The 56,370-nt window shown below is 65.7% G+C and carries 52 protein-coding genes and 1 tRNA gene (1 of these 53 cut by a window edge); 23 read left to right on the plus strand and 30 right to left on the minus strand.

The genetic code is table 11. From position 1 onward, the window contains the following. Positions 1 to 6: 6 nt before the first annotated feature. Positions 7 to 501, minus strand: coding sequence for a DUF2244 domain-containing protein (locus QU595_RS20155; protein ID WP_315925186.1), 495 nt, complete (start codon positions 499 to 501; stop codon positions 7 to 9). A gap of 22 nt (positions 502 to 523) precedes the next feature. Between QU595_RS20155 and nth the strand changes: the two genes are divergently transcribed. After that, positions 524 to 1,339: an endonuclease III gene (gene nth / locus QU595_RS20160; protein ID WP_315925188.1), complete on the plus strand. Its 816-nt coding sequence runs from the start codon at positions 524 to 526 to the stop codon at positions 1,337 to 1,339. A 21-nt stretch (positions 1,340 to 1,360) separates the two neighbouring features. Here nth and QU595_RS20165 read toward each other — a convergent pair whose 3' ends face one another. From QU595_RS20165 to QU595_RS20190, 6 genes are all read right to left on the minus strand, one after another. Beyond that, positions 1,361 to 1,816 (minus strand): DUF2214 family protein, encoded by a 456-nt coding sequence (locus QU595_RS20165; protein ID WP_315925190.1) that lies wholly within the window; start codon positions 1,814 to 1,816, stop codon positions 1,361 to 1,363. Positions 1,817 to 1,922: 106 nt separating this feature from the next. Beyond that, positions 1,923 to 4,391: an EAL domain-containing protein gene (locus tag QU595_RS20170; protein WP_315925192.1), complete on the minus strand. Its 2,469-nt coding sequence runs from the start codon at positions 4,389 to 4,391 to the stop codon at positions 1,923 to 1,925. Between the two features lie 179 nt (positions 4,392 to 4,570). Then, positions 4,571 to 5,053: an NUDIX hydrolase gene (locus QU595_RS20175; RefSeq protein WP_315925194.1), complete on the minus strand. Its 483-nt coding sequence runs from the start codon at positions 5,051 to 5,053 to the stop codon at positions 4,571 to 4,573. A gap of 122 nt (positions 5,054 to 5,175) precedes the next feature. Then, positions 5,176 to 5,481 (minus strand): hypothetical protein, encoded by a 306-nt coding sequence (locus QU595_RS20180; protein WP_315925196.1) that lies wholly within the window; start codon positions 5,479 to 5,481, stop codon positions 5,176 to 5,178. A gap of 151 nt (positions 5,482 to 5,632) precedes the next feature. Beyond that, entirely contained in the window at positions 5,633 to 5,815 is a 183-nt protein-coding gene (locus QU595_RS20185; protein WP_315925199.1) for a Flp family type IVb pilin, read from the minus strand. Positions 5,816 to 5,985: 170 nt separating this feature from the next. Further along, positions 5,986 to 6,513, minus strand: coding sequence for a hypothetical protein (locus QU595_RS20190; RefSeq protein ID WP_315925201.1), 528 nt, complete (start codon positions 6,511 to 6,513; stop codon positions 5,986 to 5,988). 591 nt (positions 6,514 to 7,104) lie between these two features. On the opposite strand from QU595_RS20190, the gene QU595_RS20195 reads away from it, so the two are divergent. The 5 genes from QU595_RS20195 (at position 7,105) to QU595_RS20215 (ending at position 15,337) form a co-directional block, all read left to right on the plus strand. Next, a complete protein-coding gene (locus tag QU595_RS20195) occupies positions 7,105 to 9,027 on the plus strand; it encodes a hypothetical protein (protein ID WP_315925203.1) in 1,923 nt (640 codons plus the stop codon). A gap of 131 nt (positions 9,028 to 9,158) precedes the next feature. Further along, positions 9,159 to 11,321: a hypothetical protein gene (locus QU595_RS20200; protein WP_315925205.1), complete on the plus strand. Its 2,163-nt coding sequence runs from the start codon at positions 9,159 to 9,161 to the stop codon at positions 11,319 to 11,321. A 21-nt stretch (positions 11,322 to 11,342) separates the two neighbouring features. Then, entirely contained in the window at positions 11,343 to 13,634 is a 2,292-nt protein-coding gene (locus QU595_RS20205; protein ID WP_315925207.1) for a type I secretion system permease/ATPase, read from the plus strand. Further along, the gene (locus QU595_RS20210) at positions 13,631 to 14,968 is read left to right on the plus strand and encodes an HlyD family type I secretion periplasmic adaptor subunit (protein ID WP_315925209.1); all 1,338 of its coding nucleotides are present in this window, start codon (positions 13,631 to 13,633) and stop codon (positions 14,966 to 14,968) included. Before QU595_RS20205 ends, QU595_RS20210 begins: the two co-directional genes overlap by 4 nt. Positions 14,969 to 15,100: 132 nt before the next feature. Then, the gene (locus QU595_RS20215) at positions 15,101 to 15,337 is read left to right on the plus strand and encodes a DUF378 domain-containing protein (RefSeq protein WP_315925211.1); all 237 of its coding nucleotides are present in this window, start codon (positions 15,101 to 15,103) and stop codon (positions 15,335 to 15,337) included. 287 nt (positions 15,338 to 15,624) lie between these two features. Here QU595_RS20215 and iolB read toward each other — a convergent pair whose 3' ends face one another. The 5 genes from iolB to QU595_RS20240 form a co-directional block, all read right to left on the minus strand. Further along, on the minus strand, positions 15,625 to 16,440 hold the full coding sequence (iolB, locus tag QU595_RS20220; RefSeq protein ID WP_315925213.1) for a 5-deoxy-glucuronate isomerase: 816 nt from the start codon (positions 16,438 to 16,440) through the stop codon (positions 15,625 to 15,627). Positions 16,441 to 16,467: 27 nt separating this feature from the next. Then, entirely contained in the window at positions 16,468 to 17,385 is a 918-nt protein-coding gene (gene iolE, locus QU595_RS20225) for a myo-inosose-2 dehydratase (protein WP_315925215.1), read from the minus strand. A gap of 15 nt (positions 17,386 to 17,400) precedes the next feature. After that, on the minus strand, positions 17,401 to 19,251 hold the full coding sequence (gene iolD / locus QU595_RS20230) for a 3D-(3,5/4)-trihydroxycyclohexane-1,2-dione acylhydrolase (decyclizing) (RefSeq protein ID WP_315925217.1): 1,851 nt from the start codon (positions 19,249 to 19,251) through the stop codon (positions 17,401 to 17,403). A 31-nt stretch (positions 19,252 to 19,282) separates the two neighbouring features. After that, entirely contained in the window at positions 19,283 to 21,205 is a 1,923-nt protein-coding gene (gene iolC / locus QU595_RS20235; RefSeq protein WP_315925219.1) for a bifunctional 5-dehydro-2-deoxygluconokinase/5-dehydro-2-deoxyphosphogluconate aldolase, read from the minus strand. 115 nt (positions 21,206 to 21,320) lie between these two features. Continuing rightward, complete coding sequence (locus QU595_RS20240) at positions 21,321 to 22,145, minus strand: MurR/RpiR family transcriptional regulator (protein WP_315925706.1); 825 nt, start codon at positions 22,143 to 22,145, stop codon at positions 21,321 to 21,323. 152 nt (positions 22,146 to 22,297) lie between these two features. Between QU595_RS20240 and QU595_RS20245 the strand changes: the two genes are divergently transcribed. Further along, complete coding sequence (locus tag QU595_RS20245; RefSeq protein ID WP_315925221.1) at positions 22,298 to 23,407, plus strand: Gfo/Idh/MocA family oxidoreductase; 1,110 nt, start codon at positions 22,298 to 22,300, stop codon at positions 23,405 to 23,407. A gap of 65 nt (positions 23,408 to 23,472) precedes the next feature. Here QU595_RS20245 and QU595_RS20250 read toward each other — a convergent pair whose 3' ends face one another. The 8 genes from QU595_RS20250 to QU595_RS20285 form a co-directional block, all read right to left on the minus strand. Continuing rightward, on the minus strand, positions 23,473 to 24,267 hold the full coding sequence (locus tag QU595_RS20250; protein ID WP_315925223.1) for an SDR family oxidoreductase: 795 nt from the start codon (positions 24,265 to 24,267) through the stop codon (positions 23,473 to 23,475). 16 nt (positions 24,268 to 24,283) lie between these two features. Next, positions 24,284 to 25,285, minus strand: coding sequence for an inositol 2-dehydrogenase (gene iolG / locus QU595_RS20255; protein ID WP_315925226.1), 1,002 nt, complete (start codon positions 25,283 to 25,285; stop codon positions 24,284 to 24,286). 51 nt (positions 25,286 to 25,336) lie between these two features. Then, on the minus strand, positions 25,337 to 26,107 hold the full coding sequence (locus QU595_RS20260; protein ID WP_315925228.1) for an ATP-binding cassette domain-containing protein: 771 nt from the start codon (positions 26,105 to 26,107) through the stop codon (positions 25,337 to 25,339). 2 nt (positions 26,108 to 26,109) lie between these two features. Continuing rightward, positions 26,110 to 27,183 (minus strand): ABC transporter permease, encoded by a 1,074-nt coding sequence (locus QU595_RS20265; RefSeq protein ID WP_315925230.1) that lies wholly within the window; start codon positions 27,181 to 27,183, stop codon positions 26,110 to 26,112. Positions 27,184 to 27,277: 94 nt separating this feature from the next. Next, the gene (locus QU595_RS20270) at positions 27,278 to 28,222 is read right to left on the minus strand and encodes a sugar ABC transporter substrate-binding protein (protein WP_315925232.1); all 945 of its coding nucleotides are present in this window, start codon (positions 28,220 to 28,222) and stop codon (positions 27,278 to 27,280) included. 356 nt (positions 28,223 to 28,578) lie between these two features. Further along, positions 28,579 to 29,811: an NAD(P)/FAD-dependent oxidoreductase gene (locus QU595_RS20275; RefSeq protein ID WP_315925234.1), complete on the minus strand. Its 1,233-nt coding sequence runs from the start codon at positions 29,809 to 29,811 to the stop codon at positions 28,579 to 28,581. Positions 29,812 to 29,816: 5 nt separating this feature from the next. Then, positions 29,817 to 30,131, minus strand: a complete 315-nt coding sequence (locus QU595_RS20280) for a MocE family 2Fe-2S type ferredoxin (RefSeq protein WP_315925236.1) — start codon at positions 30,129 to 30,131, stop codon at positions 29,817 to 29,819. Between the two features lie 75 nt (positions 30,132 to 30,206). Continuing rightward, the gene (locus QU595_RS20285; protein WP_315925238.1) at positions 30,207 to 31,301 is read right to left on the minus strand and encodes a fatty acid desaturase family protein; all 1,095 of its coding nucleotides are present in this window, start codon (positions 31,299 to 31,301) and stop codon (positions 30,207 to 30,209) included. 142 nt (positions 31,302 to 31,443) lie between these two features. Between QU595_RS20285 and QU595_RS20290 the strand changes: the two genes are divergently transcribed. Continuing rightward, the gene (locus tag QU595_RS20290; protein ID WP_315925240.1) at positions 31,444 to 32,475 is read left to right on the plus strand and encodes a LacI family DNA-binding transcriptional regulator; all 1,032 of its coding nucleotides are present in this window, start codon (positions 31,444 to 31,446) and stop codon (positions 32,473 to 32,475) included. Between the two features lie 103 nt (positions 32,476 to 32,578). On the opposite strand, the gene QU595_RS20295 is transcribed toward QU595_RS20290, so the two are convergent. Further along, positions 32,579 to 32,668: transfer RNA gene (locus QU595_RS20295), tRNA-Ser, on the minus strand. Positions 32,669 to 33,007: 339 nt separating this feature from the next. Here QU595_RS20295 and QU595_RS20300 point away from each other — a divergent pair. From QU595_RS20300 to QU595_RS20310, 3 genes are all read left to right on the plus strand, one after another. After that, entirely contained in the window at positions 33,008 to 33,331 is a 324-nt protein-coding gene (locus tag QU595_RS20300; protein ID WP_315925242.1) for a hypothetical protein, read from the plus strand. 36 nt (positions 33,332 to 33,367) lie between these two features. Next, on the plus strand, positions 33,368 to 34,027 hold the full coding sequence (msrA, locus tag QU595_RS20305; RefSeq protein WP_315925244.1) for a peptide-methionine (S)-S-oxide reductase MsrA: 660 nt from the start codon (positions 33,368 to 33,370) through the stop codon (positions 34,025 to 34,027). 213 nt (positions 34,028 to 34,240) lie between these two features. Beyond that, positions 34,241 to 35,230, plus strand: coding sequence for a BMP family ABC transporter substrate-binding protein (locus QU595_RS20310; protein ID WP_315925246.1), 990 nt, complete (start codon positions 34,241 to 34,243; stop codon positions 35,228 to 35,230). A gap of 91 nt (positions 35,231 to 35,321) precedes the next feature. Here QU595_RS20310 and QU595_RS20315 read toward each other — a convergent pair whose 3' ends face one another. Then, positions 35,322 to 35,708 (minus strand): hypothetical protein, encoded by a 387-nt coding sequence (locus QU595_RS20315; RefSeq protein ID WP_315925248.1) that lies wholly within the window; start codon positions 35,706 to 35,708, stop codon positions 35,322 to 35,324. Positions 35,709 to 35,756: 48 nt separating this feature from the next. After that, entirely contained in the window at positions 35,757 to 35,960 is a 204-nt protein-coding gene (locus QU595_RS20320; protein WP_315925250.1) for a SlyX family protein, read from the minus strand. A gap of 201 nt (positions 35,961 to 36,161) precedes the next feature. Between QU595_RS20320 and QU595_RS20325 the strand changes: the two genes are divergently transcribed. The 6 genes from QU595_RS20325 (at position 36,162) to deoA (ending at position 42,539) form a co-directional block, all read left to right on the plus strand. Then, positions 36,162 to 37,694: an ABC transporter ATP-binding protein gene (locus tag QU595_RS20325; RefSeq protein ID WP_315925252.1), complete on the plus strand. Its 1,533-nt coding sequence runs from the start codon at positions 36,162 to 36,164 to the stop codon at positions 37,692 to 37,694. Further along, positions 37,691 to 38,854 carry an ABC transporter permease gene (locus QU595_RS20330; protein WP_315925254.1) on the plus strand — a complete coding sequence of 388 codons (1,164 nt, stop codon included), beginning with the start codon at positions 37,691 to 37,693 and terminating at the stop codon, positions 38,852 to 38,854. Before QU595_RS20325 ends, QU595_RS20330 begins: the two co-directional genes overlap by 4 nt. A 1-nt stretch (position 38,855) precedes the next feature. Continuing rightward, positions 38,856 to 39,827: an ABC transporter permease gene (locus QU595_RS20335; protein ID WP_315925256.1), complete on the plus strand. Its 972-nt coding sequence runs from the start codon at positions 38,856 to 38,858 to the stop codon at positions 39,825 to 39,827. 131 nt (positions 39,828 to 39,958) lie between these two features. Further along, complete coding sequence (cdd, locus tag QU595_RS20340; RefSeq protein WP_315925259.1) at positions 39,959 to 40,351, plus strand: cytidine deaminase; 393 nt, start codon at positions 39,959 to 39,961, stop codon at positions 40,349 to 40,351. Continuing rightward, complete coding sequence (locus QU595_RS20345; RefSeq protein ID WP_315925261.1) at positions 40,348 to 41,154, plus strand: purine-nucleoside phosphorylase; 807 nt, start codon at positions 40,348 to 40,350, stop codon at positions 41,152 to 41,154. Before cdd ends, QU595_RS20345 begins: the two co-directional genes overlap by 4 nt. Positions 41,155 to 41,219: 65 nt before the next feature. Beyond that, positions 41,220 to 42,539, plus strand: coding sequence for a thymidine phosphorylase (gene deoA / locus QU595_RS20350; protein ID WP_315925263.1), 1,320 nt, complete (start codon positions 41,220 to 41,222; stop codon positions 42,537 to 42,539). Between the two features lie 39 nt (positions 42,540 to 42,578). Here the strand turns inward: deoA and QU595_RS20355 are convergent, their stop codons facing one another. From QU595_RS20355 to QU595_RS20365, 3 genes are all read right to left on the minus strand, one after another. Then, entirely contained in the window at positions 42,579 to 43,118 is a 540-nt protein-coding gene (locus QU595_RS20355) for a TIGR02281 family clan AA aspartic protease (protein ID WP_315925265.1), read from the minus strand. Positions 43,119 to 43,232: 114 nt separating this feature from the next. Then, positions 43,233 to 43,862, minus strand: coding sequence for a uracil phosphoribosyltransferase (gene upp / locus QU595_RS20360; RefSeq protein ID WP_315925266.1), 630 nt, complete (start codon positions 43,860 to 43,862; stop codon positions 43,233 to 43,235). A gap of 89 nt (positions 43,863 to 43,951) precedes the next feature. Then, positions 43,952 to 44,926 carry an adenosine deaminase gene (locus tag QU595_RS20365; protein ID WP_315925268.1) on the minus strand — a complete coding sequence of 325 codons (975 nt, stop codon included), beginning with the start codon at positions 44,924 to 44,926 and terminating at the stop codon, positions 43,952 to 43,954. A 99-nt stretch (positions 44,927 to 45,025) separates the two neighbouring features. Here QU595_RS20365 and ubiE point away from each other — a divergent pair, with 99 nt between their 5' ends. From ubiE to coaBC, 3 genes are all read left to right on the plus strand, one after another. Continuing rightward, on the plus strand, positions 45,026 to 45,802 hold the full coding sequence (gene ubiE, locus QU595_RS20370) for a bifunctional demethylmenaquinone methyltransferase/2-methoxy-6-polyprenyl-1,4-benzoquinol methylase UbiE (RefSeq protein WP_315925270.1): 777 nt from the start codon (positions 45,026 to 45,028) through the stop codon (positions 45,800 to 45,802). 13 nt (positions 45,803 to 45,815) lie between these two features. Further along, positions 45,816 to 47,390 carry a 2-polyprenylphenol 6-hydroxylase gene (ubiB, locus tag QU595_RS20375; RefSeq protein ID WP_315925272.1) on the plus strand — a complete coding sequence of 525 codons (1,575 nt, stop codon included), beginning with the start codon at positions 45,816 to 45,818 and terminating at the stop codon, positions 47,388 to 47,390. 73 nt (positions 47,391 to 47,463) lie between these two features. Then, entirely contained in the window at positions 47,464 to 48,696 is a 1,233-nt protein-coding gene (coaBC, locus tag QU595_RS20380; protein WP_315925274.1) for a bifunctional phosphopantothenoylcysteine decarboxylase/phosphopantothenate--cysteine ligase CoaBC, read from the plus strand. 75 nt (positions 48,697 to 48,771) lie between these two features. Here coaBC and QU595_RS20385 read toward each other — a convergent pair whose 3' ends face one another. The 4 genes from QU595_RS20385 to QU595_RS20400 all read right to left on the minus strand — a co-directional run bounded on the left by QU595_RS20385 (position 48,772) and on the right by QU595_RS20400 (position 52,366). Next, positions 48,772 to 49,245 (minus strand): DUF992 domain-containing protein, encoded by a 474-nt coding sequence (locus QU595_RS20385; RefSeq protein ID WP_315925276.1) that lies wholly within the window; start codon positions 49,243 to 49,245, stop codon positions 48,772 to 48,774. A gap of 147 nt (positions 49,246 to 49,392) precedes the next feature. Next, complete coding sequence (locus tag QU595_RS20390) at positions 49,393 to 50,232, minus strand: tetratricopeptide repeat protein (protein ID WP_315925278.1); 840 nt, start codon at positions 50,230 to 50,232, stop codon at positions 49,393 to 49,395. A 167-nt stretch (positions 50,233 to 50,399) separates the two neighbouring features. Further along, positions 50,400 to 50,660, minus strand: a complete 261-nt coding sequence (rpsU, locus tag QU595_RS20395; protein ID WP_315925280.1) for a 30S ribosomal protein S21 — start codon at positions 50,658 to 50,660, stop codon at positions 50,400 to 50,402. 200 nt (positions 50,661 to 50,860) lie between these two features. Continuing rightward, positions 50,861 to 52,366, minus strand: a complete 1,506-nt coding sequence (locus QU595_RS20400; protein ID WP_315925282.1) for an ATP-binding protein — start codon at positions 52,364 to 52,366, stop codon at positions 50,861 to 50,863. A gap of 222 nt (positions 52,367 to 52,588) precedes the next feature. Between QU595_RS20400 and QU595_RS20405 the strand changes: the two genes are divergently transcribed. The 3 genes in view from QU595_RS20405 to QU595_RS20415 are tightly spaced (at most 9 nt apart) and all read left to right on the plus strand, a layout consistent with a single transcriptional unit that may run on beyond the window. Next, positions 52,589 to 53,842 carry a sarcosine oxidase subunit beta gene (locus tag QU595_RS20405; protein ID WP_315925284.1) on the plus strand — a complete coding sequence of 418 codons (1,254 nt, stop codon included), beginning with the start codon at positions 52,589 to 52,591 and terminating at the stop codon, positions 53,840 to 53,842. A 9-nt stretch (positions 53,843 to 53,851) separates the two neighbouring features. Then, positions 53,852 to 54,148 (plus strand): sarcosine oxidase subunit delta, encoded by a 297-nt coding sequence (locus QU595_RS20410; protein ID WP_315925286.1) that lies wholly within the window; start codon positions 53,852 to 53,854, stop codon positions 54,146 to 54,148. Further along, positions 54,145 to 56,370, plus strand: partial view of a sarcosine oxidase subunit alpha gene (locus QU595_RS20415; RefSeq protein ID WP_315925287.1) — the 5' portion only. It continues 771 nt past the right edge of the window; the window shows 2,226 of its 2,997 coding nt (coding positions 1-2,226); it begins with the start codon at positions 54,145 to 54,147; its stop codon lies off the right edge, out of view. Before QU595_RS20410 ends, QU595_RS20415 begins: the two co-directional genes overlap by 4 nt.

A 56,370-nucleotide genomic window follows, 5' to 3' on the forward strand; every position in this document is an offset into this window, starting at 1 on the left:
CGGAGTTCAGCCCGCGCGGGCCTTTGCCAACGCCCGTGAAAATGCAGTGGCGAAGCTCTCGCGGTCGTCCGGATTGAGGAAAGTGCCGATCGGCACGCTTGAGCCCTGTGCCTCCACGGCCATGCCCGTGATGCCGATGTCGGTCTTGCGCGCAACCGAAAAGCGCGCCCAGAACGGGTTGAAGCGATGGCGCTCGGACTTGCCCGACGGCGCCACCTTGAGGATATCCAGCGCGGTGCGCGACACCGAAACCTCCTCATGTGCGCGAGCGGCGCGGTAGTTCAGGCGGAACGCGACGTAAAGCCCGATCACGTCCAGTCCGAAAAAGCCGAACACCGGCCAGGCGCCGTGCGACAGCATGATGATGCCGGTGACGGCCCAGCCGAACAGCATCGCGCCCATGAGGATGGTGAAGCCGGTTCGGCCGAGCGAACGGTGCGGCGTCAAAAGCGCGTGGAAAAAGGGCTCGTCGGCGGCGAAAGTCGCGTTTGTATCGCTCATGGCTGGATATTATAGGAAGGAAATGGCCCTTCCCAAGTCCAAACCGCGATCCTCATCCGAAAATGACCCTGGCCCGAAGCCTCGCGGCCGCGCAAAGGCCGGAGCGCGTGCGAAGGCGAAGCCGGCGCGTTCCCTCTACACCCCTGCCGAGGTGCATGAGATCTTCCGGCGCTTCGCGATCCAGCGCCCGGAGCCGATGGGCGAACTGGAGCATGTGAACGCCTTCACCCTGCTGGTGGCGGTGGTGCTTTCGGCGCAGGCCACGGATGCCGGCGTCAACAAGGCGACGCGGCCGCTGTTCAAGGTCGCGGACACGCCCGAAAAGATGCTGGCGCTGGGCGAGGAGAAGCTCGGCAATTATATCCGCACCATCGGCCTGTGGCGCAACAAGGCCAAGAACGTGATCGCGCTGTGCGAGGCGCTGATCCGCGACCATGGCGGCAAGGTGCCCGACAGCCGCGAGGAACTGGTCAAGCTGCCGGGCGTGGGCAGGAAGACCGCCAATGTCGTGCTCAACATGGCCTTCGGCCAGCACACGATGGCGGTGGACACGCATATCTTCCGCATCGCCAACCGCATCGGCCTCGCGCCCGGCAAGACGCCGGAGGAAGTGGAGCGCGGGCTGGTGCGCGTCATTCCCGACGAATATATGCGCCATGCCCATCACTGGCTGATCCTGCATGGGCGCTATGTCTGCAAGGCGCGCAAGCCCGATTGCCCGGCCTGCGTCATCGCAGACATTTGCAAATGGCCCGACAAGACCGCGGACGTTCCGGCGCCGCTGGTGCGGATCGGCTCGCAAGGGCCGGTCCCGGGGACGATCGAGGAAACGGCGTGACCGGCGGCTGTCCGGCTTGTTTCAGAGCCCGTAGCCGCGCGCCATGGCCGCCGCGAAGACCGGAATGAGCAGGAAGATCAGCGCCTGCGCCAGCACATAGCTGCGCACGGCGGCAAGTTCGGCCTGCGGCACCTGGAAGGCGGGTTCGGCGCCGGCGCGGCGGTTCCACGACAGGTAGCGCATCGTGGGGACAACCGACAGCAGGCCGACTGCGGCGAAGGCCGCGATCTTGGCCCAGAACACCCAATTGTAGACATAGAATTCCCAGCCCTTCAGGCCGTACACCACCCGGCCGACACCGACGAGGATGACCAGCAGGGCGATCAGCCCGTAATGGCGGTCGATGCGGGCCAGCCGGCTTATGGTCCGGGCGGACATCTCGTTGCGCACCAGCACGAATTCGGCGGCGATGATGCCGGCCAGCGAAAACACCAGCAGATGGTGGAGTATGGCGAGGACGAGGTCGGTCGTTTCCATGGCTTTGAAGCTTCCCCACAGAGATGGCGCGCAGGCTGCGCGATCCAGGCCGAAACCGCAATGCGCAAGTGCGCGTCTTACGAGAAAGGCTGCGACCGGTGCCGGTTCAGCTTGCCTTGCGGCGCAGTTGTCGCGCCAGCCCGCTCCAGAGATCGACGCTCGGTGCGGCAGCCGGTATCGGCGCGGAGGCATCGAAAGGTTGCGGGCGGCCCACCGCATAGCCCTGCGCGTGATCGACGCCGATGGCGACGAGCGCCGCCATGATCTCTTCGGTCTCGACGAATTCGGCGATGGTGCGCTTGCCCGTCACCTTGCCGATGTGGTGGATCATCTCGACCATGGCGTGGTCGATGCGGTCGTTCAGCATGTCCTTGACGAAACCGCCGTCGATCTTGAGGTAGTCCACCGGCAGGTGCTTGAGGTAGGCGAAGGACGACATGCCTGAGCCGAAATCGTCCAGCGCGAAGCGGCATCCCAGGCTGCTCAGCGTCGTGATGAAGCCGATGGCCCGTGCGAGGTCTGCAATGGCGCTGGTTTCGGTGATCTCGAAGCAGATCATCTGCGGCGGCACGCCCTTCTCCTCGAACTGCTCGCACAGGAAGGGCAGGAAGGTATCGTCGCCGAAGGTCGCGCCCGAGAGATTGATGGCGCAGGTGGCGATGGGTTCCGCGCCCGGATCGGCGAGGCGGCCGGCCAGCACGGAAAAAGCGGTGCGGATCACCCATCGGTCGATCGCGGGCATCAGGCCGTAACGCTCCGCGGCGGGAATGAAGCTTCCCGGCGCGACCAGGTTGCCGGCTTCGTCCAGCATGCGCAGCAGGATCTCGACATGGGCGCCGGCCTCGGCCGCGGCAGGGTTCAACGCGCGGATCTGCTGGGCATGCAGGCGGAAGCGGTTTTCCTCCAGCGCCGTATGGATGCGCTGCACCCAGGCCATCTCGCCGAAGCGCTCCTGCATGGCGGCGTCGCCGTCGCTGTGGAACTGCACGCGGTTGCGGCCATTCTCCTTGGCCATGTAGCAGGCCACGTCGGCGGAACGCATCGTCTCCTGCAAGGTCGCGCCGGGATGGGCGACGGGCACCATGCCGATGCTGACGCTGACGTTGAAGGGCTGGCCCTGCCAGGCGAAATGCAGGTCCTGCACGGTTCGGCGCAGCCGCTCCGCCATGTCGGCGGCATCGTCGGGCGCGCAGTCGAACAACAGCACGCCGAACTCGTCGCCGCCGAGCCGCGCCAGCAGGTCGCCCTCGCGCAGTTCCTGCTGCAAGAGCGCCGAAACCTGGCGCAACAGCTGGTCGCCCGCCGCGTGCCCCCAAGTGTCGTTGACCAGCTTGAACTGGTCGAGGTCGAGATACATCAGCGCATGATGCGCCGCGTGTTGCGGCAGGGCGGCGATGGTCTTTTCCAGACGCCGCTCGAATTCGCGGCGATTGGCGAGACCGGTAAGCGCATCGTGCGAGGCCTGCCAGGACAGGCGGTTGATGTAGTCCCGCTCGCGCGTCATGTCGTGCAGCGCCAGGACCACGCCGACGATCCGGCCTGAAATCAGCAGGGGATTGGCGGTCAGAGCCACCGGAACGGACGTGCCGTCGGTCGCGCGGACCAACAGGCGGGGATGCGCCTGCGCCGGGCGCGGCTCGCCGGCCAGAAGGCGTTCCACCAGATCGATTTCCTCCGTCCCGCTCTCGTCGTCCACGAGGCGGAACAATTTCGCGACCGGCAGGCCGCGCGACGAGGTGAACGGACGATCCAGCAGATATTCGGCCGCCACGTTCATGTAGTCGATCAGGCCGTCCGCGCCGGTCGTGATGACGGCCTGGCCGATGGAGGCGAGCGCGATCTGGGCGCGTTTGCGCTCGACATTGAAAGCGGTCTGGAATGCCTGGCGCTGGTTGAGGACCTTGCGGGTGCGCCAGACGGCCACCAGGATAAGCAGCACCGCCACCGCCAGATTGGCACCCATCAACGCCGTCTTGATGGCGCGGGAGCCCTCGCCCAGCGTGTCGGAAAAGGCCTTGGCCAAGGGCGTCATGAGGTCGTCGAGACGGCGGATTTCGGCCTTCCATGCCGCGACCTGAAGACGCGAGGAGGGGCCTTCCGCGAAACGGGCCTGCATGGTGTCGCCCAGGTGCTGCAGTTGCAGCAGCAGGCGGTCGGCCTCGGTCCAGTGGCGGATGGCGTCGTCGATATAGCTGATGCCGCGGAAATTGCGGAACAGCCAGATGAGGCTGCCGACGTCGTCGGCATGGTTGGCGCCGCCCAGGAACCCGTTGCGGGCGGCGGCCAGGTCGACGGCGGGCTGTTCAAGCGCCACGCGGGCGGCGTGATCGGCCAGCGGCACGGCTATGGTCTTGCGATATTCGGCCAGGAAGGTGCTGTCGCCGGTATCGGCATACAGGTTGAGGAAATAGATGGCGTGCTTCTGGCCCTTGGACCATTGGCTTTCGCCCGCCACATAGGCGCGCACCGCCGAAAGGGTGTAGAGGCTTACGGAGGCGAGCGCGGCCTGGATCAGCACGATGACGATGAAGGGCCAGACCAGACGCAGAAGCCCCGCACCCGTCGCGCGTGTCATGCCGTTCGCGTCGAAGCCGCCAACCTCGCGCCCCCTGCCTTGCGCCCGGATTTGCCCGCCGGTCGCTACCCCTGTGACCCGGTCAGCCGGGATAGCGACTGTATATCAGTTTCCTCTTAACAGCGGATGAACCGGCCGCGCGCAGTTTTCCTGAAACCGGCGTCGTTTCGGACAGCGTTCTAGACATCGCTCCCGGACTGCCCATCGGTCAGCGGCGCCTTCAGCGACCCGACCAGGGTGGAGAGCTCGGGCTCGTCGATCAGCAGGGCGGCGTCCTTTGCCGACAGCCAGGCGCGGCGGCGGCGCTTTTTTTCCTGCCAGTCGGCCAGTTCCTGCGTGACTTCGAGCAGGTACACGGTGACGTCGACGCGCACGAAGTGGCGCGCCAGCCGCTTCCAGTAGGAATAGGTGCCGGCCGGTTGCCTGAGCATGATCCCATCGACGCCGGCTTCCTCCAGCGCCTCGACCGCCGCGGCCTTGCGGCCGCTCTTGCCCTTCATCGGCCAGCCCTTCGGCAGGATGAAGCGCCGGGTCTGGCGCGAGGTCACCAGCATGACCTCCACTTCGCCGCTTTCGTTCACGCGAAAGGGCACGGCAGCCACCTGGCGCACGTGTTCGCCCTTCTTGGCCTTGCGGACGGCGTTCTTTTTTGTCGCTGCCATTTCCGGCTCCGTTCGGTCTTGCGGGCGATGCAACGGCAATTGCCGCCAAACGCAAGAGGCCGGGACAGAATCACATCCCGGGCAGAAGATAGGCGGCTAATTAAACGGAAACAGGGTGGATGTCAGCGGCAACCGGCGGAAGCGGTGCCGCCATTGCCATAAACCGGCAATTGGCAGCCGGGCCGCATCACCGGAACGCGCGGCTGGCGCGCCTGCCTGTCGGTGTCCTGGCGGTCGATCTCGCGCATGATCTGCTGGTTCTGCTGAAACTGCTGCCGCTGCAGGCGATTTTCCATGATGCGCAACTGGTTCTGGAGGACCGGATTGGCCGGCACCAGGACCTCGGCCGAACGCGAGGGCGACGCCGAGGCGGATAACGCCAGTAGCGCCGCGCACAAAAAGCCGAAGATTTTCAAACAGCCACTCATCGTCGCAAGATCGTTCCGTTACACCGAAGGATATAGGGCTCGGCGACGGATGTTCCAAGCCGGGCCGTTCGTTCACATTGGACAGGCGATGAGCCGCGCGGCAAATGAAAAGGGCCGCCCGAAGGCGGCCCGATTATCATATTCCTGGAGATTAGGCACCGGGGGCGGCGCCGTTCAACTTGTTCTTGATCTCTACAAACTTGTCAGACAGCGCAGTTCCCAGATTGGTAGCGGCAGTGACGATGGCGAGGGCGATCAGCGCTGCGATGAGGCCGTATTCGATGGCGGTGGCGCCGGATTCGTCCTTGTAGAAGCGTGCGAGAAGCTTCGTCATGATGGTTTTCCCTTGTGCCCAGTTGTGACTTCGACGACGGTTTCTTCCTGAACCGTGGCCTGATCTTGGGACAGGCGAATTGCGGTTGCGTTAAGCCGAATAGTAAACAAAGTGTAGCCGCGCCGTTTGCTTAACAAACGGCCAAGAATTGATTACAATTTTCCTGATTTTTACTGAGGGAACCCGTTCTCGCGCACGATCTGCCAGATGCGCCTGTTCACGTCGGCGATGTCGTGGATGCAGTCGGTTATGCGGGTGATCTCGGCGCGGTCGACGGCTTCTATCTTGCCGTATTTGATCGAATCCTTGCCGTCGAAGATCCGCATCAGCTGCGTGTGCGAGATCTCGCCCTTGTCGTCGAAAGAATAGATGCAGTGGCTGTATTTGTTGCGCAGCTTCGATTGCTGGTTCAATCGCTCGAGCAAGGCAAGCACGTCTTCGCGGCATCTGTCGGGTGTCTTGGGCAGCTTTGCAAGCCGTTCCACCAGGTCCATGCGGGCCCGCGTGGTGTTCAGCGTCAGGAAGATGACGATGGCCGTTTCCTTGTCCACGCGCGCCAGTCCCGCGATCAGGTAGATGAGCAGGCTTTCGGTGTTCGTCCAGGTGTAGTTCAGGCGTCCGATGAGAAGCAGGATCTTCTCGAAATCGAGCGTGGGAGACAGGCCGTCGGCCGAATCGTGTTTTTCCCGGACGGGCATGGCGCGGCGCTTTGCGGCTCCCTTTTTGCCTTGGAACCAGCATAGCTAATTTCCGCGTCCGGCCCGGCATCGGCAAATGGAGGTAGGGCTCCCCCCGCGCGGGCTACGCCGCTCTACTGCCGGGCCTACGCCGCGCCCCGGACCGGCCTGTCGCGAGGGAGCGAAAAAAGCGAAGGTGCGGCAGGCATATATGCCGCAAATCGCCGGAATCGCATAAAATGCCACACATCCTCGGCCTGCCGCCCGGCCGGCGGCGATCTAGATGCGCGCTGGCCGGATAGCTCGAATGGGCGACTAGGCTTGGGCCGGTCGAGGCGGGAAGCTGACCCTATCCCGCTGTCTACGGGATGAGGGCATTCGATCAACAATCGGCTTTTTCACCGCGGCTGCAACTCTGTTGTGCCTCGGACAGGGGGCTTGCGTCGATCGGAGACCGGGTGCCCGGCATTCGTGATGGAACTTCGAACTGCCGCCCGGTCCATGTCGGATCGTGCCCAGCCGTTTTTCCGTCGATGCAACCGCCGTGCGGACAAAGCCCCGTGAGAGATGAAAGGGGTTCCTCGGCACGGCTCCAAACTGGAGAACATGAAGATGTCGAGAAACAATGGAAATTCGATCTTCAATTGGGATCCGAGTCAGGACCAGTCGCAAGATCAGAACCAGGATCAAGGTCAGGGCCAAGGGCAAGGCCAGGGCCAGGCCGAATTGCAAGGCCAGGGTCAGGGGCAGGGCCAGTTCCAGTCCAGCGAATCCGAGAACAGCAATGAGAACGGAAACGGCAATGGAAATGGCAACGGCAACCTGAATCTGAACGGCAATGGCAGCCTGAACCTCAACGGCAACGGCAACCTGAACGGCAATTTCAACCACAGCTCCAACAGCAACACGAACACCAACGCCAACAGCAGCACCGCGAACAGCACGAGCAACAGCACCAGCAACACCGACACGCATGTGAATGTGGATGTCGGTGTCGACCTGAGCGGCATCCATCCCACCGATAACCGCTTTGCCGACGTCAATCTGGCCGCGGGGGCCAAGATCGACCAGCTGCTCGTCAACCATGACGGCCAGATCTTCTACAATCCGGGCGACGGTGCTTCCTTCAACGATTTCCTCAACAACTCGTTGAACGGTGCGGGCAATGATACGGCCGCAGCCGTCGCGCAGATCAACAATTTGAACGACAGCGACCGTCTCGACAACGCCTCCGTATCCAATAGCGGCACCTTCCAGCAGAACGGCAACGCCGATGGCGGCTCCGCTACCGCAGGTCCTGGCATCAATGCGGGCGGCGGCGGCGGTGGCGGCGGCGGCTTCGGCATCGCCAATGGCGGTGACGGCGGCGACGGCCATAGCTTCGGGGGCATCGGAATCGGCGGCAGCGCCCTTGGCGCAGCGCATGGTGGAGACACGACCGGCGGCGCCGGCGGTGCGGGCGGTGCCGGCACCGGCCTCGGTGTCGGGCTCGGCTTCGGCGCGGGCCTGGGCAACGGCGGCGCGCAGGGCGGCGACGCCGGCAATGCCAACGGCGGCAACGCCAACGGTAACGGCGGCAACGGAACCGGGCTCGGCCTGTCCGGCGCCAGCGGTGGCAGCTCCGGCGATGCCGGCAGCGGCAACGGTGGTGACGGTGCCGGCCTCGGCCTCGGCGCCGGCGGCAGCGGCGACGGCGGCAACGGCCATAGCGGCAATGGCGGCGACGCAGCAGGCCTGGGTGTCGGCGCAGGCGGCGGCGAGGGCGGCGACGGCGGTAATGCCGGAAGCAATGGTGGCGATGCGGCCGGTCTCGGCCTCGGCCTGATCGGCGTCGGCGTCGGCGTGGCAGGCGATGCAGGCAACGCGACCGCCGGCAACGGCGGCAACGGTTCCGGCACCGGCAGCGGCAGCGGCTCGGGCACCGGCGGCGACAGCGGCAATGCCAATGGCGGCAATTCCGGTGACGCTCTCGGCCTCGGCCTCGGCAGCGGCCATGGCGGCGACAGCGGCAACGCGCATTCCGGCGACGGCGGCAACGGCCTGTCGCTCGGCCTCGGCAGCGGTCAGGGCGGCGACGCCGGCATGGGCGGCGCAGGCGGCACGGCCGGCGACGGCGGCGACGCGCTCGGGCTCGGCCTCGGCTCCGGCACCGGCAGCGGTGCAGGTAACGGCGCGGGCGTAGGCGGTGCTGGCGGGCAAGGCGGCTTTGCGTGGGGCGGCGACACGGTCGTGATGCCCACGGCAGGCGCAGGCATCGGCGGCGCGGCGAGCGGCGGCTATGGCGGCGACGGCGGCCATGGCGGCGTGATCACCAATGGCGCCGGCGGCGCAGGCGGCGACGGCGGCATGTGGGGCTCCAACGTGGGGCACGACAGCACCGTCGAGGGACTGTCCCAGGCTCATGCCGACGCGACTATCGATACTTCGGCCTTCAACCAGAGCATCGTGATGGGGGCCAACATGATGGAGAACCTGTTCAGCCAGACGATCGTGGGCGGCAACTACGACAACACGAGCGACAGCCATCATTCGTAAACGGCCACCGCGCGAGCGGGCCAAATGAACGGCGGCCACGCGGGAGAACCCGCGTGGCCGCTCAATAGTCAGGAAGGGGACGAGGCCGGGCGTCCACTTCGGAAGACTGAACGATACCGACGGAGAGAGCCGTGTATCTGGACAAGGTCACCGAAGCGATCGCCCATTTTGTCGGCTTGTTCCAGATCGCGACCGAACAGAACCGAATCCGCGACGACTATCTCGAATTCCGGGCATTGAAGGCGAAAGCCGAGACCCCGCCGCCCGACGGCCATGCCGGCATCTCCTTCCAGAACCCCTATGACCTGGACGACCCGCAGCCTGGCCTGCATTTCGTGCCGTCGGCCGCGGCCATAGAACCGTTCCTGCCCCAGGGCATGGCGGCGCATGCGCTGCCCGACATCCCGCCGCCGATCGGCATCCAGTCGGTGGCCTATCCCGGCTATATCCAGCCGCTGCCGGACCTGGCTCCGGCGCTGTCGAGCATAAGGATCGTGGAGCCGGCGCTGACGCCGCCCGGCTCGGTCGCGGTGCATGCCGGGCAGACGAACATGCTGTCCGACAGCGATTTCGTCAGCGTGAACGTCTCGGCGGCGAATTTCGAAACGATCGGCACGCCGAACCTGGCGCTCGATGCGCTGATGCAGGACGCCAGCGTGCTGCAACCGATACCGGTGCTGGAATCCCTGGGGTCTACGGCCGATATCGGCTCCTTCATCGTCAACACCGCCACCTCGCTCAACAATTTCGTCGCCGCGCTGCAGGCGACGGAGGAGCAGGGCGGTCATGGCGGCGTGTCGAACACCACCACTTCATCCACCGACAGCGACGGCACTTCGGTCCAGGCGCATGTCACGGTGGTCGAGAACCCGACCGACTCCGCGATCTATGTGAACGGGCAGGTGTGGACGGGAGACGCGCCGAACCTCAACGACTATCTCCCGGCAGGCTCGCCGCTCATCAAGGAAGCGGCGCAGGCGTCAACCGATCCGGTTCCCGAAACAGGCGGACAGAGCGGCGGCGGCAGTTTCGTGCTCGGTTCCCCCGCAACCGCGACGTCGGAAGAGGCGCACGGACAGGGCGTCTGGTCAGGCGACGGTTCGGTCACGATCAACACCGGTTCCAATGCGCTGACGAACACGGCGCTGGTGGTCAACGACGCGCTCGAAGCGAACGTCATGGCCGTCGCCGGCAACCATTATGTGCTGAACGCCATCGTCCAGATCAACGCCTGGAGCGATTCTGCCTCCATCGGCGCCAGCATGGCGGGCTGGAGCGCGGCCGCGTCGTCCGCGACCAAGGCCTTCAACATCGCCTCCATGCAGCAGACCGCGGTGCCGGCGGCCCCGACGGCGGCCGGCGGCGCCGAGCCGGACTTTCCCAAAGCGTGGGCGGTCACCCAGATCACCGGGGATTTCGTATCGCTCAACTGGGCCCAGCAGTTCAATTTCGTCATCGACAACGACAAGATCGTGACGGCTGCGCAGCAGGGCGTCACCACCACGGTGGGCACGGGCGGCAACCTGGCCGTCAACAGCATGTCGCTGGCGGATCTGGGGAAATATTTCGACCTGATCCTCGTCGGCGGCAGCTATTACGGCGCCAACATCATCTCGCAGAAGAACGTGCTGCTGAACGACGACGTCATCGGCGCGGTCTCCGGCTTCCAGACCACGGGGCACGGCTCGATCTCGACCGGCGGCAACCTGTTGTGGAACGAGGCCGACATAACCAGGATCGGTTCCGAAACGGCGCTGACCCTGCCCAGCGCCTACCACAATGCGCTCAACGATTTCGCCGGCGGCAACAAGACGTTGTCGGCCGACGTGCTGCACGACAGCGCCTTCCAGGGGCTGGGCGGCCTCCGGGTGCTCTACATCTCCGGCAATGTCTACGACCTGCAATACATCCAGCAGACCAACATATTGGGCGATTCCGACCAGGTGGCGCTCGCCCTCAACTCGGCGCATAAGGCGACGGACGCGAACTGGTCGATCACGACGGGCGCGAACGCCCTGGTCAACGTCGCGCACATCGTCAGCGTCGACCCCATCGCCAAGACCTATTACGGCGGCGACCATTACTCCGACGAGTTGCTCGTCCAGACCGACATCATCAAAACCGACCACCTGCTCCAGTCGGCCAATGCGGATCATCTCGTCAACGAAGCCGTGGCCTTCCTGAGCGACGACATGCTGAAGCCGGATCATCATCCCGATCCCGTGGCCAGCATCAAGGACAACGCGCTGCCGAGCACTGGGCATTCCGATGTCCTGCATACGGTAATTTCGTGACAACAGAGAATCGGATCGACGATGAATCACCATGTCGATGACTCGCAGGGCATGAGAAGCCGCTTGCAGGCAGCCGATCCGGAGATCGCGCCGCAAGAGCGGGACGGCGCCGTTTCGGCCTCAAGCGCCGCATGGCACGACCTGGATACCTCGTTCGAGGTGCTGATGGCGGAAATCGACAGGGCGGCGGCCGAACTGCGGGCCAAGGCGCGGCCCCCTCTGGCGCGCACCGTCGAAGTGGAGCGGGTTGCGCAGACCACCGTGCCATCGGAGCCGAGATTGGTGCCGGAGCCCGCATGCGCGGCGGCGCCCGAAGGGCGGCCCGCCGACGAGGTGGAAAAACCGGCGATCGAAATCGAACAGCCCGAAAGCCAGTCAAAGGAAGAAGCGCCGCCGGCAGCGCCGGCCGTCCGGCTGAAGTCGATCGACGCGGACACCGGACCGATCCAGGCCGGCAGCGGGCCGTCCGTCGCGGGGGTGCCGAAGCCCGGCGGCAAGGCCATGCCCGCGGCGACGGCCGAGGTGTTCCACCGCCGCCTCGGGCCGATCAACCTCGCCGACAATCTCAGCGCCGGCATCCGCGCCGTGCGCCGCAACCTGCTGGTGGTGATGTGCTTCACGCTGGCGACAAACGTGCTGGTTCTGGCGATACCGGTCTATCTGTTCCAGATTTCCGACCGGGTCCTGACCAGCCGCTCGACCGACACGCTGGTGATGCTGACCATCCTGATCGCCGGCGCCGTCATCCTCAACGTCGTGCTGGACGCGATCCGCCGCTTCATCCTGATGCGGACCGCCGTCGAGGTGGCGGCGCAGCTCGGCGCGCCGATCCTGGGCGCTGCCGCGCGCGCCTCCTTGCACAGCAACGGGCGCGAATACCAGACGCTGGGCGATCTGCAGCAGCTGCGTTCGTTCCTGGTCTCGGGCACGCTGCTGTCGTTCCTGGACGCGCCGCTGGCGCCGCTGTTCATGCTCGCGGTGTTCCTGGTCCATCCGGACCTCGGCTACATCGTGGTGGTGTCGGCGATCCTGCTTCTGGTCATCGCCTTCATCAACCAGAAGGCGACCGAAGGCGCGTTCCACCAGGCGACCAATTTCCAGAGCAAGGCCAACCTGCATCTGGATTCCATGTCGCGCAACTCGCAGATCATCAACGCGCTGGCGATGATCCCCGAGGCCGTGCGCATCTGGGGGCAGGACACGGCGGGTTCGCTCAAGGCGCAGGTCGTCGCGCAGGACCGCAACGTGATTTCTGCCTCCGTGTCGCGCGCCGTGCGGCTTTTGGCGCAGGTCGCCATGCTCGGCTGGGGCGCCTATCTGTCGCTGGAAGGGCAGATCACCGGCGGCATGGTCATCGCCGCCTCGATCATTGCCGGCCGTGCCCTTGCCCCGGTCGAAGGCGCCATCGAGGGCTGGCACCAGTTCATCAACACCCGCGCCGCCTATCAGCGCATCGCCTCGCTGCTGCGCGCCTCGCCGCTGAACTTCGAACGGCTGAAGCTGCCGAAGCCGCAAGGCCGCCTCGACGTGGAACGCCTCCTGTTCGTGCCGCAAGGCACCAAGCGCGTGGTGCTCAACGGCATCACCTTCTCGCTGGCGCCGGGCGAGTCGCTCGCCGTGATCGGCGATTCGGGCGCCGGCAAGACGACGATGGGCAAGATGCTGGTGGGCTCGATCCTGCCGACATCCGGCAACGTCCGTCTCGACCTGATGGATCTGAGGAACTGGGACCAGCGGCAATTCGGCGAGAACATCGGCTACCTGCCGCAGGACGTGCAGCTGTTCCCCGGCACCATCAAGGCCAATATCGGGCGCATGCGCGACGACGCTTCCGACGAGGACGTCTACAAGGCGGCCATGCTGGCCGACGTGCACGAGCTGATCTCGACCTTTCCCCAAGGCTACGAGACGACGGTGGCTGGCGACGGCTCGCCGCTGTCGGGCGGGCAGAAGCAGCGCATCGCGCTGGCGCGCGCCTTCTTCGGCAACCCCAAGCTGGTGGTGTTGGACGAGCCCAATTCCAATCTCGACGGGGCCGGCGACGCCGCACTGCTCAGGGCGCTCGAGCACGCCAAGCGCGAGAAGATCACGGTCATCACCATCACCCAGCGGCCTTCGCTGCTGAACTGCGTCGACAAGATCATGCTCCTCTCCAACGGCACCGTCGCCATGTTCGGCGTGCGCCAGGACGTGCTGCGGGCACTCGCCCCGCTCAACGCGGCGCGCAACAATGTCGGGCAGCAGGCAGCGCCTGCCGCGGTCCAGCAAAATCAGCAGGCACAAGCCCCTGTCCAGCAGGCGACGGTCCAATGAGCACAAGCATCGCCAATGTTCACGACATAGAATGGTACAGCGACGTACCGCGCTCGATCCGCGGCCATGCGGTTGTCGGCCTGGTGCTGATGCTGGTCTGCTTCGGCGGTTTCGGCACCTGGGCGGCGACGGCGCCGCTGGCGGCGGCCATCATCTCGGCCGGCAGCTTCGTGGCCACCGGCGAGAACAAGGTGGTGCAGCATCTCGAAGGCGGCGTCATCAAGGAAATCCTCGTCAGCGAGGGCGATCACGTCACCGCCGGCCAGCCGCTGATCCGCCTGGACGGCATCGCCGCGCAGGTCAAGCAACGCCAGCTTTTCCTGCGCCAGGCACGGCTGGAGGCCATCGTCGCGCGGCTCAACGCGCAGGTGGCGAACAAGCCCACCGTCACCTTCCCGCCGATCGTCAGCGACAACCTCAAGGACAGCGACATCCAGTCGATCGTCGACGGACAGATGGCCAGTTTCCGCTCGGCCCAGAGCCGCATGCAGACGGAGGTGGGGCTGCTTCAGCAGAACATCGAATCGCTCAAGTTCCGCGTCGAGGGGCTGGACCGGCAGTCCGCGTCCATGAACGAGCAACTGGATTTCCTGAAGCAGGAATATGCTGGCAAGGTCAAGCTGCTCGACCAGGGCCTGATCCGCAAGCCGGAAGTCAACGCCATCCAGCGCGCCATCGCCGACGCGCAGGGGCAGATCGGGCGGCTGGATTCGGAGAAATCCGAGACCAACGCCCAGGTCGAGAAATACCGCGAGCAGATCGCCCAGACGACCACCGAGCTGACCCAGAAGGCGCTGGACGAGCTGCAAAGCAGCCAGGGCGACCTCGACGCCATACGCGAGGAATCCCTGCAGGCGCACGACACGCTGAAGCGCTCGTCGATCAACGCGCCGGTCGCCGGCACCGTCGTCCGGATGTATTATCATACGCCGGGCGGCGTGATCGAAAGCGGCAAGAAGATCCTGGAGATCCTGCCGGCCGACGTCCCGCTCATCATCGAGACGCAGATCCAGCGCAAGGACATCGACGCCGTGAAGCCCGGCCAGAAGGCGACGATCCGGATGGTGGCGCTGAACCGGCGCACCACCCCGGTGCTGAACGGCGAAGTCTATTATGTTTCGGCTGACGCGCTTTCCGACGCCAGCATGCCGAATATGGAAGTTTATCTCGCCCGCGTGCGGCTGCCGGCAAGCGAGCTTGCCCGCATACCCGGCTTCACGGCCACACCGGGCATGCCTGTGGAGATCATGATCCAGACAGCCTCGCGGACATTCCTCGACTATCTGACCAAACCGATCCGCGAAAGCATGTCTCGCGCCTTCACCGAACGGTGACGGACGGCCGCCAAGCCCCCGGCGGCCGCCAGCCCGCCGTCCGCCCGGTCGCGTTCACATTGTCGCGACCGGGCGGAACCTCTTGAGTGCAAAGCCGTTTTTGTGCAGGCAACGCATATCATGGAGGAATCCATGCGAACCATGAACATCATCACCCTCATTCTCATCATTCTTGGCGGCCTGAACTGGCTCGTGATGGGCTTGTCTGGCTTCGACGTCATAGGAACCATTTTCGGCGGCGCCGGGCATCCTGTCGCGCGAGTGGCCTATGTCATCGTCGGGCTCGCCGCGATCTGGCAGTTGATGCCGATGGTGTCGAGCTTCACCATGGGCGAGATCGATGCGGAAAGGCACGTCCACCATCATTGAGGACGAGCGACTTTCCAAGGTGACTAACGGCGGGGGCGATGCGTCCCCGCTTGTTTTTGTGCCTCACCGGCTGTCCGATTTTGGGCTGGCGGGGAAATGCGGGTGTCACCGTTTGGAACTGCGATCCGGCGAAGTGTGTGCTGAGCTGTGTCGATACGGGACGAAAAATCTGGCACAGGCCATGCATTGCCATAAGTACCGATGTCTTTCGGGCTGATATCGGAGAGTCCGCCGGGGTGGGGCAGCCATGGGTGCCTCGGCGGGCTCGCTGCTTTTTTCCGATCCGTCTACGCTTTCATCAGCCACGCGTGCTCGGGCGCATTGTGGAATTTCCAGGTGCGCTTCGGGCCGGCCATGACGTTGAGATAGTAAAGATCGTAGCCGTGACAGGCGGCGCAGGGATGGTAGCCCTCGGGCACCAGCACGATATCGCCATCCTCGATCGCGATGGCTTCGTCCAGTGCGCGCTTTCCTGTCTCGTCGGCATCGGTATAGACGCGCTGGAAGGCAAAGCCCTGCGGCGGGTTGAGCCGGTGGTAGTAGGTTTCCTCCAGCAGGGATTCGCGCGGCAGGTCGTCGCGGTCGTGCTTGTGCGGCGGATAGCTGGAGGTGTGGCCGCCGGGGGTGATGACCTCCACCACCAGCAGCGAGTCGGCGGGCTCGTTCTCCGGCAATATGTTGGTGACATAGCGCGTGTTGGTGCCCTTGCCGCGGACCTCCTGGCCGAGATCGTCAGGGCCGATGACCCGCGCCGGCAGGCCGCCGCCGAGGCCGGGCGCCGTGCACACGGCAAGTTCCACCGGCGTTCGGGCCGTCACGCTCCAGGCCGATCCTTGCGGCAAATAGACCGACCATGGCTTGCCCTCGAAGGGCGACATGCGCTCGCCCAGCGTTCCGAGCGACCTGCCGCCCACCGTCACCTCGCCCCTGCCGGTGACGAACACCAGGCAGGTTTCCCTTTTTCCGGTCTCGCCGGCTGCGGTTTCGCCATTCGCGAGCCGGTGGAGGTCGAAGCCGACATAGGTCCAGGCAGCGCTTTCGGGCGTCACATGAGCGATCCTGCCCGTGCCGGTCCTGGAAGGTCTGATCAATAGTTTCGACACCACTTGCACTCCTTCTGCCCGCCCTGATCAGGCGTTCGGAAAGCCCTGCGTTTCCACCGTATAGCCGGCCGCCGTCATCACCCGCATCAATTCCTCGTGGCCGACCTGCGCCATCCTGAGGGGAGGGTTCTTCTTCGGATCCTGCTCGGCTTCGACCACGAACCAGCCCTCATAGCCGTAGTCCGCGAATTTCTGCACGATCGCGCCGAAGTCCAGCGAGCCGTCGCCGGGCACGGTGAATGCGCCGAGGGCCACGGCGTCGAGGAAGGACTGGCGGGTCCGGTCGAGCCTGTCGATGACAGGCATGCGCACGTCCTTCACATGCACATGGCTGATGCGCTTGTGGTGCCTGTCGATGGTGCGCAGCACGTCGCCGCCGGCGAACGCCATGTGGCCCGCATCGAACAAAAGCGGGATGCCTTCGCCCGAATGGTTCATGAAGGCGTCGAGCTCCGGCTCGGTCTCGACCACGGCCGCCATATGATGATGGTAGGAAAGCGGCATGCCCTGGTCGGCGCACCATTCGCCGAACTCGGTCACCTTATGCGCATAGGCCTTCATCTCGTCGTCCGACAGTTTCGGCTTTTGAGCCAGCGGAACTTCCCTCCTGCCCTGGATCGACCTTCCGACCTCGCCATAGACGATGCAGGGCGCATCGACGGCCTTGAACAGCTCGATCATGGGCCGGATGCGGTCCTTGTTGGCGGCGAGTTCCTCATCCACCAGCGTGCCGGAGAACCAGCCGCCGCACAGCGTCACGTCGGCCTGTTTCAGAATGGGAAGCATGACCTTCGGATCGCTGGGGAAGCGCCGGCCCATCTCCATGCCGGTGAAGCCGGCTGAACGCGATTGGCGAAGACATTCCTCCAGCGACACGTCGTCGCTCAGTTCGGGAAGGTCGTCGTTCCACCACGCGATGGGGGACATGCCCAGTCTGGCTTTCACGTCGTTCTCCGTTTCTCAGTCGCCCACGCGCTGCAACTTCGTGGCCGCCTCATAGGCCTTGCGTTTGGCCCGCACTTCCTTGCGGGCACTGATTTCCGGCACCGCCACATCCCACCAATGGCCGCCCGCCTCGGTGGAAACCAAAGGATCGGTGTCGATGACGACGACCGTGGTGCGATCGTTCTTCTCCGCCCTGGCGAGCGCCGTCTCCAGTTCGCCGATCGAGGAAACCTTCTCGGCGATCGCGCCCATCGCGGCCGCATGCGCTGCGAAATCGATTTGCGGCAACATTTCGTGGCGCGCGTCCTTGAGCAGGTTGTTGAAGCTGGCGCCACCTGTGCCCATCTGCAGCCGGTTGATGCAGCCGAAGCCGCGATTGTCGAGCAGCACGATGGTGAGCTTCAGGCCGAGCATGACCGAAGTGGCGATCTCGGAATTCAGCATCATGTAGGAACCGTCGCCGAGCATGACGACGACTTCTTTTCCCGGCTTCGCCATCTTCACGCCCAGCGCTCCGGCGATCTCGTAACCCATGGTCGAGTAGCCGTATTCGGCATGGTAGGTGCCGGGTGCGCCGGCCTGCCACAGCTTGTGCAATTCGCCCGGCAGGCCGCCCGCTGCATGCAGCAGGGTGACGCCGGAGCCAAGCACGCGCTGCACCGCGCCGATCACCTGCGCGTCCGAGGGCAGGGCGGCATTGGTTGGGGCGGTTGCCCTGGCGGCGGCCTTCCGCCAGGCCAGCTTCTCCTTCTGCGATTTCTTCGTCCAGCTTGCGGGCGCCTTGTAGCCCCTGGCGGTGGCGGCGAGTTCGGCAAGGCCTTCCGCGGCATCCGCCACCACAGACAGGGCGCGGTGCTTGCCGGCGTCGAACGCCTGCACGTTGAGCCCGACGATCGTCTTGCCTTCGTTCCTGAACAGGGCCCAGGAGCCGGTGGTGAAGTCCTGCAGCCGCGTGCCGACGGCCAGCACCAGATCGGCCTCCCCGGCCATGGCATTGGCCGCCGACGTGCCGGTGACGCCGACCGCGCCCATGTTGAGCGGGTGGTCGTCCGGCAGCGAGGACTTGCCGCCCTGCGTTTCGCAGACCGGGATGCCCGTCGCTTCCACCAGTTTCGCGAGCGCTGACGAGGCGCCGGAATAGAGCACGCCGCCGCCTGCGACGACCAGCGGCTTCTTCGCCGCTTTCAGCGCCTGCACCGCCGCCGCGAGCTCGTTGCGGTCCGGGCGCAGGCGGCGCGGTGTCCAGACGCGTTCGGCGAAGAAGCTTTCGGGATAGTCGTAGGCCTCGGCCTGAACGTCCTGGCAAAGCGCCAGCGTGACCGGCCCGCACTCGGCCGGATCGGTCAGCACCTGCATGGCGCGGCTGAGCGCCGGGATGATCTGCTCGGGCCGGCTGATGCGGTCGAAATAGCGCGAGACCGGCCGGAAGCAGTCGTTGGCGGAAACCGTGCCGTCGCCGAAATCCTCGACCTGCTGGAGCACCGGATCGGGGATACGGTTGGCGAAGACGTCGCCGGGAAGGAGCAGCAGCGGCAGCCGGTTCACATGGGCGGCAGCGCAGGCGGTAACCATGTTGGTCGCGCCCGGGCCGATGGACGTCGTCGCCGCCATCATGCGGCGGCGGAAATGCGCCTTGGCGTAGCCGATGGCGGCATGGGCCATGGCCTGTTCGTTATGGGCGCGGAAAGTCGGCAGCTCGTCGCGCAACTGGTAGAGCGCTTCGCCGATGCCGGCGACATTGCCATGGCCGAAGATCGCCCAGACGCCGCCGAACAGGGGAACCTTGCTGCCGTCGATCCCGGTCATCTGGCGGGCCAGGTGGCGGGTCAGGGCCTGCGCCATGGTCAGGCGTACCGTCTTGGCCATGTTTTCTCTCCTTTCCTCCGACGCCTCCGGACTAGCCCGCCTTGCGGCCGCTTGCGGCAAGCCACGCCTCGGTGAGCCGCCCGAACCGGCGCGCCATGTCGGCGACGGCCTCCTCGTCGGAGATGCGGCCGGCCAGCCATTTCTCGGCGGCATCCATGAAGATGGTGCGGCCCACCGCGAAACCCTTGACGATCGGCACGCTGGCGGCGGCGGCGAAGGCGGCTTCCAGCGCGGACTCCTCCGCCTCCAGCCCGAGCAGCATCACGCCGCGGCACCAGGGATCGTTCTTCTCGATCACCGCAGCGATGCGTTGCCAGGCTTCCTTTGAGGCCTGCGGTTCCAGCTTCCACCAGTCCGGCTTGATGCCGAGGTCGTAAAGCTCCTGCAGTGCGCGCGGAACCGTGTCCTCCTCCAGGTTGCCGTGCTTGCCGGCGATGATCTCGATGAGCAGCTCGCGGCCGACCTTGCGCGCGGCCTCGTGCAGCGCAAGCAACCTGTCCTGCTGCTCGGCCTTGAGCGCGGGCGGATCGTCCGGATGGTAGAAGCATAGGCACTTTATGCAATGGTCCACCGGCCACTCCACAAGCTGCGAGCCGATGTCCTGGCCGAACTCGAAGCGCAGCGGGCGGGAGCCGGGCAGTTCGACCGGGCGGCCGAGCCAGTCCAGCTTACGGCGGGCGAATTCGAACATGGCGTCGCGGCCATGCTTCTCGTCCAGCAGCATCGAGTAGCCGGCTCGTCCTTCCGACACCCATGCCGCCGCCTTGACGGCCAGCAGCTTGAAACCGCCGATGCGGGCCGGGTCGGCCCCGAGTCTTTTCGCCAGATCCTCCAGTTGCGCGCGGTGATCGCAGGCCAGCGCCATGACCAGCGGGAACTCGCGCCGGCGGTTGGCGGCCTGGTGGATATGGTTCAGCACAACGTCCTTGCGAAGCGCGTGGTGAGGGCTGCCCTGTTCGAGGAAATGCTGCAGCTCGGCCCATGAAGGATATTCGGGCGAACAGAGCAGCCGCGACACGGCGAAGGCTCCGCAGGCATTGGCCCATGTGGCGGCGGTTTCCAGGCTCTCGCCGCCCAGCCAGCCGCGCAGGAAGCCGGACATGAAGGCGTCGCCGGCCCCCAGGACATTGTAGACTTCGATCGGGAAACCTTTGCCGACGACACCGTCCTCCAGATCGTCGCCGTGATAGACGACGCAGCCCATGGCGCCGCGCTTGAGCACGATCGTGGCCTGCGACAGCGCCCGGATCGCCTTCAACGCGTGGGGCACGTCGTCGGCTCCGGAGGCGATCATGATCTCCTCCTCCGTGCCGACGATCAGGTCGCAATCGGGCAGTACCGAACGCAGCTTTTCCGACACGGCATCCGATTTCACATAACGCTCGAAACCGGCCTCATGTCCGGCCAGACCCCACAGGTTCGGCCGATAGTCGATGTCGAACACGACCTTGCCGCCATTGGCCTTGGCGAGGCGGATCGCCTTGCGCTGCGCGGCGTCGCTCGCCGGACGGGAGAAATGCGTGCCCGTCACCACGACGGCGCGGGCGGAGGCGATGAAATCCTCGTCGACGTCTTCGGGCGCCAGGGCCATGTCGGCGCAGTCCGTGCGATAGAAGATCATGGGCGACACGCCCTCTTCCTGCACGGCAAGCAGCACCAGCGCGGTCAGGCGCTCCTTGTCCACGGTGATGCCGCGCACGCTAACGCCCTCCCGCTGCAATTGCTCGCGGATGAAGCCGCCCATCTGCTCGGCGCCGACGCGGGTGAGCAGGGCGGAGCGCAAACCGAGCCGCGCCGTTCCGATGGCGATGTTGGCTGGGCAGCCGCCGACCGACTTGGCGAAGGAGGCGATGTCTTCGAGCCGGGAGCCGATCTGCTGGCCGTAGAGGTCTACCGAAGCGCGCCCGATGGTGATGACGTCGAGCGCGGCGGGGACGCTATCGGGCGTGGCCATGACTCCTCCCCTGGGACGAAGGGATGCGAACTACCCCTTGGGCATCCTGATCAATCGCCAAGCATGAAACATAAATTCCATTGTTAAGTCAATATAGAACGATTGTTCTTGAGAGTCAGGATGTCTTGCTTCGCCTCTCGGCCACCGCCACAACGAGCGTCATCGCGAGCGCCATGGTGGCCGAGATCGAGCGGAAGCCGGCGCAGTCCGCTTCCGCCACCTCGAACCAGACCTTGGCCGACTGCACCAGCGGAGAAAACGCGCTGTCGGTTATGGCCACCACCGGTACGTTCTGCTCGGCCATGAGGCGGGCGTAGTCTACCGTGGGGGAGGCGTAGGGCGAAAAGCTGATGGCCACGACGGCGTCGCGCGGCGTGGCGAAGGATATGATCTCGGGATCGAGACCCGCCGAAGATTCGACCAGCACGTTGCGAATCTTCAGCTTGCCGAGCGCATAGGCCATGTAGCTCGCGACGGAATAAGAGCGCCGCCGCGCCAGAAGATGGATGGTCTCGGCCTTGCACAGCACATCGACGGCCTGATCGAGCAGCCCCTCGTCCAGCGAGCGCGCCACCGCATCCAGCGACCGCGACCCCGCCTCGACGAAACCGTCGAAAATGGAGCGGTTCTTGATGGCGCTGTCGCCGCGCAGCACCTTGAGGCGGTCCTCGTAGGACACTGTACGCTCGCGCAGCCTTTCGCGGAACACGGACTGCAGGCTGGTGAAGCCGTCGAAGCCGAGGAACTGGGCGAAGCGGATCAAAGTGGAAGGCTGCACGCCGGCCGATGTGGCGATGCTGGCGGCGGTGCCGAAAGCGACCTCGTCGGGATTGTCCAGCGCATAGGCGGCGATCTGGGCCAGGCGCTTCGGCAGGTCGTCGCGCCTCTCGATGACGAGGTTGCGCAGGGACTCAAAATCTTGCGGCAGTCGAGGGTTCATGGAGGTCACACACCATTTTCCGGCCCCGTCGGCAAGAGAATAGCCAGACATGCGGAAAAAGCCATCAAAAACGGATCATACGTTCCAAAAACCAAAAATATGGACTAATATGTCCAATGTGTGCCTCCGGGTATCGATGGAAGGGAGTTTGCATGATCGGCGTCGGCTTGATCGGAACGGGCTTCATGGGCAAATGCCATGCGCTGGCCTGGACGTCGGTGCGCACGGTGTTCGGCGACGTGCCGCCGATCCGGATGGTCCATCTCGGCGAAGCCAGCGACGAACTGGCACGGAAGCGGGCCGCGGAGTTCGGCTTCGACAAGGCTTCCGCCGACTGGCGCGGGGTGGTCGAGGATCCGGAGGTGGACGTGGTGTCCGTCACCACCCCGAACCAGTGCCACCCCGAAATGGCGATCGCCGTGCTTCAGGCCGGCAAGCATGTGTGGTGCGAAAAGCCGATGGCGCCGGCGTTTGCCGAGGCCGAAGCCATGCTGGCGGCCGCGCGCGCCTCCGGCAAGGTGGCCGCGCTCGGCTACAACTACATCCAGAGCCCGGCGATCCGCCATATCAGGACGCTCCTGGGCGAGAAGGCGATCGGCGAGGTCAACCATCTGCGCGTCGAGATGGACGAGGACTTCATGGCAGATCCGGACGCGCCGTTCTTCTGGAAGCACGAGGCCGCCTCCGGCTATGGCGCGCTGGACGATTTCGCCGTCCATCCGCTGTCCTTGATCCAGACGCTGTTCGGCCGTGTGGCTTCGGTGATGTGCGACATGGCCAGGCCTTATGCGGACCGCGCGGTGCCGGGCGGCGGACGGCGGGCCGTCGAGACCTACGACATCGCGTCCTCGCTCATCCGTCTGGAGAACGGCGTTTCCGGCACGCTGCTGGTCAACCGCTCGGCCTGGGGCCGCAAGGGGCGCATCCAGATACAGATTTTCGGCTCCAGGGGTTCGATCGTGTTCGATCAGGAGCGGTTCAACGAATTGCAGCTCTATGTCACTTGGGACCGGCCGACGGAGCAGGGCTACCGCACGATATTGGCCGCGCCGCATCACCAGCCCTATGATCGCTTCATCCCCGCTCCGGGGCACGGGCTCGGCTTCAACGATCTCAAGACCATCGAATGCCGTGAACTGATCCGCCGCATCGAGGGCGCGCCGGCGACGTTGATCGAGTTCGATGAAGGGCTGGAGATCGAGCGCACCGTGCACGCCATGGCGCGCTCCTTCGCCGAGCAGCGCTGGGTTGCGGTGCGATAGGCGCCCGGCCAGCGTGGCCTTCCGCGCGGCCTTCTGGGCGGCCCGCCCACGAAAGAGGAAAGAACCTACTCGCCGATCACGCCGGCGACGTTCTGGTCATAGTCGACCAGCGCGCCGGTCATGACGCCGGATTGCGGGCTGACCAGATAGGCGATCAGCACGGCAAGCTGGTCCGGCTTGACCAGTTGTCCCATCGGCTGGGCGGCCTCCGCCTTTTGCAGCCAGTCGTCGGCCGCATCGTGGAACTTCTTCTGCACGGCGTCCTCGCCCTCGGTGTCCATCCAGCCCGGCAGCACGCCGTTGCAGCGGATGCGGTCGAAGCGGTAGCTGGCGGCGACATTCTTGGTCAGTGTCGCGAGCGCGCCCTTGCTGGCCGAATAGGGTGTCAGGAACGATTGGCCCGCATGTGCCGACATCGACAGCACGTTGACGATCGAGCCGGGCGCCTTTGCCTCCAGAAGGCCCTTCACCACGCCCTGCATGAGGAACAGCGGCCCCCGCACATTGGTGTCGAACAGGAAGTCGAACAGGTCCGGCGTGGTTTCGAGCAGCGAGCCGCGCGCCGAGGAGGCGGCGGCGTTGACCAGCCCGTTGATGGTGCCGAAACGCCTGGTCGCCTCGTCCACCGCCCTGAGGCAGCTTGCCGGATCGGATACGTCGGCGCTGATGAAGATCGCCTCGGCCCCCAGCTTTTCCAGTCTGGCGACGGCTGCGTCGCCCTTTTCCCGGGAACGGCCGACCAGCGCTAGCGCCTTGCAGCCTTCGGCGACAAGCTGCCTTGCCACGGCGAAGCCGATGCCCTGCGCCCCACCGGTGACGATGGCGCGGGTGCCGCTGTTCCTGTCGTTCATGTCGGACATCCGAATCTCCCGTCGCTCAGCCGGCGTCCTTGACGCGCACGGTCTTGCCTGTCGTGGCGGAGGTCAGCGCGGCATCGGCCAGCGCCAGCGCCAGCAGGCCGTCGCGGCCGTCGGGGGACGCTTTCTTTCCGGAAGCCATGGCGGCGATGAAGGCGGCGATCTCGTTGGCATAGGCTTGCGTGTAGCGGGTCATGAAGAAGTCGTGCAGGGGCGGGCGGGTGTAGCCCTGGCTGCCGGCGATCTCGATGGAAACGGGACGCTGGTTTTCGGCGGCCACCATGCCCTTGGAGCCGTGCACCTCGATGCGCTGGTCGTAGCCATAGGTGGCGCGGCGCGAATTGGAGATGATGGCCTGCTTGCCGGTCCCGGTGGAGAGGATGACGCTGACGGAATCGTAGTCGCCCGCCTCGCCGATCTTCTTGTCCACCAGCACCGCCGCATGGGCCGAAACCGTGACCGGCTCCTCGCCCAGCAGGAAGCGCGCCATGTCGAAATCGTGGATGGTCATGTCGCGGAATATGCCGCCGGAGCGCTTGATGTAGTCGATCGGCGGAGCGCCCGGATCGCGCGAAGTGATGGTGACCATCTCCACCGTGCCGATGACGCCGTCGTCGATGGCCTTGCGCACGGCGGCGAAATGCGGGTCGAAGCGTCGGTTGAACCCCACCATCAGCGTGGCGCCGGCCTTCTCCACCGTGGCGAGGCATTTCCTGACCCGCTTCACGTCGAGGTCGATCGGCTTCTCGCAGAAGATCGCCTTGCCGGCCTTGGCAAAGCGCTCGATCAGGTCGGCATGGGTGTCGGTCGGCGTGCAGATGACGACCGCGTCAATGTCCTTGGCCTTTTCGATCTCGTCGATGGAGCGCACTTCCGCGCCATAGGCACGGGCAAGATCCTTCGCCGCCTTTTCGGAGGCGTCAGCCACGGCGACCAGTTGCGCGTCGGCGTTGGACGCGACCGCCTTCGCATGAACCTTGCCGATGCGCCCCGCACCGAGCAAACCAAAACGCACTGCCATTTGCTGGACCTTCTTCTGGATGGCCGGTCTCACGACCGGTATCTCGGTCGCCTATGCGGCGACGGCATATTCGGGAGCGGTCTTGGCGCCGGTGATGTAGGCGACGACATCCTGCTCGTCCGTGTCTTCCTTCCGCAGGTTCGCCACGATCCGGCCGCGGCGGAACACGACGATGCGGTCCACCAGGTCGAAAACCTGGCGCATGTTGTGGCTGATCAGGATCAGCGGGTCGCCATTGGCCTTCAGATTGCGGATGATTTCCTCCACCTGCGCCGTCTCGCGCACGCCGAGCGCGGCCGTCGGCTCGTCCATGATGATGAGCTTGGAGGCGAAGGTCGCCGTGCGAGCGATGGCGACGCACTGGCGCTGCCCGCCGGACATGTTGCGGATCGTGTTGCTCAGATTGGCGATCTTCACGCCGGTGCGCTCGAGCGCCTTGCGGGTCGCTTCCCGCATCGCCCGGCGGTTGAGGATCGAGAAAGGCCCAAGCCTCAGCAGGAACCGCTCGCGGCCGAGAAAGAGATTGGACGGCACGTCGAGGTCGTCGGCCAGGGCGAGGTTCTGGTAGACGGTTTCGATGCCGGCTTCGCGCGCCTCGATCGGACCGCTGAATTCGACCTCGTTGCCGTCGAACCACATCTTGCCGCGCGTGCGCCGCTCAACGCCGGTGATCTGGCGCACGAAGGTGGACTTGCCGGCGCCGTTGTCGCCCATGATGGCGACATGCTCGCCCTTGCGGAGCTCGAAGTCGGCGTCCTCCAGCGCGTGCAGGCCGCCATAGTGCTTGGTGAGACCTTCGGTCCTGAGAATGATATCGGCCATGCCTAACCCCTGAGAGCGCGCCGGCGCTGGCGCCACTGGTCGAGCACGACCGCGCCGACGATGATGACGCCCTTGACCATCTCCTGGTAGTAGGCGTCGAGGCGCATGAAGGTGAAGCCCGAGATGATGACGCCGAAGATCAGCGCGCCGAGCACCGTGCCCACGATCGATCCGCGCCCGCCGGAGAGCGACACGCCGCCGATGACGGCCATGGCGATGGCGTCCAGTTCGTACATCACCCCCATGCCGGCCTGCGCCGTCAGGTTCTTCGAGCACAGCACCAGCGCCGCCACGCCGGCTAGCATCGCGGCGATCGTGTAGACCAGCACCTTGTGGCCGGTGACGTTGATGCCCGACATGCGCGCGGCATCCTCGTTGGAGCCGATGGCGTAGCAGTGCTTGCCATATTTGGTGTAGGTCATGACGAGCTGGAACAGGATCGCCAGGACCACGAAGATGATGACCGGCATAAGCCCCTGGCCGATGCTGGCGAAGCTCTCGGTGGGAAACGAGATGGGGTTGCCCTTGGACCACCATTTGGCGAGGCCGCGGGCCGAAACCATCATGCCGAGCGTGGCGATGAAGGGCGGGATACGCGTATAGGCGATCAGCAGGCCGTTGATCAGGCCCGCGACCAGGCCGCATCCCAGCGCCACCAGCACCGGCACGATGACCGGCAGGTCCATGAAGGCGGGTCCCAGAATGGCCTTCGGGTTGGGGTTTCCGTTGACGGTGGCGACCTGGGCGAAGCTCATCGCGATCATGGCGGTCGCGCCCACGATGGAGCCGGACGACAGGTCGATGCCGCCGGAGATGATGACCTGGGTCACGCCGATGGCGATGATGCCGACGATGGACACCTGCAGGATGATGATCGACAGGCGCGCCTGGTTGAATATGGCGTCCACATTCGTGCGCGTGTTGAACAGGAAGGAATCATGCAGGAACAGGCGCCCCATGATCTCGAAGGCGGCCACGAGCAGAACGAGCGCGAGCAGCACGTTGAGCTCGGGCGGCCAGTGCCTCTTCTTCGTATCGAAGGCGACGCCGCCGACGCCAAGCGAGGTGTTCGACATGGGGGCCTCCGTTGCGCCGAGGCGGTCTGTCCGCTCCCGGATCGACGAGCCTGCGGGGCGGCGCGCTGCCGCCCCCCCGGTCGCTCGATCCGGATCAGTTCTTCTTCATATATTCGGCCATGTTGGCCGGGGTCACGAGCTTGAAGGGAATATAGACCTTCTTCTCGACCTTTTCGCCCTTGGCCAGTTTCAGCGCCGCGTCCAGCGCGCCGGCGCCCTGTCCGGCGGCATCCTGGAAGACGGTGGCGTCGAGGTCGCCGGCCTGCATGGCGGCGAGGGCATCCTGCGTGGCGTCGACGCCTGCCACCACCACCTTCTTCATATCGACGTTGGCCGCCTTCATCGCCTGGATCGCGCCGATGGCCATCTCGTCGTTGTTGGAGATGAGGGCATCGAACGGCGTGTTGGTGGACAGCCAGTTGGTCATCAGGTTCTGGGCCTGGTCGCGCGACCAGTTGGCCGTCTGCTCGGCGATGATGGTGATCTTCACGCCGCAATCGCCGGAGCCGATGACGTCGTGGATATCCTTCGTGCGCTGCACGGCGGCCTGGTTGGAAAGCTCGCCCTGCATCACATAGGCGGCGGCCTCGGTCTTGCCGGCCTCCTTCAGCAGGCGGCAGACCTCCTTGGTTTCCAGCGTGCCCGATTCCTCCTCGTTGGAGGCGACGAAGGCCTGCTTGTCCGGCAGCGTGTCGACGTTGATGGGCTGGCGGTTTACGTAGACCAGCGGAATGTTGGCGGCCTTGGCGGCGTCGCTCATCGCCTGCGTGGCCGAGGTGTCGACCGGGTTGACGATGATGGCGTCCACGCCCGAGGCTGCGAAGTTCTTGATCTGGTCGAGTTGCTTGGCGACGTCGTTCTGCGCATCCTCGACCTGCAATTCCACGCCCTTCATGCCCTTGGCCTGCTCGACCATGCCGTTGCGCAGCACGGTCAGGAAGTTGTCGTCGAAAAGTGCCATGGAGACGCCGATCTTCTCGGCGTGGGCCATGCCCGTCATGAGCGCCGACAGCGCGACGCCCAGCAAAAGCTTCCTCATCTCACTTCTCCTCCACAAATGGTGTTCGTTGACACCGAAGCTCCCGCGGCAGGCGCATCCAGCGGAAACATCCCCGCCGGCGGCGCTCGCTGCGCCGCAACGAGGAACATCCATGCCGCTCTTGCAACTCCTTTCGGAATGAATGCGCCATATTTGCAAAATTATGAAATAACTATTCCATTTCGTCGGCTGCCCGTCAAGACGAATCTTCGGCATTGCCGTCACGTGAACGCGGCGGAGGGCAGCCTCGAAAACCAATGGAAATCAAATGTTCCGGCGCGGAAATGACCTGAACCGGTCGCCGGGGCTCCGGAGTTCCACGCCGGGCGCATTCGCACACTGGAGGGATGGTGAAATCAGTCCGCGAGCAGCGATTTCAGCTTGATGCCGGGATCGCGAAGGGAGGCCGGATCGAGCCTGGCGCCTTTGCCGATGAGCATCTCGGCCAGCCGGATATCCCTGGCGACGGCATTGCCCGGGCCGATGCCGCCGGCTGCGGCGAGCCGGCCGTCTTGCGCAAGCTGGAACAGGATGAAGGCGTCGTCCGCCAGGTCGCGCCGAACGCATTGCGCATCGGGATCCGGCAGTCCGGCAATCTGCAGCGTGTGGTCGTACTGGTCGGACCAGAACCAGGGCACGGCGCCGTGAGGCTCGGCCCTGCCCAGCATGTTCCCGGCGGCGAGGGCTCCCTGTTCCTGCGCGTTGCGCCAGGATTCCAGCCTGACCCGGCGGCCTCCATGGGCCGCGAGCGGGAAGGCGCAGCAGTCGCCGGCGGCGAATATGGCGGGATCGGAGGTGGCGAGCGTGGCGTCGACGGCGATGCCGTTGTCGAGCGCCAGCCCCGCAGCTTCCGCCAATGCGACATTGGGCACGGCTCCGATGCCGATCAGCAGCAGATCGGCTTCGATCGTGCGGCCGCCGGCCAGCCGGATCGTGACCGCGTCCGGCAACTCCTCGATCCGTTCGATGCCGCTGCCGCACAGGATTTCGACACCCTGGCCTTCATGGAGCAGACGGACCCGTTCGGCGATCCCGGCGGGCACGCCGCGCATGAGGATGCGCGGCTGCGCCTCGATGACGGTGACGCCGGCACCTCTCTTTCGGGCCGATGCGGCGAGTTCGAGCCCTATGAAGCCGCCGCCGACGACCGCCAGGCGCGCGCCGGACGCGAGACGCGCCGCGATGGCACGCGCATCGCCGAGGCTGCGCAGATAGGCGACGCGCGGCCCTTCGCCGGCCATCGGCAAGCGCCGTGGCGAACAGCCGGTCGCCAGCAGCAGCCTGTCGTAGGCAATGGCGCGGCCATCGGCCATGGCGATCCTGCGCTCCGCGCGGTCGATGCCGACGACCGGCGCCGATAGCATGACCGCTATGCCGGCGTCGGCGTAGCGCTCCGGCTCCGCGACCAGCTTGGGCCGGACGTCGTCCTTGCCCTGGATCGCCTCTTTCGACAGCGGCGGACGCTCGTAGGGGAAATGCGGCTCTTTCCCGATCAGGGTGACGGCCCCGTCATAGCCGCACTCGCGCAGCGCGAATGCCGCCCGCGCGCCGCACTCTCCGGCGCCGACGATGACCATTTCCCCGCTCATGCGTGTCACCCGACCCGGATCATGACCTTGCCGGCCTCGACCTTGACCGGATAGGTCCGGAGATTGACGCAGACCGGCGCACCCCTGGCTTCGCCGGTCTTGTAGTTGAAGCGGCCATTGTGCTTGGGGCACTCGATGATGTCGTCCATTACCAGCCCGTCGGCGAGATGGACCTGCTCGTGGGTGCACAGGCCGTCCGTCGCGAAATATGCGTCGTCCGGCGAACGGTAGATCGCGAAGGTGCGGCCGCCATGGTCGAAGCGGATCACGTCTTCCTCGTCGATGTCGCCCGCGCCGCAGGCCTCGATCCAATCGCTCATCTGCTCATTCCCCTGGGTTCGTCCTGATGAAGCGGGGGCAGTTGCGGCTGTCTCCCGCCAAGCCTTGGGAGGCACTCATTCCGCCGCGTGGAATTCCGCGCGATACGGCCTCGCCGTCGGCGGCAACTCGCGCCTGAGGAAGTAATCCTCGTTGCGCAACTGACGCACGAAGGCGGGGATCATCTCGCGGTAGGCGGCCCAGATCGAAGGGGAGGGCGCCGGCAGGTCGTGCCTGATCATCGCGTGCAGCCTCGGCAGCGCATGATAGGGCACCATGGGGAACATGTGATGCTCCACATGATAGTTCATGTTCCAGTAGATGAAGCGGCTGACAGGATTCATGTAGACGGTGCGCGAATTCAGCCGGTGGTCGGTGACGTTGTCGGCCAGGCCGCCGTGCTGGAGCAGCCCCGTCATGACATGATGCCAGGCGCCGTAGAGCCGCGGCAGGCCGACGAGCATCAGCGGCAGGATCGAGCCCATGTAGATGGCGAGCGCGGCGGTCGCGAGATAGATCAGCAGCCAGATGCGCGCGACGCGGATCGCCTTCGGCTGCTCGCTTTCGGGAATGAAGGTCTTTTCGGGCGCGCTGATGATGCCGGCGGCGTTGCGCACCATGTCGGCCATGGCGTGCCAGGCGTCGAGGATGCCGAAGACGTTAAGGACCAGGCGCAGGAAATCGGGCGGGCGCATCACCGCGATCTCGGGGTCGCGCCCGACGATGATGGTGTCGGTGTGGTGGCGTGTGTGGCTCCAGCGCCAGGTGACCGGGTTGCGCATGATCATGAAACAGGCGATCTGGTAGACCGCGTCGTTCATCCATTGCGTGCGGAATGCCGTGCCGTGGCCGCATTCATGCCAGCGGGAATCCGTGGCGGAGCCGTAGAGCACGCCGTAGACGAGGAAGAACGGCACGCACCACCATGTGCCCCAGAACCAGACGCCGCCCGCGCCCGACAGGACGAGCGAGCCGAGCCAGATGACCGTGTCGCGGATGGCGGGGCCGTCCGAGCGCTTCATCAACCCCTTCATGTCCTTGCGGGGGATGTCGGTATGATACCATTCCGCGGCGGCGAGCCCGGTCTCGACCGCCCGCTTCGCGTCGCGGCCCACAAGGCTGTAGTCGCGCCCGGTCGGCTGAAAGCCCGCGCCGGCTTCGGCAATGCTCATCATGGCCTCCCTGCATCGCTTCCGGCTTTCCTACGGAAGGCGGGTTCGATGCGATGGGATGATAGCTTTGGCTATCATATCGTTCAATCATGTTGCAATGTTTTCTATCATAATCTATCAAATAACGAAACAAGGTGCAGGTGTGGTCAAACGTCCGACGATATCCGATCTGGCGCTCGCGGCAGGCGTGAGCGTCGCGACCGTGGATCGTGTGCTCAATGGGCGGTTGCCCGTGCGCGCAGATACGGCGCGGCGTGTCTACGAGGCTGCCAAGCTGATCGACTATCACGCGGCCGAGCTGATCGGACGGCGGGTGCGTCCGGAGCGGCCCGAACTGCGGCTGGGCTTTCTGTTGCTGCGGCCGAAGGACGAGTTCTACCGTGCTTTCGCCGCGGAGATCGAACGTGCGGCAGCCGGCACGGAGCATTCGCGCTGCGAGGCCGCGATAGAATTCGCCGAGACGCTGGCACCCGACGAGATGGTCGAGCGCTTGCGCAGGCTGGCGGCCAAATGCAAGGCCGTGGCCGTGGTCAGCCCGGATCATCCGACGCTGACGGCGGCCGTGGCCGAACTCAGCGAAAAAGGGGTGCCGGTGTTCTCGCTGTTGTCGGACTTCGCCGCCGGCGTGCGCGCCGGCTATGTCGGCGTCGACAACCTCAAGGTGGGGCGCACGGCCGCCTGGATGATCGCCAGATGCGCGCGCCGGCCCGGCAAGGTGGCGCTGTTCGTCGGCAGCCACCGCTTCCATGGTCACGAATTGCGCGAGATGGGCTTCCGCGCCTATTTCCGCGAACATGCGCCGCAGTTCACGGTGCTGGAAACGCTGGTCAACCAGGAATCGTTCAGCGCTACGCATGAGGCGGTAGTGGGACTTCTGGCCGAGCATTCGGATCTTGCCGGTTTCTATGTCGCCGGCGGCGGTTCGGAGGGCGCGATATCGGCACTGAGGCAGGCGAGGCCCGATCCCCTGCCGGTGGCGATCTGCAACGAGATGACGCCGGACAGGCGCGCCGCGCTGGCGGATGGCCTGGTCACGATGGTGATCAACACGCCGGTCGCCGCGCTCTCGCGCGCCCTGGTCGATGCGATGGTCGCAGCCGCCGGCGCCGCTCACATGTCGGCAGGAGGGCAGATCATCCTGCCATTCGATCTCTTCGTTCCCGAGAGCATCTGAGGCCAAAAGCATCGCAGCAAAGAGGAAGGCGAGACCCATTTCGGGAACTGTGATGGTCGAATCTTGTCTTAATGGTCGGGAAAACGGACTAAAATCAGCTAAATGGCGGAGAGAGCGGGATTCGAACCCGCGATACGGTTCCCCGTATACACACTTTCCAGGCGTGCGCCTTCAACCACTCGGCCACCTCTCCGTCCTTGCGCCCCGTCGCGGCCGGTTGTGCCGCTAGGATCGGGGAGGCGCTGCCTTCGAGGGAAGCATCCGGCGGGAGCCGGAGGGCGCCGTCGATCCACCGGCAGCCCGTTCCCTGCGCCGCAGCCGTCGAACAGCGGGCGCGCGGCTCATCTAGTCGATCCGAGCGCGAATGCCAAGCCAAAACGGCAAGCAAATGTTGCGCCGACTGAGAGCTTCGGTCAGACGGCGTAGGATATCGGCGCAAACGGTCCCGACAGTCTCAAATTCGCGTGCTGCGATTGCGCAAGTTCGCGCCGCGTCCTATTTGTGGGGCACATAAGCAAACTGGATGGTACGGATGCTGCGCTTCCTGTTCCGGCTCGCCGCGATGGTCGCGCTGGCGGTTTCGGTCATCATGGCCGTTCTGGACGTGACGCGCAGCGTGGCGGCATCGCAGGTCGTGCTGACGCCGCTCAAGACAAGCTGGAATGCCGTGTCGCCGGACACGCTGGCCTCGGCCGAAAGCTTCGTGCGCGAGAAGGCGCCGCCTGTCCTGTGGGACGGTGTCGTCAGCCGCGTGCTCGACCAGCCCGGCTTCGCCGTCTTCGCGGTGCTGGCATTCCTGCTCTATGCGATCGGCTACAGGCGCAGGCGCCGGCCCGGGCGGTACGCCGCCGCGTGAATCCGGCCTTCCTGCCACGGGAAAGGGAGATAGCGCATGTTTTTCCTCAGCGAGATGCTGAACAAGAAGCTCAACCTGCCGAAGCCGGGCGAAGCGCTGCCGGGCCGTGATCGGCCGATCCCGACCGCGGACACGCATTTCGTATCCGGGCGGCCGCTGAAAGGCCCCTATCCGGAAGGGCTGGAGACGGCGCTGTTCGGGCTCGGCTGCTTCTGGGGCGCGGAGCGCCTGTTCTGGCAGACCGAAGGCGTGTGGGTGACGGCCGTCGGCTATGCAGGCGGGCTGACGCCGAACCCGACCTATCAGGAGACCTGCACGGGCCTGACCGGACATGCCGAGGTCGTGCTGGTGGTGTTCGACCCCAAGGTGGTCTCCTATGCCGACCTGCTGAAGATCTTCTGGGAAGCGCACGACCCGACGCAGGGCATGCGCCAGGGCAACGATGTCGGCACCACCTACCGCTCCGTCATCTATACGTTCGGGACGGCGCAGCAGCAGGCGGCAATCGCTTCGCGCGACGCCTATCAGGCGTCCCTGACGGCGGCCGGGCGCGGCAGGATCACCACCGAGATCGAGCCGGCGCCGGAATTCTACTTCGCCGAGGCCGACCACCAGCAGTATCTGGCCAAGAACCCCTACGGCTATTGCGGACTAAAGGGCACCGGGGTTTCCTGCGCCGTGCCGACGCCTGCCTGAGCGGCCTTGCGGTAGCGTTCGCCCGGTGCCGGAATGCACGCCGGGCGTTTTTCCAAAGGGTCAAAATTCCGGATGAATTTTGTTTGCGGCCATGCCAGATTGGCCGCGAGCGGGAGGCGGACACTCCTGCCGGCGTCGCATGTCCGCCGGCGAACGGGCGGCTTGCGGCGATACGGAACCGTAAACGAGAAGACAAACCGACAGGGTGTGGACATGAAACGTATTGTTCTCGGCCTTCTGGCCGCAACCGCCATGGTGCTTCCGGCCTTCGCCGCGGACGTGCAGCCGGCGCTGCTCTACGATCTGGGCGGCAAGTTCGACAAGTCGTTCAACGAGGCGGCCTATAACGGCGCGGAGAAGTTCAAGAAGGAAACCGGCGTTTCCTATGTCGAGTTCGAGGTGTCCAACGCCTCGCAGCGCGAGCAGGCGCTGCGCCGCTTCGCCGAGGACGGCCGCAACCCCATCGTCATGGCCGGCTTCTCCTGGGTGGATTCGCTGACCAAGGTGGCCAAGGAATATCCGGACCTCAACTTCGCCATCATCGACGATGCCGTGGACCTGCCCAATGTGCGTTCGCTGGTGTTCAAGGAGAACGAGGGCTCCTATGTCGTGGGCGTGCTGGCGGCGATGGCCTCCAAGACCAAGAAGGTCGGCTTCGTCGGCGGCATGGACATCCCGCTGATCCGCAAGTTCGGCTGCGGCTATGTCGGCGGCGCCAAGGCGGCCGGCGCGACCGAGGTCATCTACAACATGACCGGCGACACGCCGGCGGCCTGGAACGATCCGGCCAAGGGCGGCGAGATCACCAAGACGCAGATGGACCAGGGCGCCGACGTCATCTACGCGGCGGCCGGCGGCACGGGCGTGGGCGTGCTCCAGGCTGCGGCGGACGCCGGCAAGCTCGGCATCGGCGTCGATTCCAACCAGAACGGCCTCCAGCCCGGACATGTGCTGACCTCCATGGTCAAGCGCGTCGACGTGGCGGTGTACAACACCTTCATGGACGGCAAGAACGGCACCTTCAAGGGCGGGCTGGAGCATCTCGGCCTGAAGGAGGGTGGCGTCGACTATGCCATGGACGACAACAACAAGGATCTCGTCACGCCCGAGATGAAGGCGGCGGCCGACAAGGCCAAGCAGGAGATCATCGACGGCAAGATCGAGGTGCACGACTACACCACCGACAACAAGTGCCCTTACTGATCCTTCGGGGCAACTTTGCGCATGAGCGGACCGCCGGGCCTTGTCCGGCGGTTCCGTTTCCGGAGGGCGAGTGATGGCGCCTGGCCTGCCGCTATAGTCTTGCCATCAGGTAGCCGAGCACGAAAGCCGCCGACAATCCCAGGATCGTTGCAAGCACATATCGATTTTGCAGCGCATTAAGGCCGTCGCGCCATGAGCGGCTGCCGATGCCCCGCGGGGCGTTCTCGCCGGTGGCCGGCGCGCGCATCTGCGGCAGGCCGGCGAGATTGCGCGCGATCTTTTCCCACCGCTCCCCACGATCGGTTTCGGCGGGGCCGGCGCGATCGAAGACATGCATGCGCGCAGCAAGCGCCAGAACGGCGTCGCGGAAGGCCGGGTCCCTCTCCAGGTCGCGCTCGGCCCGTTCGCGCTCCCCTTCGTTCATCAGGCCGAACACGTAGTCTCCGGCCCGCGCAAGCCTGTCTCCCTCAGCCGCCATGCGACTCCCCCCTTGTGTTGCGGCCATCCTCCCCAGGCGGCCGTTCGCCTACCAGTGCGGCGGCTTCGTCACCGGCACGTCCGGCGCCGCCTGCTCCTCCAGTTCCAGGAAACGTCGCGCCAACGCATCCAGTTTGCGCTGGAGCTTGTCGATCGTCTTCCACTGTTCGGCGATCTGGCCGGACAGTTCCTCTATGGCGCGCTCCTGCTCGGCGGCGCGGATTTCCAATGTGGTCAGCCGGTCGGCGGACATGCCGGGTCTCCCTGTTCCACCATCGCGATCCGGCGGCTACAGCTCTGCAACACCGGGCGCGAACATGGCTGCTTCGCTGGTTCTGAAATTGACAACAGTGCCCTGATTTGTCGAGAGTGGTCGCCGATGCGGGCCGATTGGCAGGGGACAATCGGCATGCTAGGCGTTTGATCAAGCGATAAAAACAACGGGAACAGCCGCATGGCGCTAGCCGCAATCGAGCTGATCGGCATCAACAAGAGCTTTGGGACCGTTCACGCCAATCGCGACATCAACCTGGAGATCGCGCAGGGCACCATCCACGGCATCGTCGGCGAGAACGGCGCCGGAAAATCGACGCTGATGTCGATCCTCTACGGCTTCTATCAGGCCGACAGCGGCGAGATCCGCGTCAACGGCAAGCCGACGACCATACGCAATTCCAACGACGCCATCGCGGCGGGCATCGGCATGGTGCACCAGCATTTTATGCTGGTGGAGAACTTCACCGTGCTGGAGAACGTCATCCTCGGCGCGGAGGGCGAGGCGCTGCTGAAATCCTCCATCGCCAAGGCCCGTTCGGAACTGGTGCGGCTGGAGCGCGAATACGGGTTGCAGGTCAATCCCGACGCGCTGATCGAGGAACTGCCGGTCGGCCTGCAGCAGCGGGTGGAAATCCTCAAGGCGCTCTACCGCGGCGCCGAAATCCTGATTCTGGACGAGCCGACCGGCGTGCTGACGCCGGCGGAGGCGGACCATCTGTTCCGAATCCTGCGCCAGCTCAAGGAACAGGGCAAGACGGTGGTGCTGATCACGCACAAGCTGCGCGAGATCATGGCGATCACCGACACGGTTTCGGTGATGCGGCAGGGAACCATGGTGGCGACGCGCAAGACCTCCGAGACCACGGTCGAGGAACTGGCCGAACTCATGGTGGGCCGCCGCGTGCTGCTGCGCGTCCAGAAGGGCGAGGCGAAGCCCGGCGAGGTGAAGCTTTCCGTGCGCGACCTCGTGGTCAAGGACCAGCGCGGCGTGACCATGGTCGACGGCGTGTCGTTCGACGTCAGGGCCGGGGAGATCGTCGGCATAGCCGGCGTGGCCGGCAACGGGCAGTCGGAGCTGCTGGAGGCGATCTCGGGCATACGCAACGCGGTTTCCGGCAGCGTGACGCTGGACGGCAAGCCGATCGACCTGACTGGCGCTGCCGATCCGGGCGAGTTGCGCGAAAGGGGATTGGCCCATGTGCCGGAGGATCGCCACCATGTCGGGCTGGTGCTGGCCTTCGAGGAAAGCGAGAACTCCATCCTCGGCTATCAGGACGATCCGCGCTACCTGAAGGGGCCGCTGCTCGATATCGACGCGGTGCTGGCGGACGCGAAGGACAAGATCGGGAAATACGACATCCGCCCTGCCAATCCGAGGCTGAAAACGGCGAACTTCTCCGGCGGCAACCAGCAGAAGATCGTGCTGGCGCGCGAGATCGAGCGGGACCCGGGCGTGCTGATCGTCGGCCAGCCGACGCGCGGCGTCGATGTCGGCGCCATCGAGTTCATCCACAAGCGGCTCATCGCCATGCGCGACGCGGGCAAGGCGGTGCTGCTGGTCTCGGTCGAGCTGGACGAGATCCGCTCGCTGTCGGACCGTATCCTGGTGATGTTCGCCGGCCGCATCGTCGGCGAGCGCGATCCCGAGGCCACGGAAGGCGAACTCGGCCTGCTGATGGCCGGCGTCGAGCAGCGGGAGGCGGCGGAATGAGCACGCCCTACGCCAAGCTGCCAAGATGGGCGGACTACGGACTGATCCCGCTCATCAACCTGCTGGTCGCCTTCGCGGTCGCCGGGCTGGTGGTCATGCTGGTGGGCGAAAACCCGTTCGATGCCGCCGTCATTCTCGTCAAGGGCGCGCTGGGGCGCGGGCAGGGCATCGCCTACACGCTCTACTATGCCACCACCTTCATCTTCTCCGGGCTTTCGGTGGCCGTGGCGGTGCATTGCGGCCTGTTCAACATCGGCGGCGAGGGGCAGGGCTATATTGCCGGGCTCGGCATCGCCCTGGTGTGCCTTGCCTTCGACAGCGTGCTGCCCTGGTATGTGCTTTTCCCGATCGCCATCCTGGCTTCCGCCGCCTTCGGTGCCTTGTGGGCGCTAATCCCGGCCTATCTGCAGGCAAAGCGCGGCTCGCACATCGTCATCACCACCATCATGTTCAACTTCATCGCCGCCTCCATCATGGTCTACATGCTGGTGGACGTGATCAAGCCGGTCGGCTCGATGGCGCCGCAGACGCGCAACTTCCTCGAGGGCGCGCAACTGCCGCGGCTGAACTGGATCTTCGAACTGTTCGGCGCCAAGGTGCGCTCGGCGCCCTTCAACATCACTTTCCTGCTGGCGCTGGTGATGGCGTGTCTGGTCTGGCTGCTGATCTGGCGCACGAAGCTGGGCTACGAGATCCGAACCTATGGCTTCAGTCCCAAGGCGGCGCGCTATGCCGGCATCTCGGAAACCCGCATCATCATCGTCACCATGATGATCTCCGGCGCGCTGGCCGGCATGATGGCGCTGAACCCGACCATGGGCGACCAGCACAACGTCGCGCTCGACTTCGTGTCGGGCGCCGGCTTCGTCGGCATCGCGGTGGCGCTGATGGGCCGCTCGCATCCCGTCGGCATCGTGCTGGCGGCGATCCTGTTTGGAGTGCTCTACCAGGGCGGGGCCGAACTGGCCTTCGAGATGCCGGCGATCAGCCGCGACATGATCGTCATCATCCAGGGGCTGGTCATCCTGTTCGCGGGAGCGCTGGAGCATATGTTCCGGCCCTATGTGCAGGCGCTGTTCGCCACGCTCAGCCCCAGATCGGCGGGGCTTGCGCCGGCCGGTCCGGCCGGTGGACCATCAGGCGGCGGCAGGGGGGGCTGAGATGGACCTGTTCAACATCATCGTCCAGACGCTCGGCTCGACCATCCGGCTTTCGGTGCCGCTGCTGTTCGCCTGCCTTGCCGGACTCTATTCGGAGCGCTCCGGCATCTTCGACATCGGGCTCGAGGGCAAGATGCTGGTGGGAGCCTTCGCCGGCGCTTCCGCCGCGGCCGTGTTCCATTCCGCCTGGATCGGCCTCGGCATGGCCGTGCTGATCTCGGTCTGCTTCGCGCTGGTGCACGGCTTCGCCTCCATCACCCATCGCGGCAACCAGATCGTGTCCGGCGTGGCGATCAACTTCATCGCCGCCGGCTCCACGATCATCCTGGGGCAGGCCTGGTTCAGCCAGGGTGGCCGCACCCCGGCGCTGGCGCCGGCCGAGCGCTTCGAGGCGATCAGGTTTCCCGGCGCGGATGCGGTGCGCGACGTGCCGGTCGTCGGCCCGATCTACACGCAGCTCATCTCCGGCCATTCGCTGCTCGTCTACATCGCCTTCCTGGCGGTGCCGTTCACCTGGTGGGTGCTGTTTCGCACGCGCTTCGGGCTGCGGCTGCGGGCCGTGGGCGAAAATCCGGCGGCGGTCGACACGGCCGGCATCTCCGTGACCTGGCTGCGCTACCGGGCGCTGATCTGCACCGGCATTCTCACCGGCTTCGCTGGGGCCTATCTCGCCATGGTGCAGAATGCCGGCTTCGTGAAGGACATGACGGCCGGCAAGGGCTATATCGCGCTGGCGGCGCTGATCTTCGCCAAATGGAAGCCGGTCAACGCCATGTTCGCCTGCCTGCTGTTCGGCTTCCTCGACGCGGCGTCCATCCGCCTGCAAGGCACGCCGTTGCCTCTCATCGGCAGGGTGCCGGCGCAGTTCATGCAGGCCCTGCCTTACGTGCTCACCGTCATCCTGCTCGCCGGCTTCATCGGCAAGGCGATCCCGCCCAAGGCCGGTGGCGTGCCCTATGTGAAGGAGCGTTGATATGCGGCAATCGGCAACCGGCAGTCGGCAGTCGGACTTAACCTCAACTTCAGTCGGCGTTGTATTGGGCACTCTGCCTTTCGATCGACCGACTGCCGGCTGCCGATTGCCGATTGCCGGGGTTCCGCCCCATGTCGCATGACCTTTATCTCGCCGCGCGCGATGCCATGGCCAAGGCCTACGCGCCCTATTCGAAATTCCCGGTGGGGGCGGCGTTGCGCACCGAGGACGGCCGCGTCTTCGCCGGCGCCAACATCGAGGTGGCTTCCTATCCGGAAGGCTGGTGCGCCGAGACTACGGCGCTCGGCCACTACATCATGGGCGGCGGCGGCAGGATCACCGAAATCGCCGTGGTGGCCGAGCGCATGGCCAGATGCACGCCCTGCGGCGGCTGCCGGCAGCGGCTGGCCGAGTTCACGCGGCCCGACACGAAGCTCTATCTGTGCGACGAGACGGGCGTCGTCGAAACCGTGACCATGGGCGACATGCTGCCCTACGGGTTTCGCGGCGATATGCTCAAATGAAGAGCGCCGTCGATCTCCTGGTCCGGAGGCTGAACGGGCTGGCGCCCAAGGCCGCGCTGGTGCTCGGGTCCGGGCTTGGCGGACTGGTGGACGAGGTCGAGAATGCCGTGCGCGTTCCCTATGCCGACCTGTCCGGTTTTCCGAAGAGCGGGGTCACCGGCCATGCCGGCGAGGTCGTGGCGGGCCTGTTTTCAGGCAAGCCGGTGGTCATGCTTTCAGGCCGCGCCCACTATTACGAGCAGGGCGATGCTGCCGCGATGCGGCCGGCGCTGGAGGCGCTGGCCGGCATCGGGGTGAGCCGGCTGATCCTGACCAACGCCGCCGGATCGCTGGACCCGACCATGCTGCCGGGGTCGGTGATGCTGATCACCGACCATATCAATTTCTCCGGCTCCAATCCGCTGTTCGGCGAGCCGACCGACCGGCGCTTCGTCGGCCTGACGGAAGCCTATGATGCCGGCATGCGCGCGGCGATCGAGGCGGCGGCCGGATTGACGGACATCGCGCTCCACAAGGGCGTCTATATGTGGTTTTCCGGCCCGTCTTTCGAAACACCGGCCGAGATACGCATGGCCCGCCTGCTTGGCGCGGACGCGGTCGGCATGTCCACCGTGCCGGAAGTCATCCTTGCGCGCTTTCTGGGAATGAAGGTCGCGGCCTGCTCCGTCATCACCAATCTGGCAGCGGGCATGACCGGAGCGGAACTGTCGCATCGCGAGACCAAGGACATGGCACCGCTCGGCGGCGCGCGGCTGGCGACGGTGCTGAAGCGTGCGTTCGAGGACGGGCTGCTGGATGGATAGCGTGTCGCATCAGACCCCGCTCCGGGGTGCCGCGGCACCCAGCCTCCGGCTGCGGTGTTGAACCCATGCTCCCGCAGGAGATCATCCGCAGGAAACGCGACGGGCAGCATCTGTCGGCCGCCGAGATCGAAGAGTTCATCGCCGGAGTGACCTCGGGCGCGGTTTCGGACGCGCAGGCGGCGGCCTTCGCCATGGCGGTGTTCCTTGCCGGCATGAGCCGCGACGAAGCCGTGGCGCTGACGCTCGCCATGCGCGATTCCGGCACCGTGCTCGACTGGTCGGACCTGCCGGGGCCCGTCACCGACAAGCATTCCACCGGCGGCGTCGGCGACAATGTCTCGCTGATGCTGGCGCCCATCGTGGCGGCCTGCGGGGCCTATGTGCCGATGATTTCCGGGCGCGGGCTCGGCCACACCGGCGGCACGCTGGACAAGATGGATTCCATTCCGGGCTATGTCAGCCAGCCGGACCTCGCGTTGCTGCGCAAGGCAGTGCTGGAGGCGGGCTGCGCCATCATCGGCCAGACCGGCGACCTGGCACCCGCAGACCGGCGCCTCTATGCGATCCGCGACGTGACTGCGACCGTGGAATCCGTGCCGCTCATCACCGCGTCCATCCTGTCGAAGAAGCTGGCGGCGGGATTGGGCTCGCTGGTGCTGGACGTGAAGGTCGGCAACGGCGCCTTCATGGAACGGGCGCGCGAGGCCGGCGCCCTGGCCACCAGCCTGGTCGAGGTGGCGACGGGGGCCGGGCTCAAGACCTCGGCGCTGGTCACCGGCATGAACGAGCCGCTGGCTTCCGCCGCCGGCAATGCGGTCGAGGTGCTGAACGCGGTGGATTTCCTCACCGGGCGCGCCCGCGACAAACGGCTGGAGGAGGTGACGCTGGCGCTCGCCGCCGCCATGTTGCAGGGGGCAGGGATTGCCGCGTCCACGCAGGACGGCATGCAGCGCGCTTCGGAGGCGCTTGTCAGCGGCCGCGCGGCTGCCGTGTTCGGCCGCATGGTTTCGGCGTTGGGTGGTCCGGCCGACTTCGTCGAGAATGCGCGGACGTTCCTGCCGCGTGCTCCAGTGGAGGTCGCCGCGCGGGCAACCAGAAACGGGTTCGTGACCGCAATAGAAACGCGCGACATCGGGCTCGCGGTGGTCGTTCTGGGCGGCGGCCGGCGCCAGCCGGGCGACGCGGTCGACCATGCTGTCGGCATCACGCGGCTGCTGCCCGTCGGTGCCGAGGTGCGGGCCGGGGAGGCGCTGGCGCTGGTCCATGCCCGCTCGGAGGCCGATGCACAGGCGGCCGCTGCCGCGGTGCTTTCGGCCTACACGCTCGGGCCATCGAAGCCGCCGGCCGAAAAACCCATCGTCCGGCGGGTTCTGGCGCGGGGTTAGCGCGCCAATCGCGGGATGGTCAGGGGCCGGCAGGCCAGCCTATTGCGCCAGCAGCAGCGCGCCGTTCTCGACCTGGTATTTGTCGAGCCGCTTGAGGAAACTCATGCCGATGAGATTGGTGTCGAGCGCCTTGTCGTCCAGCACGACGGCGTCGACATCGTTCAAGGCGATCCGGCCGATTTCCAGGGAGGCGATGCGGACCAGGGCGGCCCTGACGCGGCCGTTGGCGGTGTTGACCTCGCGGCTGAAATCGCCGGGGCTCAAAGCCATGCCTGCGCGCCGCGCAGTCGACAGGTTCAGGGCGACCAGCGTGGCACCGGTGTCGATCATGGCGGGGACCTGCCGGCCGTTCACCTTGAACACCGCCTGGAAGTGACCTTGCGTGTCCTGCTGGACCAGGACCTTGCGGCCGAGCGGCTGCGCGGGGGCCGCAGCGGAGGCTGTCGGCTCGGCGGGAGCGCTCGCGGGCGCGGCGGGTCTTAGCAAGCTTTCCAGCGCCTGCGGGTTGTTCTGCACAATAATCGCCAGGAAGGCCGCACCCAGCGTGAAGGTGACGAGTATGACAAGGTTGCGCAGCATGGTCCGCCCCGAAGGAAGCCGGATCATGGTGCTTTCTCGATGAGCGCCGGCTTAACGAATGCCGGCGCCGGAGAGGAACCGTACGGCTGCGTAAACGGACGGTAAAAACAGAGGCTACTTGGTGCCGTACATGCGGTCGCCGGCGTCGCCGAGGCCCGGCATGATGTAGCCCTTTTCGTTCAACTGGCGGTCGATGGAAGCGGTGTAGACCGGTACGTCCGGATGGGCGGTGGTGAAGCGCTCGATGCCCTCGGGCGCTGCAAGCAGACACAGGAAGCGGATGTTGGTGGCGCCGCGCGCCTTGAGCTTCTCGATCGCCGCGATGGCCGAATTGGCGGTGGCCAGCATCGGATCGACCACGATCACCAGCCGGTCGGCGAGGTCGCTCGGCGCCTTGAAGAAATATTCGATCGCCTCCAGTGTGTCGTGGTCGCGGTAGAGGCCGATATGGGCGACACGCGCGGCGGGCACGAGATCGAGCAGACCTTCGAGCAGGCCGTTGCCGGCCCTGAGCACCGAGGCGAAGACCAGTTTCTTGCCTTCCAGGATCGGCGCGTCCATCTTCTCCATCGGCGTCTCGATGGGCATGGTGGTGAGTTCGAGGTTGCGGGTGACTTCGTAGCACAACAGCAGCGAAATCTCGCGCAGCAGCCGGCGGAAGCCGGCCGTCGAGGTGTCCTTGTTGCGCATGATGGTCAGCTTGTGCTGGACAAGCGGATGGTCGACGACGGTCACGCCCTTCATGGTGTTCTCCTCGATGCTGCACGACCTTAACGGCTAAGGCGGAGCCGTGAAACGCCCCTGCTGCCGACAACCACAGTTTTTGCCGGCGATCAACGTGCCGGGCGGTCGAGCCGCGCCAGCAGGGCGGATTTCGTCCTGCGATCCACGAAGGCGGCTTCGATGGCGATCCGGGTCAGGGCGGCCAGCGCCTTTTCGTTCATGGCAAAATGCTCTGCCGCGATTTCATATTCGCGTTTCAGCGAGGTCCGGAAATAGGGCGGATCGTCCGAGTTCAGGGTCACCTTGCAGCCTGCCGCTCTCAGCGCCGGAAGAGGGTGGCTGGCGAAATCCGGGAAGACGCCGAGCGCGACGTTGGAGCCGGGGCAGCATTCCAGCACCACGCCGAGATCTGCGATACGCCGCACCAGATCGGGGTTTTCGACGGCGCGCACGCCGTGGCCGATGCGTGCGGGCCGCAAATGGTCCAGCGCCGCGGCGACGCTTTCCCAGCCGGTCAGTTCGCCGGCATGGACGGTGATGCCGAGCCCCGCCTCGCGCGCGATCTCGAAGGCGCGCACGAAATCCTCGTAGTCGCCGATGCGTTCGTCGCCGGCGAGGCCGAACCCGGCCACCAGCGGATTGCCGCTTCTGGCGGCGAAGCGCGCCGCCTGTTCGACGGCATCGACGCCGAAATGCCGCACGCCGGTGACGATCATGCGTCCTTCGATGCCTGTCTTGGCCCTGGCGCGCGAAATGCCTTCGCCGAGCGCGTCGGTATAGGCTTTTGGCGAGAGGCCGGCCTTCTTGGCATGGTCGGGCGAAATGAAGATTTCCGAGTAGACGGCGCCGTCGCGCGCAAGGCTGGTGAGGTAGTGATCTGCCAGAAGCACGTAGTCGTCTTCGGAACGGAACAGATCGGCCGAGAAGTCGTAGGCTGCGAGGAAGGAGGTGAAGTTGTGCCACACGAAAGCGCCGTCGCGGATGAAGGGCGCGGGGTCGGCGTCGTATTTGCGCGCCTGGCGCAGGACCAGCTCAGGCGCCGCCGCCCCTTCGATATGGCAGTGGAGTTCCGCTTTCAGTGGCATTCCGTCGTTCCGTTCCGCGGCCGAAAACCGCGCCTTAAACAATAGCGTCGGCATCCTCGATCGGCTATGGTCCCGCCGATTTTGTGACGGATCGCGATTATGTCAGTCGGAAGAACCACCGCGACGGGCGGCATGGAAACCTCTTATGGATTCAGGCGGGTCGGCGAAGGCGACAAGCAGCCGCTGGTCAACGAGGTGTTCCACAAGGTCGCCAAGCGCTACGACGTGATGAACGACCTGATGTCGGGCGGGATGCACCGCGTCTGGAAGGATGCGATGGTGACCTGGCTGAACCCGCCGAAGCGTCCGGGCTGGACGTCGCTCGACGTTGCCGGCGGAACCGGCGACATCGCCTTCCGCATCGTGGCGGCGAGCCGCGGCAACGCCCATATCACCGTCCTCGACATCAACGGTTCGATGCTGGCCGTTGGCCGCGAGCGGGCCGAAAAGAAGAAGCTCACCGACAATCTCGATTTCGTCGAGGCCAATGCCGAGGAACTGCCCTTCGCTGACGCCAGCTTCGACGCCTATACGATCGCCTTCGGCATCCGCAACGTGCCGCGCATCGATGTGGCGCTTTCGGAGGCGTTCCGGGTGCTGAAACCCGGCGGGCGCTTCCTGTGCCTCGAGTTCTCGGAAGTGGACCTGCCGGTGCTCGACAAGGTCTATGAAGCCTGGTCGTTCAACGCCATCCCGAAGATCGGCAGGGCGGTGACGGGCGACGGCGAGCCCTATTCCTATCTGGTCGAATCGATTCGGAAATTCCCGAACCAGCAGAATTTCGCGACCATGATCCAGCGCGCGGGGTTCGAGCGGGTTTCCTTCCGCAACTATTCGGGCGGCATCGCGGCGGCGCACTCGGGCTGGAAGCTTTGAGGCGCGCGCATTCATGAGCACTGTCGGCGCGGGATTCCGGCTGGTCAGGGCCGGCTGGGTGCTGGTGCGCGAGGGCGTGGTCGCGGCCTTTCCGGGCGACCAGTTTTCCGGTCTGCCGAAGCTGGGCTGGCGTGCGGCGCGGCTGCTGGCGCGGCGGCGTGCGCTGAAGCACGGCCGCGGCGACCGTCTGGCGCATGCGGTGGCGCGGCTCGGCCCGTCCTATGTCAAGCTCGGCCAGTTCCTGGCGACGCGTCCCGACGTCGTGGGCAACGACATTGCCGTCGACCTCGCCATGCTGCAGGACAAGATGCAGACGTTTCCGAAGGCCGAAGCGGTTGCCGCGGTCGAAACGTCGCTCGGCCGCCCGGTCGGCGATCTCTACGCGGAATTCGGCGAGCCGGTGGCGGCCGCCTCCATCGCGCAGGTGCATCCGGCCGAGGTGGAATATGAGGACGGTCGCCGGTCCGTGGCGGTCAAGGTCATCCGCCCCGGCGTGCGCCGCCGCTTCCTGCACGATCTCGAGAGTTTTTTCCTGGCCGCCCGGCTCCAGGAGAAATACGTGCCCTCCACGCGCCGGCTGCGTCCGGTGGAGGTGACGGAAACGCTTGCCCAGACCACCAGGATCGAGATGGATCTGCGGCTTGAAGGGGCAGCTCTTTCCGAGCTCGGCGAAAACACGCGCGACGATCCCGGCTTCCGCGTACCGGCGGTGGACTGGGAACGAACCGGCCGCGACGTGCTGACCATGGAATGGGTCGACGGCATCAAGATGAACGATGTCGCCGGTCTGGCCGCCGTGGGTCACGATCTCAAGGCGATCGCTGTCAACCTGATCCAGTCGTTCCTGCGGCACACCTTGCGCGACGGCTTTTTCCATGCCGACATGCATCCCGGAAACCTGTTCGTGGAGGCGGACGGCACCATCGTGGCCGTCGATCTCGGCATCGCCGGGCGGCTCGGCAAGAAGGAGCGCCGCTTCCTCGCCGAGATCCTCTACGGTTTCATCACGCGCGACTATCTACGCGTGGCCGAAGTGCATTTCGAGGCCGGCTATGTGCCGCACAAGCACGACGTCTCGGCTTTCGCGCAGGCGATCCGCGCCATCGGCGAGCCGATCCATGGCCAACCGGCCGAAACCATCTCCATGGCCAAGCTGCTCACCCTGCTGTTCGAGGTGACGGAACTGTTCGACATGCAGACCCGGCCCGAACTGGTGCTGCTGCAGAAGACCATGGTGGTGGTGGAGGGTGTTGCGCGAACGCTCGATCCCGGCTTCAACATGTGGAAAACCTCCGAGCCGGTGGTCGGCGACTGGATCCGCGCCAATCTCGGCCCGCGCGGCATGCTGGCCGACGCGGGCGAAGGCGTGAAGGCGTTTCTCACCTTCGCGCGCCAGATGCCGGAACTGGCCTTGCGCGCCGAGCGGCTGTCGCGTGAACTCGACGCGATGGCCGAAAAAGGGCTGCGTTTCGAAGAGGAGACCGCGGAGGCCATCGGCAAGGCCGAAGCGCGCTATTCGCGGCTTGGCCGCTGGGCGCTGGTCGTGATTGCGGTGGCGCTGGTCTATATCGCCTGGAAGCTGGTGTGATCGTCGGCCGGCCCTTCATTGTGCCGGGCGGCGGTTTCTTCTAGAAATTCATGCAGGTGCGAGAAACCAAGTCATGATCCTTTCCGGCAAGCGCATCCTGCTCGTCATCGGCGGCGGCATCGCGGCCTACAAGTCGCTGGACCTGATCCGCCGCCTGCGTGAGCGCGGAGCGACGGTGCGCTGCGTCATGACGGCGGCCGCGCAGCATTTCGTCACGCAGCTGGCGGTGGGCGCGCTCAGCGCAGACCACGTCTTCACCGACCTGTTCGACCGGCAGGACGAGCAGGATGTCGGCCATATCCGCCTGGCGCGGGAAGCGGACCTGATCGTGGTGGCGCCGGCAACCGCCGACCTGATGGCCAAGCTCGCCAACGGGCTTGCCGGCGACCTCGCCTCGGCCGTGCTGCTGGCGACGGACAAGCCCGTGCTGATGGCGCCGGCCATGAACCCGAAGATGTGGGCGCATCCGGCCACGCGCCGCAATCACGCCACGCTGAGGCGGGACGGCGTCGGCTTCGTCGGACCGATGCAGGGCGAAATGGCCGAGAGCGGCGAAGCGGGCGAGGGGCGCATGGCCGAGCCGCTGGAGATCGTCGCGGCCGTCGAGGCCCTGCTGGACGACCGGCCGAAGCCGCTCGCGGGCAGAAAGATCATCGTCACGTCCGGCCCCACGCACGAGCCCATCGACCCGGTGCGCTACATCGCCAACCGTTCGTCCGGCAAGCAGGGCCACGCCATCGCCGCCGCGCTGGCGAAACTCGGCGCGGACGTTCGCCTCGTATCCGGCCCCGTTTCGATCCCCGATCCGGCGGGCGTGACCACCATCCATGTAGAGCGCGCGGAAGAGATGCGCGATGCGGTGGAGGGCCTGCTGCCGGCCGATGCCGCCGTGTTCGTTGCCGCCGTGGCCGACTGGCGCACGGCCGGATCGGCGAACGAGAAGATCAAGAAGGTGGCGGGCGAGGGGCCGCCGGCTCTGCAGATGGTGGAGAATCCCGACATTCTGGCCGGGGTCGGCCATCACGGAAGCCGGCCGCGCCTGGTGGTCGGCTTCGCGGCCGAGACCAGGGATCTTTTGAAGAACGCGAGGGCCAAGCTGGACAAAAAAGGCGCGGACCTGATCGTGGCCAACGATGTCTCGCACGCCAGCGGCATCGGGCCGGCCGGCGTCATGGGCGGCGATCGCAACCGGGTGCGCATCGTTTCGCGGACTGGCGTCGAGGACTGGCCGGAAATGAGCAAGGACGAGGTGGCGGAACGGCTTGCCGCACTGGTCGCCGAGCGGCTGAAGGCCATCGACGTCTGAGAGCGGGAATTCCTTGAAATAGCGCCGGATGTCCCCGGCGGAGCGCAAGGCGTCCGCCGAGGCCGGTCCGGAAAACTACTTGATCGCGTGCATCAGTTCGAGCGACTGCACCGCTACGGCGAGGTTGAGGCCGGTCTGCGCCTGCACGCTCAGCGGCTGCAGGGCATAGGAGCGCTCGAAACCGCCCACCATGACGTTGGCGCCGCCGCCGGTCGCGATGCTCGCCTCGGCGTTGACGCCGAAATACTTGCCGGCGAGGCTGCCGGGCTCGTAGTCGCCCGTGGCCGACAGAACGGCCCATACCAGTTCGCCCTGATTTGTGACGCCAAGATCGACGCCGAGCTTGGAGATCACGCCCGTGTAGGTTTCGGGATGCCGTCCGTTCGACGGTCGGTAGGTGCAGACCACGCCCTTGTTCGAAGCGACGACATAGGCCGTTCCGCCATCGATGGTGCAGTCGAGAACGCCGAGTTCGAGCCGCCCCGCGTGCGCCGGAACGGCGAGAGTGACGGCGGAAAGGGCGGCGGCGACAGCCAGATTCTTGATCATGGGAACGGTCCTTTGCTGGTTCTGCCCGATCAACGGCACAGTGAAGCCAGCGTTCCCAAAAAGTTTGGCGCGATCTGGGCAAAAAGGCGGCAAGCGTGACCTTTGCGGGTCACACTTGGCTGAATGGTAAATACGGCGCGCGTGCGGTCAGCTGACGCGCGCCAGCCCGTCCTTCGCCGGCTGGTAGGTGGGGCTCAGGCGAACCGCTTCGCGATAGGATTTCGCCGCCTTGGCCTTGTCGCCGCGACGCTCGTAGATCAGCGCCTGGTTCGCCCACGCCTCGGCGTTCTTGGCATCGAGCTTGATCGCCATGTTGAAGTCGGCGAAGGCGTTGTCTTCCTGGTTCAGCGCCAGGTAGGAAAGGCCGCGGCCGTTATAGGGCTCGGAAGCGTCGGGCGCCAGCGAGATGGCGGTCGAGAAATCCTCGATGGCGTATTTGTGCTGGCCCTGGCTCTGATAGATCAGGCCGCGATTGTGGTAGGCGCGGGCGTCGGTGGTGTCGAGCTGGATGGCCTTCTGGAAATCGTTGAAGGCATCCTGGGTGCGGCCCGCCTTGCGGTAGAGATTGCCGCGGCCGATATAGGCGGCGTCGTAGCTCGGATTGATCTGGATGGCCTTGTTGTAGTCGTTGAGGGCGGCCGTCTGGTCGCCCAGGAAGCGGTAGATCAGGGCGCGGTTCGAGTAGGCCTGATAGAAATCCGGCTTGAGCTGAACAGCGGTGTTGAAGTCCTTCAGCGCCTGCTGGTACTTGCCGCCGCGGCCGTAGGCCGAGCCGCGCACGTTGTAGCCCTCGGGGTCGTTCGGGTTGCGGTCGATGACCGACGAGAGCGAGGAGATGTTCTCGCTCGATCCCTGCGCCACATCGATGTTGTTCAGGTTTCCGGTGGGTGCGGTCTGGCATCCGGCCAGAGCAAGGGCCGAAAAAACGGCCGACATCAGGGCGAGGTTCCGTAGTCCGGTGCTGCGCTCGCCGGTCAAAACATGCATCTAAGCCTTATCCTCATGTCGCTTGGCGACGCCAGGGCCCTCGTACCGGCTCGCACCCCTCGCGGCAGCATCCGACTGAAAACTGCCATCACGAATAAAAAAGGTGGCGGCGATTCCTCATCGCGCCACCCCGGATATCCTTCGAAAAGGACGAAAAATTGGCAAGGTCAGCGCGGAGCGCGCGCTGCACCAGCGGCAGTGGCGGCCGGACGCGGAGTGCCCGGAATCAGGCCCTCGCGCTGGGCGCGCTTGCGCGCCAGCTTGCGGGCGCGGCGGACGGCCTCGGCCTTCTCGCGGGCACGCTTCTCGGACGGCTTCTCGTAATGGCCGCGCATCTTCATTTCGCGGAAGATGCCCTCGCGCTGCATCTTCTTCTTGAGTGCGCGAAGCGCCTGATCAACGTTGTTGTCGCGAACGAGTACCTGCACGGGCGATCCTGTCTCTCGGTTATGGTCGGTGGGCTTGCGGCCATATCCGCACGCCTCCGTGGCGCGATCCCACCACGAATTTTGGCGGCAGATACCAGAATCGGCGTGAGTTGTCGAGAGAAATCAGCGGCTGCGCCGCACTATTTCGGCGAACCGGCCGGCCAGCTTTGCCGTGCCGGAACGGCGCCGGCCGGCGCGGCTCATTCGGCCGCGTCGCGCGCGCCGGTCGCCTCGTCAGGCGCCTCGGGATCGCCGGGTGCCGTCTCGCAGCCGAGATCGGGGAAGGCGAGGATGCGCTTGCCGTGAAAATCGGTGCGCAGCACCAGCAGGCCGTGCTCCTCGAAATAGGTCAGCAGCCGCCGCGCTCGGCGCGGGGAATGGCTGCCGTAGATGCGCGCGAGCGTCGCATCCGAAGGGCAGGGAGCCCCGGCCACCGCCGCTTGCGCCACGACGAGGAAGACGCCCTGCAGGTCGTCCGGCAGCTTTTCCGACATTTCGAGCGCGGCCGACCATGCCTCGCCCTTGGCCGCTTGAGGGTCGACGCCGGCCCGCGCCACGGCGAGCTTGCGGCGGAAGGCCGGCAGCGCCAGCGGCTCTCCGGGCACGCGGCGGATGCGGCAGCGCACGAGGAAGTCCTGATAGAGCACGGCGTCGGTGCGGAAGGCGGCGTCGGCGTCGTCGAGTATGTCGCGCATCACGGCGGCGATGCCGGCCTCGCGTTCAGCCTCGTCGATAATGGCGAAGGACGGCTGCTCCGGCGGCTCGGGCGCTGGCTGCGGCCGCGACAATTGCGCGATCAGGTCGGCGGTCGGGATCGGCGGGGGCGGCGCGCGGCGCACGGGCGCCCGCATTTCCTCGGGGCCGGGCGTGAAGATCAGGTCGCGCGCGTCTTCCGGCGTTTCGGGCAACGGCATCAGCTTCGGGCTGACCGAGCGGGCCGAGGTCTCGACCGGGCCGATGGTGACCGGCAGCGGCCGGCGCGACATGGCCGGGCCGAGCGCCACGAAATGCCCGCGCGCGAGATCGCGGAACATCTCGGCCTGGCGCTTGTCCATGCCGAGCAGGTCGGCCGCACGGGCCATGTCGATGTCCAGGAAGGTGCGGCCCATCAGGAAATTGGAGGCCTCGGCGGCGACGTTCTTGGCGAGCTTGGCCAGGCGCTGCGTGGCGATGACGCCGGCAAGGCCGCGCTTGCGGCCCCGGCACATCAGGTTGGTCATGGCGCCGAGCGAAAGCTTGCGCGCCTCGTCCGAAACCTCGCCAGCCGCCATCGGCGCGAAGAGCTGCGCCTCGTCCACCACCACCAGAACCGGATACCAATGGTCGCGCTCGGCATCGAACATGCCGCCGAGGAAGGCGGCGGCGGCACGCATCTGCTGCTCGACGTCCAGACCTTCCAGATTGAGCACGACGGAGACGCGGTGCTGGCGGATGCGCCCGGCGATGCGGGTCAGCTCGGCCTCGGTGCGCTGGGCGTCGACGACAACATGGCCAAATCTGTCGGCGAGCGTGACGAAATCGCCTTCCGGGTCGATGACGCATTGCTGCACCCACGGCGCGCTCTGCTCCAGCAGGCGGCGCAGAAGATGCGACTTGCCCGAGCCCGAATTGCCTTGCACGAGCAAACGGGTGGCCAGCAATTCCTCGAGATCGAGCAGGGCCGGCTTCCCCGAGGAAACCGCTCCCATCTCTATGTCGACTTTCATCGCAACTCCTTGATGGCACCGTCCTATCACCGTCCGCCGCCGAATCGAACCATGCGCAGCCCGATACCCACAGGAGCGTCTTGCCGGAACGTGGCGCAAAGCGGCAAAGGCCGTCGCAAACAGCGCAAGGGTGACAGGGTGGTTTCGGTAGTGATACACCTCGCGCGCCGGGTTGAGGGAAGGTCCGGCGTTCATCCCGATAGTTTGGCGCGAGGCCAGAACGTGAAGAGATATTCGGTATTCGCCATCGCCCGCGAGGCCATGCGCGGCCATAAGGGCTGGGAGGAGCAATGGTCTTCGCCCGAGCCCAAACAGGAATATGATGTCATCATCATCGGCGCGGGCGGCCATGGCCTGGCGACGGCCTATTATCTCGCCAAGGAGCACGGCATCACCAACGTGGCGGTGCTGGAAAAGGGCTGGCTCGGCGGCGGCAACACCGGCCGCAACACCACCATCATCCGCTCCAACTATCTCTATGACGAATCCGCCGGCATCTACGACCATGCCGTGAAGCTGTGGGACGGGCTCAGCCAGGACCTCAACTACAACGTCATGTATTCGGCGCGCGGCGTGATGATGCTGGCGCACAATGTGCACGACGTGCAGGTGTTCAAGCGCCACATCCATGCCAACCGCCTGAACGGCGTCGACAATGAATGGCTGACGCCGGAGCAGGCCAAGGAATTCTGCCCGCCGCTCAACATCTCCAAGGACGCGCGCTATCCGGTCGTGGGCGCGGCGCTGCAGCGGCGCGGCGGTACGGCGCGCCATGACGCGGTGGCCTGGGGCTATGCCCGCGGCGCCGCGGCGCGGGGCGTGCATATCATCCAGAATTGCGAGGTCACCGGCATCAAGCGCGCGCCGAACGGCGCGGTGGCGGGCGTGGAAACCACGCGCGGCTTCATCGGCGCCAAGAAGATCGGCGTCGTCGCGGCAGGCCATTCCTCGGTGGTCATGGGCATGGCCGACGTGCGCATGCCGCTGGAAAGCTATCCGCTGCAGGCGCTGGTTTCGGAACCGGTCAAGCCGGTGTTCCCTTGCGTCGTGATGTCGAACACGGTGCACGCCTATATCTCGCAGTCCGACAAGGGCGAACTGGTCATCGGCGCCGGCACCGACCAGTACATCTCCTATTCGCAGACGGGCGGACTGCACATCCTCAACCATACGCTCGACGCCATCTGCGAGATGTTCCCCATGTTTACGCGCATGAAGATGCTGCGCTCCTGGGGCGGCATCGTGGACGTGACGCCCGACCGCTCGCCGATCCTGGCCAAGACGCCGGTGAAGGGGCTCTACGTCAATTGCGGTTGGGGCACGGGCGGCTTCAAGGCCACGCCGGGGTCGGGGCACGTCTTCGCCCACACCATCGCCCGCGACGAACCGCATCCGATCAACGCGCCGTTCACGCTGGAGCGCTTCCGCACCGGCCGGCTGATCGATGAAGCGGCGGCCGCCGCAGTTGCGCACTGAGGGACAAAAATGCTTCTGATCCGCTGCCCCTATTGCGAGGAAGAACGTCCGGAACTCGAATTCCGCAATGCCGGCGAGGCGCATGTCGTGCGCTCGGCCCACATCGCCGACGAGAGCGACGACGATTTCGAGAAGTACTTCTTCATCCGCTCCAACCCCAAGGGCATCATCTATGAGCGCTGGCGGCACATCCATGGCTGCGCGCGCTTCTTCAACGCGGTGCGCGATACCGTCACCGACAAGTTCGTCATGACCTACAAGGCCGGCGAGAAGAAGCCGTCGAAACTGCCGGGAGCCGCGAAATGAGCGCCAATTTCCGTGTGCCCAGCGCCGGCAGGCTGAAGAACGCCAAGGCCGTGCGCTTCTCCTTCGACGAAAAGTCCTATTCGGGCGTCGAGGGCGACACGCTGGCCTCGGCGCTATTGGCCAATGGCGTGCATCTGACCGGCCGCTCCTTCAAATACCATCGGCCGCGCGGCATCCTGTCGGCTGGAGCCGAGGAGCCGAACGCACTGGTCGAGATCAGGCGCGACGCGGCGCGCAGGACGCCGAACGTGCGCGCCACGGTGCAGGAGCTCTATGACGGGCTGGTGGCGACCTCGCAGAACCGCTGGCCGTCGCTGTCCTTCGACGTCGGCGCGGTCAACGACCTTGCCTCGCCCTTCTTCTCGGCCGGTTTCTACTACAAGACCTTCATGTGGCCGAAGTCGGCCTGGAAGAACATCTACGAGCCGAACATCCGCGCGGCCGCCGGTCTCGGCGTGGCGCCGGACAAGCCCGATCCGGACCATTATTCCTCGCGTTTCGCCCATTGCGACGTGCTTGTGGCGGGTGGCGGCGCTGCCGGCCTGGCGGCGGCGCTCGCGGCGGCGGAAAGCGGCGCCCGCGTCATTCTGGCCGACGAACAGGCCGAACTGGGCGGCAGCCTGCGCTTCGAAAGCGGCGCGCGCATCGAGGGGCAGGACGGCTGGGCGTGGGCGCAGGACGTGGCCGCACGGCTGAGGGCCATGGACAATGTGCGCGTGCTGACGCGGACGACCGCCTTCGGCTACTACGCCCAGAATTTCGTGGGACTGACCCAGCGCGTGACCGATCACCTCAAGTCGCCCGGCGGCGAACTGCCGCGCGAGCGGCTGTGGCAGGTGCGCGCCAAGCGCGTGGTGCTGGCCACCGGCGCCATCGAGCGGCACATGGTGTTCGCCGACAACGACCGGCCGGGCATCATGCTGGCGTCGGCCGCGCGCACCTTTCTCAACCATTACGGCGTCGCCGTCGGCCGCAATGTCGGCATCTACACGGCCAATGATTCCGCCTATGCGGCCGCCATCGACCTGAAGAAGGCCGGCGTCAACATCGCGGCGATCGTGGATCTGCGCGACAATCCGGCCGGCGAGGCGATCGACCAGGCGCGGGCTCTCGGCATCGAGATCCATGACGGGCGCGCGGTGATCGGCGTGGGCGGCAGGCTCAGGATCTCGTCCATGACCGTGCAGTCCAAGGCAGGCGGCAAGAACCGGCGCACGATCCCCGTCGATGCGCTCTTGATGTCCGCCGGCTGGACGCCTTCGGTGCATCTGTTCTCGCAATCGCGCGGCAAGGTCGCCTTCAACGAGGAAACGCGGCGTTTCGTGCCGGGCACCTATGCGCAGGATTGCGTTTCCGTCGGCGCCTGCAACGGCACGGACGGCTTGGCGGCCTCCATCGACGAAGCCTATGCGGCAGGCGCAAAAGCGGCGAAGGAAGCGGGTGGCAAGGCTGCCAAGTCGGCCAAGCCGAAGGTCGAGGCCGGCGAAAACTGGTCGCGCGGCATGCTGGGCTCTGCGCCGGGCGCCGGACCGGATACAACGGTGAAGGCGTTCGTGGATTTCCAGAACGACGTCACCGCCAAGGACATCCGCCAGGCCGTGCGCGAGGGCATGCGCTCCATCGAGCATGTCAAGCGCTTCACCACCAACGGCATGGCCACCGACCAGGGCAAGACCTCCAACCTGCACGGATTGGCGATCGCCGCCGATACGCTCGGCAAGCCGATCCCGCAGGTGGGCCTGACCACTTTCCGCGCGCCCTATACGCCGGTGACCTTCGGCGCCATCGTCAACCATTCGCGCGGCGCGCTGTTCGACCCGACCCGGCGCACCGCGATCCACCCCTGGGCGCAAGCGCAGGGCGCGGTGTTCGAGGACGTCGGACAATGGAAGCGCGCCTGGTATTTCCCGCGCGCCGGCGAGGACATGCATGCTGCCGTCAATCGCGAATGCGTGACGGTGCGCAAGGCGGCCGGCCTGTTCGACGCCTCCACGCTCGGCAAGATCGAGGTGGTGGGCCCGGACGCCGCGCGATTCATGGAACTGCTCTACACCAACCCATGGCAGAAGCTGGAGGTCGGCCGCTGCCGCTACGGCGTGATGCTGCGCGAGGACGGCTTCATCTATGACGACGGCGTCGTCGGCCGGCTGGCGGAAGACCGCTTCCACGTCACCACGACCACGGGCGGCGCACCGCGCGTGATGAACCACATGGAGGATTAT

The organism is Mesorhizobium sp. SP-1A (assembly GCF_032460275.1).
Taxonomy (GTDB): Bacteria; Pseudomonadota; Alphaproteobacteria; order Rhizobiales; family Rhizobiaceae; genus Mesorhizobium.

Bases quoted from the DNA above. Each gene is read 5' to 3' on its own strand.
- QU595_RS20155 (WP_315925186.1), bottom strand. From the start codon at position 501: ATGAGCGATACAAACGCGACTTTCGCCGCCGACGAGCCCTTTTTCCAC.
- QU595_RS20170 (WP_315925192.1), bottom strand. From the start codon at position 4,391: ATGACACGCGCGACGGGTGCGGGGCTTCTGCGTCTGGTCTGGCCCTTC.
- QU595_RS20245 (WP_315925221.1), top strand. From the start codon at position 22,298: ATGATCGGCGTCGGCTTGATCGGAACGGGCTTCATGGGCAAATGCCAT.
- QU595_RS20285 (WP_315925238.1), bottom strand. From the start codon at position 31,301: ATGAGCATTGCCGAAGCCGGCGCGGGCTTTCAGCCGACCGGGCGCGAC.
- QU595_RS20180 (WP_315925196.1), bottom strand. From the start codon at position 5,481: ATGAGTGGCTGTTTGAAAATCTTCGGCTTTTTGTGCGCGGCGCTACTG.
- QU595_RS20265 (WP_315925230.1), bottom strand. From the start codon at position 27,183: ATGTCGAACACCTCGCTTGGCGTCGGCGGCGTCGCCTTCGATACGAAG.
- nth (WP_315925188.1), top strand. From the start codon at position 524: ATGGCCCTTCCCAAGTCCAAACCGCGATCCTCATCCGAAAATGACCCT.
- QU595_RS20215 (WP_315925211.1), top strand. From the start codon at position 15,101: ATGCGAACCATGAACATCATCACCCTCATTCTCATCATTCTTGGCGGC.
- QU595_RS20355 (WP_315925265.1), bottom strand. From the start codon at position 43,118: ATGCTGCGCAACCTTGTCATACTCGTCACCTTCACGCTGGGTGCGGCC.
- QU595_RS20190 (WP_315925201.1), bottom strand. From the start codon at position 6,513: ATGCCCGTCCGGGAAAAACACGATTCGGCCGACGGCCTGTCTCCCACG.
- ubiB (WP_315925272.1), top strand. From the start codon at position 45,816: ATGAGCACTGTCGGCGCGGGATTCCGGCTGGTCAGGGCCGGCTGGGTG.
- QU595_RS20300 (WP_315925242.1), top strand. From the start codon at position 33,008: ATGCTGCGCTTCCTGTTCCGGCTCGCCGCGATGGTCGCGCTGGCGGTT.
- upp (WP_315925266.1), bottom strand. From the start codon at position 43,862: ATGAAGGGCGTGACCGTCGTCGACCATCCGCTTGTCCAGCACAAGCTG.
- QU595_RS20175 (WP_315925194.1), bottom strand. From the start codon at position 5,053: ATGGCAGCGACAAAAAAGAACGCCGTCCGCAAGGCCAAGAAGGGCGAA.
- QU595_RS20205 (WP_315925207.1), top strand. From the start codon at position 11,343: ATGAATCACCATGTCGATGACTCGCAGGGCATGAGAAGCCGCTTGCAG.
- msrA (WP_315925244.1), top strand. From the start codon at position 33,368: ATGTTTTTCCTCAGCGAGATGCTGAACAAGAAGCTCAACCTGCCGAAG.
- iolC (WP_315925219.1), bottom strand. From the start codon at position 21,205: ATGGCCACGCCCGATAGCGTCCCCGCCGCGCTCGACGTCATCACCATC.
- QU595_RS20315 (WP_315925248.1), bottom strand. From the start codon at position 35,708: ATGGCGGCTGAGGGAGACAGGCTTGCGCGGGCCGGAGACTACGTGTTC.
- cdd (WP_315925259.1), top strand. From the start codon at position 39,959: ATGTCGCATGACCTTTATCTCGCCGCGCGCGATGCCATGGCCAAGGCC.
- QU595_RS20325 (WP_315925252.1), top strand. From the start codon at position 36,162: ATGGCGCTAGCCGCAATCGAGCTGATCGGCATCAACAAGAGCTTTGGG.
- QU595_RS20210 (WP_315925209.1), top strand. From the start codon at position 13,631: ATGAGCACAAGCATCGCCAATGTTCACGACATAGAATGGTACAGCGAC.
- QU595_RS20310 (WP_315925246.1), top strand. From the start codon at position 34,241: ATGAAACGTATTGTTCTCGGCCTTCTGGCCGCAACCGCCATGGTGCTT.
- QU595_RS20270 (WP_315925232.1), bottom strand. From the start codon at position 28,222: ATGAGGAAGCTTTTGCTGGGCGTCGCGCTGTCGGCGCTCATGACGGGC.
- iolG (WP_315925226.1), bottom strand. From the start codon at position 25,285: ATGGCAGTGCGTTTTGGTTTGCTCGGTGCGGGGCGCATCGGCAAGGTT.
- QU595_RS20320 (WP_315925250.1), bottom strand. From the start codon at position 35,960: ATGTCCGCCGACCGGCTGACCACATTGGAAATCCGCGCCGCCGAGCAG.
- QU595_RS20260 (WP_315925228.1), bottom strand. From the start codon at position 26,107: ATGGCCGATATCATTCTCAGGACCGAAGGTCTCACCAAGCACTATGGC.
- ubiE (WP_315925270.1), top strand. From the start codon at position 45,026: ATGTCAGTCGGAAGAACCACCGCGACGGGCGGCATGGAAACCTCTTAT.
- QU595_RS20400 (WP_315925282.1), bottom strand. From the start codon at position 52,366: ATGAAAGTCGACATAGAGATGGGAGCGGTTTCCTCGGGGAAGCCGGCC.
- QU595_RS20275 (WP_315925234.1), bottom strand. From the start codon at position 29,811: ATGAGCGGGGAAATGGTCATCGTCGGCGCCGGAGAGTGCGGCGCGCGG.
- QU595_RS20335 (WP_315925256.1), top strand. From the start codon at position 38,856: ATGGACCTGTTCAACATCATCGTCCAGACGCTCGGCTCGACCATCCGG.
- QU595_RS20390 (WP_315925278.1), bottom strand. From the start codon at position 50,232: ATGCATGTTTTGACCGGCGAGCGCAGCACCGGACTACGGAACCTCGCC.
- QU595_RS20250 (WP_315925223.1), bottom strand. From the start codon at position 24,267: ATGTCCGACATGAACGACAGGAACAGCGGCACCCGCGCCATCGTCACC.
- QU595_RS20185 (WP_315925199.1), bottom strand. From the start codon at position 5,815: ATGACGAAGCTTCTCGCACGCTTCTACAAGGACGAATCCGGCGCCACC.
- QU595_RS20410 (WP_315925286.1), top strand. From the start codon at position 53,852: ATGCTTCTGATCCGCTGCCCCTATTGCGAGGAAGAACGTCCGGAACTC.
- coaBC (WP_315925274.1), top strand. From the start codon at position 47,464: ATGATCCTTTCCGGCAAGCGCATCCTGCTCGTCATCGGCGGCGGCATC.
- QU595_RS20165 (WP_315925190.1), bottom strand. From the start codon at position 1,816: ATGGAAACGACCGACCTCGTCCTCGCCATACTCCACCATCTGCTGGTG.
- QU595_RS20195 (WP_315925203.1), top strand. From the start codon at position 7,105: ATGTCGAGAAACAATGGAAATTCGATCTTCAATTGGGATCCGAGTCAG.
- QU595_RS20345 (WP_315925261.1), top strand. From the start codon at position 40,348: ATGAAGAGCGCCGTCGATCTCCTGGTCCGGAGGCTGAACGGGCTGGCG.
- iolD (WP_315925217.1), bottom strand. From the start codon at position 19,251: ATGGCCAAGACGGTACGCCTGACCATGGCGCAGGCCCTGACCCGCCAC.
- deoA (WP_315925263.1), top strand. From the start codon at position 41,220: ATGCTCCCGCAGGAGATCATCCGCAGGAAACGCGACGGGCAGCATCTG.
- QU595_RS20280 (WP_315925236.1), bottom strand. From the start codon at position 30,131: ATGAGCGATTGGATCGAGGCCTGCGGCGCGGGCGACATCGACGAGGAA.
- QU595_RS20385 (WP_315925276.1), bottom strand. From the start codon at position 49,245: ATGATCAAGAATCTGGCTGTCGCCGCCGCCCTTTCCGCCGTCACTCTC.
- QU595_RS20365 (WP_315925268.1), bottom strand. From the start codon at position 44,926: ATGCCACTGAAAGCGGAACTCCACTGCCATATCGAAGGGGCGGCGGCG.
- QU595_RS20330 (WP_315925254.1), top strand. From the start codon at position 37,691: ATGAGCACGCCCTACGCCAAGCTGCCAAGATGGGCGGACTACGGACTG.
- QU595_RS20240 (WP_315925706.1), bottom strand. From the start codon at position 22,145: ATGAACCCTCGACTGCCGCAAGATTTTGAGTCCCTGCGCAACCTCGTC.